At 72.1% G+C, this 55,365-nt stretch carries 63 protein-coding genes (2 of these 63 cut by a window edge); 14 read left to right on the top strand and 49 right to left on the bottom strand.

What is annotated here, in order from left to right:
* The 3 genes from J5Y04_RS31485 to J5Y04_RS31475 all read right to left on the bottom strand — a co-directional run.
* Positions 1-440 carry the 5' portion of an error-prone DNA polymerase gene (locus J5Y04_RS31485; RefSeq protein WP_209415803.1) on the bottom strand. It extends 2,851 nt beyond the left edge of the window, so the window shows 440 of its 3,291 coding nt (coding positions 1-440); it begins with the start codon at positions 438-440; its stop codon lies off the left edge, out of view.
* 130 nt (positions 441-570) lie between these two features.
* Positions 571-2,109, bottom strand: coding sequence for a DNA polymerase Y family protein (locus J5Y04_RS31480; protein WP_209415802.1), 1,539 nt, complete (start codon positions 2,107-2,109; stop codon positions 571-573).
* A gap of 1 nt (position 2,110) precedes the next feature.
* Positions 2,111-2,824: a hypothetical protein gene (locus J5Y04_RS31475; protein WP_209415801.1), complete on the bottom strand. Its 714-nt coding sequence runs from the start codon at positions 2,822-2,824 to the stop codon at positions 2,111-2,113.
* A gap of 175 nt (positions 2,825-2,999) precedes the next feature.
* Between J5Y04_RS31475 and J5Y04_RS31470 the strand changes: the two genes are divergently transcribed.
* Positions 3,000-3,911, top strand: a complete 912-nt coding sequence (locus J5Y04_RS31470) for a DNA-3-methyladenine glycosylase (RefSeq protein WP_209415800.1) — start codon at positions 3,000-3,002, stop codon at positions 3,909-3,911.
* 116 nt (positions 3,912-4,027) lie between these two features.
* Here the strand turns inward: J5Y04_RS31470 and J5Y04_RS31465 are convergent, their stop codons facing one another.
* Together J5Y04_RS31465 and J5Y04_RS31460 are read right to left on the bottom strand one after the other, a co-directional pair.
* Complete coding sequence (locus J5Y04_RS31465) at positions 4,028-4,513, bottom strand: hypothetical protein (RefSeq protein WP_209415799.1); 486 nt, start codon at positions 4,511-4,513, stop codon at positions 4,028-4,030.
* Positions 4,514-4,716: 203 nt separating this feature from the next.
* Positions 4,717-4,989 carry a hypothetical protein gene (locus J5Y04_RS31460; RefSeq protein WP_209415798.1) on the bottom strand — a complete coding sequence of 91 codons (273 nt, stop codon included), beginning with the start codon at positions 4,987-4,989 and terminating at the stop codon, positions 4,717-4,719.
* A 233-nt stretch (positions 4,990-5,222) separates the two neighbouring features.
* Here J5Y04_RS31460 and J5Y04_RS31455 point away from each other — a divergent pair, with 233 nt between their 5' ends.
* The 4 genes from J5Y04_RS31455 (at position 5,223) to J5Y04_RS31440 (ending at position 9,954) form a co-directional block, all read left to right on the top strand.
* Positions 5,223-5,702: a hypothetical protein gene (locus J5Y04_RS31455; RefSeq protein ID WP_245205802.1), complete on the top strand. Its 480-nt coding sequence runs from the start codon at positions 5,223-5,225 to the stop codon at positions 5,700-5,702.
* 281 nt (positions 5,703-5,983) lie between these two features.
* The gene (locus J5Y04_RS31450) at positions 5,984-6,997 is read left to right on the top strand and encodes a hypothetical protein (protein WP_209415797.1); all 1,014 of its coding nucleotides are present in this window, start codon (positions 5,984-5,986) and stop codon (positions 6,995-6,997) included.
* 221 nt (positions 6,998-7,218) lie between these two features.
* A complete protein-coding gene (locus tag J5Y04_RS31445; RefSeq protein WP_209415796.1) occupies positions 7,219-8,295 on the top strand; it encodes a Ku protein in 1,077 nt (358 codons plus the stop codon).
* 423 nt (positions 8,296-8,718) lie between these two features.
* A complete protein-coding gene (locus J5Y04_RS31440; protein WP_307853390.1) occupies positions 8,719-9,954 on the top strand; it encodes an MFS transporter in 1,236 nt (411 codons plus the stop codon).
* A 60-nt stretch (positions 9,955-10,014) separates the two neighbouring features.
* Here J5Y04_RS31440 and J5Y04_RS31435 read toward each other — a convergent pair whose 3' ends face one another.
* The 7 genes from J5Y04_RS31435 to J5Y04_RS31405 all read right to left on the bottom strand — a co-directional run bounded on the left by J5Y04_RS31435 (position 10,015) and on the right by J5Y04_RS31405 (position 14,729).
* Positions 10,015-10,440, bottom strand: coding sequence for a hypothetical protein (locus J5Y04_RS31435; RefSeq protein WP_307853388.1), 426 nt, complete (start codon positions 10,438-10,440; stop codon positions 10,015-10,017).
* A 32-nt stretch (positions 10,441-10,472) separates the two neighbouring features.
* Positions 10,473-11,159: a phytanoyl-CoA dioxygenase family protein gene (locus J5Y04_RS31430; RefSeq protein ID WP_209415794.1), complete on the bottom strand. Its 687-nt coding sequence runs from the start codon at positions 11,157-11,159 to the stop codon at positions 10,473-10,475.
* Between the two features lie 152 nt (positions 11,160-11,311).
* Entirely contained in the window at positions 11,312-12,163 is an 852-nt protein-coding gene (locus J5Y04_RS31425) for a helix-turn-helix transcriptional regulator (RefSeq protein WP_209415793.1), read from the bottom strand.
* Positions 12,164-12,193: 30 nt separating this feature from the next.
* The gene (locus tag J5Y04_RS31420; RefSeq protein ID WP_209415792.1) at positions 12,194-12,709 is read right to left on the bottom strand and encodes a DUF6879 family protein; all 516 of its coding nucleotides are present in this window, start codon (positions 12,707-12,709) and stop codon (positions 12,194-12,196) included.
* Positions 12,690-12,956 carry a hypothetical protein gene (locus tag J5Y04_RS31415; protein ID WP_209415791.1) on the bottom strand — a complete coding sequence of 89 codons (267 nt, stop codon included), beginning with the start codon at positions 12,954-12,956 and terminating at the stop codon, positions 12,690-12,692. The genes J5Y04_RS31420 and J5Y04_RS31415 overlap by 20 nt, the downstream gene beginning before the upstream one ends.
* 189 nt (positions 12,957-13,145) lie before the next feature.
* The gene (locus tag J5Y04_RS31410; RefSeq protein ID WP_209415790.1) at positions 13,146-13,346 is read right to left on the bottom strand and encodes a hypothetical protein; all 201 of its coding nucleotides are present in this window, start codon (positions 13,344-13,346) and stop codon (positions 13,146-13,148) included.
* 193 nt (positions 13,347-13,539) lie between these two features.
* Positions 13,540-14,729 (bottom strand): IS3 family transposase gene (locus tag J5Y04_RS31405; protein WP_209415789.1). Its coding sequence is split into 2 segments (ribosomal slippage): positions 13,540-14,465 and positions 14,465-14,729, totalling 1,191 coding nucleotides; the frame shifts between segments, so codons are not numbered across the junction.
* A 413-nt stretch (positions 14,730-15,142) separates the two neighbouring features.
* Here J5Y04_RS31405 and J5Y04_RS31400 point away from each other — a divergent pair.
* Complete coding sequence (locus tag J5Y04_RS31400; protein WP_245205800.1) at positions 15,143-17,488, top strand: hypothetical protein; 2,346 nt, start codon at positions 15,143-15,145, stop codon at positions 17,486-17,488.
* Between the two features lie 65 nt (positions 17,489-17,553).
* Here the strand turns inward: J5Y04_RS31400 and J5Y04_RS31395 are convergent, their stop codons facing one another.
* Together J5Y04_RS31395 and J5Y04_RS31390 are read right to left on the bottom strand one after the other, a co-directional pair.
* A complete protein-coding gene (locus J5Y04_RS31395; RefSeq protein WP_209415788.1) occupies positions 17,554-18,006 on the bottom strand; it encodes a hypothetical protein in 453 nt (150 codons plus the stop codon).
* 4 nt (positions 18,007-18,010) lie between these two features.
* A complete protein-coding gene (locus J5Y04_RS31390) occupies positions 18,011-18,286 on the bottom strand; it encodes a hypothetical protein (RefSeq protein WP_209415787.1) in 276 nt (91 codons plus the stop codon).
* 35 nt (positions 18,287-18,321) lie between these two features.
* Between J5Y04_RS31390 and J5Y04_RS31385 the strand changes: the two genes are divergently transcribed.
* From J5Y04_RS31385 to J5Y04_RS31375, 3 genes are all read left to right on the top strand, one after another.
* Positions 18,322-18,573, top strand: coding sequence for a hypothetical protein (locus J5Y04_RS31385; RefSeq protein ID WP_209415786.1), 252 nt, complete (start codon positions 18,322-18,324; stop codon positions 18,571-18,573).
* 32 nt (positions 18,574-18,605) lie between these two features.
* On the top strand, positions 18,606-19,157 hold the full coding sequence (locus J5Y04_RS31380; protein WP_209415785.1) for a hypothetical protein: 552 nt from the start codon (positions 18,606-18,608) through the stop codon (positions 19,155-19,157).
* Positions 19,158-19,462: 305 nt separating this feature from the next.
* Positions 19,463-20,134 carry a hypothetical protein gene (locus J5Y04_RS31375; RefSeq protein ID WP_209415784.1) on the top strand — a complete coding sequence of 224 codons (672 nt, stop codon included), beginning with the start codon at positions 19,463-19,465 and terminating at the stop codon, positions 20,132-20,134.
* A 371-nt stretch (positions 20,135-20,505) separates the two neighbouring features.
* Here the strand turns inward: J5Y04_RS31375 and J5Y04_RS31370 are convergent, their stop codons facing one another.
* The 3 genes from J5Y04_RS31370 to J5Y04_RS31360 form a co-directional block, all read right to left on the bottom strand.
* Complete coding sequence (locus J5Y04_RS31370) at positions 20,506-20,877, bottom strand: hypothetical protein (RefSeq protein ID WP_209415783.1); 372 nt, start codon at positions 20,875-20,877, stop codon at positions 20,506-20,508.
* Positions 20,878-22,394: 1,517 nt separating this feature from the next.
* Positions 22,395-22,640, bottom strand: coding sequence for an XF1762 family protein (locus tag J5Y04_RS42320; protein WP_245205799.1), 246 nt, complete (start codon positions 22,638-22,640; stop codon positions 22,395-22,397).
* Positions 22,641-22,716: 76 nt separating this feature from the next.
* A complete protein-coding gene (locus tag J5Y04_RS31360; protein WP_209415782.1) occupies positions 22,717-23,175 on the bottom strand; it encodes a hypothetical protein in 459 nt (152 codons plus the stop codon).
* A 297-nt stretch (positions 23,176-23,472) separates the two neighbouring features.
* On the opposite strand from J5Y04_RS31360, the gene J5Y04_RS43715 reads away from it, so the two are divergent.
* The gene (locus J5Y04_RS43715) at positions 23,473-24,870 is read left to right on the top strand and encodes a tyrosine-type recombinase/integrase (RefSeq protein ID WP_209415781.1); all 1,398 of its coding nucleotides are present in this window, start codon (positions 23,473-23,475) and stop codon (positions 24,868-24,870) included.
* A gap of 584 nt (positions 24,871-25,454) precedes the next feature.
* Here the strand turns inward: J5Y04_RS43715 and J5Y04_RS31350 are convergent.
* The 32 genes from J5Y04_RS31350 to J5Y04_RS31200 form a co-directional block, all read right to left on the bottom strand.
* Positions 25,455-26,858 carry a hypothetical protein gene (locus J5Y04_RS31350; protein ID WP_245205798.1) on the bottom strand — a complete coding sequence of 468 codons (1,404 nt, stop codon included), beginning with the start codon at positions 26,856-26,858 and terminating at the stop codon, positions 25,455-25,457.
* 282 nt (positions 26,859-27,140) lie between these two features.
* A complete protein-coding gene (locus J5Y04_RS31345; protein ID WP_209415779.1) occupies positions 27,141-28,283 on the bottom strand; it encodes a ParB/RepB/Spo0J family partition protein in 1,143 nt (380 codons plus the stop codon).
* Positions 28,280-29,479: a ParA family protein gene (locus J5Y04_RS31340; RefSeq protein WP_209415778.1), complete on the bottom strand. Its 1,200-nt coding sequence runs from the start codon at positions 29,477-29,479 to the stop codon at positions 28,280-28,282. The genes J5Y04_RS31345 and J5Y04_RS31340 overlap by 4 nt, the downstream gene beginning before the upstream one ends.
* 432 nt (positions 29,480-29,911) lie before the next feature.
* Positions 29,912-30,355, bottom strand: a complete 444-nt coding sequence (locus tag J5Y04_RS31335) for a hypothetical protein (protein WP_209415777.1) — start codon at positions 30,353-30,355, stop codon at positions 29,912-29,914.
* A gap of 27 nt (positions 30,356-30,382) precedes the next feature.
* Positions 30,383-30,931, bottom strand: coding sequence for a hypothetical protein (locus J5Y04_RS31330; RefSeq protein ID WP_209415776.1), 549 nt, complete (start codon positions 30,929-30,931; stop codon positions 30,383-30,385).
* Positions 30,932-31,034: 103 nt separating this feature from the next.
* A complete protein-coding gene (locus tag J5Y04_RS31325) occupies positions 31,035-31,772 on the bottom strand; it encodes a hypothetical protein (RefSeq protein ID WP_209415775.1) in 738 nt (245 codons plus the stop codon).
* Positions 31,773-31,816: 44 nt separating this feature from the next.
* Entirely contained in the window at positions 31,817-32,155 is a 339-nt protein-coding gene (locus J5Y04_RS31320) for a hypothetical protein (RefSeq protein WP_209415774.1), read from the bottom strand.
* A gap of 116 nt (positions 32,156-32,271) precedes the next feature.
* Positions 32,272-33,099, bottom strand: a complete 828-nt coding sequence (locus J5Y04_RS31315; RefSeq protein WP_209415773.1) for an AAA family ATPase — start codon at positions 33,097-33,099, stop codon at positions 32,272-32,274.
* A gap of 36 nt (positions 33,100-33,135) precedes the next feature.
* Complete coding sequence (locus J5Y04_RS31310; protein WP_209415772.1) at positions 33,136-33,639, bottom strand: hypothetical protein; 504 nt, start codon at positions 33,637-33,639, stop codon at positions 33,136-33,138.
* A gap of 125 nt (positions 33,640-33,764) precedes the next feature.
* A complete protein-coding gene (locus J5Y04_RS31305) occupies positions 33,765-34,184 on the bottom strand; it encodes a hypothetical protein (RefSeq protein WP_209415771.1) in 420 nt (139 codons plus the stop codon).
* A gap of 121 nt (positions 34,185-34,305) precedes the next feature.
* Positions 34,306-34,926, bottom strand: a complete 621-nt coding sequence (locus J5Y04_RS31300; RefSeq protein WP_209415770.1) for a hypothetical protein — start codon at positions 34,924-34,926, stop codon at positions 34,306-34,308.
* 69 nt (positions 34,927-34,995) lie between these two features.
* Positions 34,996-35,241: a hypothetical protein gene (locus J5Y04_RS31295; protein ID WP_209415769.1), complete on the bottom strand. Its 246-nt coding sequence runs from the start codon at positions 35,239-35,241 to the stop codon at positions 34,996-34,998.
* A 38-nt stretch (positions 35,242-35,279) separates the two neighbouring features.
* Positions 35,280-36,008, bottom strand: a complete 729-nt coding sequence (locus J5Y04_RS31290) for a hypothetical protein (RefSeq protein WP_209415768.1) — start codon at positions 36,006-36,008, stop codon at positions 35,280-35,282.
* Positions 36,009-36,093: 85 nt separating this feature from the next.
* Entirely contained in the window at positions 36,094-37,284 is a 1,191-nt protein-coding gene (gene dnaN, locus J5Y04_RS31285; protein ID WP_209415767.1) for a DNA polymerase III subunit beta, read from the bottom strand.
* Positions 37,285-37,346: 62 nt separating this feature from the next.
* The gene (locus J5Y04_RS31280; protein WP_209415766.1) at positions 37,347-37,862 is read right to left on the bottom strand and encodes a hypothetical protein; all 516 of its coding nucleotides are present in this window, start codon (positions 37,860-37,862) and stop codon (positions 37,347-37,349) included.
* 227 nt (positions 37,863-38,089) lie between these two features.
* On the bottom strand, positions 38,090-38,719 hold the full coding sequence (locus J5Y04_RS31275; RefSeq protein WP_209415765.1) for a hypothetical protein: 630 nt from the start codon (positions 38,717-38,719) through the stop codon (positions 38,090-38,092).
* A gap of 225 nt (positions 38,720-38,944) precedes the next feature.
* Entirely contained in the window at positions 38,945-39,301 is a 357-nt protein-coding gene (locus tag J5Y04_RS31270; RefSeq protein ID WP_209415764.1) for a hypothetical protein, read from the bottom strand.
* Between the two features lie 49 nt (positions 39,302-39,350).
* Positions 39,351-39,545 (bottom strand): hypothetical protein, encoded by a 195-nt coding sequence (locus tag J5Y04_RS31265; protein ID WP_209415763.1) that lies wholly within the window; start codon positions 39,543-39,545, stop codon positions 39,351-39,353.
* A gap of 123 nt (positions 39,546-39,668) precedes the next feature.
* Positions 39,669-41,723, bottom strand: coding sequence for a chromosome segregation protein ParM (locus J5Y04_RS31260; protein ID WP_209415762.1), 2,055 nt, complete (start codon positions 41,721-41,723; stop codon positions 39,669-39,671).
* A gap of 146 nt (positions 41,724-41,869) precedes the next feature.
* A complete protein-coding gene (locus J5Y04_RS31255) occupies positions 41,870-42,283 on the bottom strand; it encodes a conjugal transfer protein TraB (protein ID WP_209415761.1) in 414 nt (137 codons plus the stop codon).
* Positions 42,284-42,301: 18 nt separating this feature from the next.
* Entirely contained in the window at positions 42,302-44,683 is a 2,382-nt protein-coding gene (locus tag J5Y04_RS31250) for an ATP/GTP-binding protein (RefSeq protein ID WP_209415760.1), read from the bottom strand.
* 135 nt (positions 44,684-44,818) lie between these two features.
* The gene (locus tag J5Y04_RS31245; RefSeq protein WP_245205797.1) at positions 44,819-45,019 is read right to left on the bottom strand and encodes a hypothetical protein; all 201 of its coding nucleotides are present in this window, start codon (positions 45,017-45,019) and stop codon (positions 44,819-44,821) included.
* Between the two features lie 101 nt (positions 45,020-45,120).
* Entirely contained in the window at positions 45,121-45,606 is a 486-nt protein-coding gene (locus J5Y04_RS31240) for a hypothetical protein (RefSeq protein ID WP_209415758.1), read from the bottom strand.
* Between the two features lie 206 nt (positions 45,607-45,812).
* Complete coding sequence (locus J5Y04_RS43315; RefSeq protein WP_209415757.1) at positions 45,813-47,618, bottom strand: DUF2637 domain-containing protein; 1,806 nt, start codon at positions 47,616-47,618, stop codon at positions 45,813-45,815.
* 32 nt (positions 47,619-47,650) lie between these two features.
* Positions 47,651-48,169: a hypothetical protein gene (locus J5Y04_RS31230; RefSeq protein WP_209415756.1), complete on the bottom strand. Its 519-nt coding sequence runs from the start codon at positions 48,167-48,169 to the stop codon at positions 47,651-47,653.
* Between the two features lie 112 nt (positions 48,170-48,281).
* Entirely contained in the window at positions 48,282-48,539 is a 258-nt protein-coding gene (locus J5Y04_RS31225) for a hypothetical protein (RefSeq protein WP_209415755.1), read from the bottom strand.
* A 109-nt stretch (positions 48,540-48,648) separates the two neighbouring features.
* Positions 48,649-48,777 (bottom strand): hypothetical protein, encoded by a 129-nt coding sequence (locus tag J5Y04_RS43015; RefSeq protein WP_256463586.1) that lies wholly within the window; start codon positions 48,775-48,777, stop codon positions 48,649-48,651.
* A 112-nt stretch (positions 48,778-48,889) separates the two neighbouring features.
* Positions 48,890-49,144: a hypothetical protein gene (locus tag J5Y04_RS31220; RefSeq protein ID WP_209415754.1), complete on the bottom strand. Its 255-nt coding sequence runs from the start codon at positions 49,142-49,144 to the stop codon at positions 48,890-48,892.
* A gap of 241 nt (positions 49,145-49,385) precedes the next feature.
* Complete coding sequence (locus tag J5Y04_RS31215) at positions 49,386-49,541, bottom strand: hypothetical protein (protein ID WP_209415753.1); 156 nt, start codon at positions 49,539-49,541, stop codon at positions 49,386-49,388.
* Positions 49,542-49,545: 4 nt separating this feature from the next.
* Positions 49,546-49,989, bottom strand: coding sequence for a hypothetical protein (locus tag J5Y04_RS31210; RefSeq protein WP_209415752.1), 444 nt, complete (start codon positions 49,987-49,989; stop codon positions 49,546-49,548).
* Between the two features lie 163 nt (positions 49,990-50,152).
* Positions 50,153-50,578: a hypothetical protein gene (locus J5Y04_RS31205; protein ID WP_209415751.1), complete on the bottom strand. Its 426-nt coding sequence runs from the start codon at positions 50,576-50,578 to the stop codon at positions 50,153-50,155.
* 120 nt (positions 50,579-50,698) lie between these two features.
* Entirely contained in the window at positions 50,699-51,340 is a 642-nt protein-coding gene (locus tag J5Y04_RS31200) for a hypothetical protein (RefSeq protein WP_209415750.1), read from the bottom strand.
* Positions 51,341-51,759: 419 nt separating this feature from the next.
* Between J5Y04_RS31200 and J5Y04_RS31195 the strand changes: the two genes are divergently transcribed.
* From J5Y04_RS31195 to J5Y04_RS31180, 4 genes are all read left to right on the top strand, one after another.
* Positions 51,760-52,551: a GntR family transcriptional regulator gene (locus J5Y04_RS31195; protein ID WP_209415749.1), complete on the top strand. Its 792-nt coding sequence runs from the start codon at positions 51,760-51,762 to the stop codon at positions 52,549-52,551.
* A 195-nt stretch (positions 52,552-52,746) separates the two neighbouring features.
* The gene (locus tag J5Y04_RS31190; RefSeq protein ID WP_209415838.1) at positions 52,747-53,760 is read left to right on the top strand and encodes an AAA family ATPase; all 1,014 of its coding nucleotides are present in this window, start codon (positions 52,747-52,749) and stop codon (positions 53,758-53,760) included.
* A complete protein-coding gene (locus J5Y04_RS31185) occupies positions 53,757-54,953 on the top strand; it encodes an HAD family hydrolase (protein WP_209415748.1) in 1,197 nt (398 codons plus the stop codon). Before J5Y04_RS31190 ends, J5Y04_RS31185 begins: the two co-directional genes overlap by 4 nt.
* Positions 54,950-55,365, top strand: the 5' end (the start) of a protein-coding gene (locus tag J5Y04_RS31180; RefSeq protein WP_209415747.1) for an NAD(P)-dependent oxidoreductase. The gene runs 436 nt beyond the window's last position; only the first 416 of its 852 coding nucleotides appear in the window; it begins with the start codon at positions 54,950-54,952; its stop codon lies beyond the right edge, outside the window. Before J5Y04_RS31185 ends, J5Y04_RS31180 begins: the two co-directional genes overlap by 4 nt.

The raw sequence follows: 55,365 nt of genomic DNA, 5'->3' as shown, positions 1-55,365 counted from the left end.
CCCTGCGGGCCGCGGGCCAGGACGAGCAGGTGTTCGCCGTCCTGGTCCGGTGTGCCGGTCGGCGCGAGGTCTGCGTCCAGGGTCAGCTCGGCCCCGAACACCGTGCCGATGCCGGCGCGGCGGGCTTCGGCGGCGAGCACGGCGGCCGCGTACAGGCCGTCGTGGTCGGTGATGGCGAGGGTCTCGATGCCGAGGCGGGCGGCTTCGGCGACCAGTTGTGCGGGGTCGCTGGCGCCGTCGAGGAAGCTGTAGGTGGTGTGGACGTGCAGCTCCGCCCAGCCCGCACCAGCCGGGACCTGCCGGGGCGGTGGGGTGGGTTCCTGGCGCTGCGCCGGGCCGGGGAAGGGAACCACTGTGCTGTCCGCGGCCGGGGGCCGGGCGCCGGTCATCCGCCGGTGCAGCTCGCTCCAGGGGAGCGTGTGGTGGCTGTTGAACTTCATCGTGCGTGTCCTGAAACGTGGTGGTGCTCGGTGGTCCGGGTGCGGGGGCGGGGGCGGGGCGGCCGGGGTGGCAGCCGGAGCGTCCGTCCGGTGGAGGGGCAGCTCCCCCAAGCGGTGCCGTCCGTCGCCGTCAGGTGTCGTAGTCGCCTTCGAGGTGCCAGCGCCCGCCCATGACGGCGAGCAGGAAGGCGCGGCCGTCGTCGGCGGTGACCTGCATCCGTGCGGTGCGCCGGGCTTCTGCGGGGTCCCACCAGCGTTCCTGCTCCGGCCACGGCCCGGCCCAGCCGGCCACCCGCGCCGTGTCCCCCGGGCCCAGCACCAGGCGGTCGGGGGTTCCGGCGACTTCGGCCCGCGCGGTGACCTGCACGTCCCGGCCGTCGGCGTCCAGCAGCCGGACCGGCCGCGGCATGGCCGGAACGTATGTAGGGGACGGCGCGGGCAGCCGGCCCGGCCAGGGCCCGTCCGCCCGGCGCTCCTGGTGCGCGTCGCCCCACGGGGTGCGCACCACCCGGTCGCCCGGGGCACGGCCGCCGGCCAGTTCCACGGTGACCGGCGCCGTGTGGCCGAGGATGGCCTGCACCCGGGCCACCGCACGCTCCGCCCGCGCAGTGGCCTCCTGGTCGCCGTCGGCCAGGGAGAGCTGCCGGCCCGGATCGCGGACCAGGCCGTCCGGTACCAGCCTCAGCGCGACCACCCCACCCGCCGCCTCCTCGAACAGCCGGTGGTGCTGCCAGGCTTGCAGCTGCCAGCGCACCCGCTCGGCCACCGCCCCCACCGACAGCACGCCCTCGTGACGCCAGGCCCGGGCAGCGGTACTGCCGTCCGCGCACTCGACCTCCACCTCGACCCGCTCGCACGCCAGCCCCGCCCCGGCGAGGCCGGCGTGCAGGCGCTCGGCGAGACCGCGCGCGGCGAACACCAGCGGCTCGGCGAGCGTGTACGGCTGCTCGAACCGCTCCTCGACCGACAGGTCCACGCCCGGCGGCCGGGGCACGACCGGCCGCGCCTCCAGTCCGCGGGCCAGGCGGTGCGCAGCCGTCCCGGCGGCGCCGAACCGGTCGGCGACGCCGGCGGCCGGCAGCGCGGCGAACTGCCCCAGCGTCAGCAGACCGAGCCGGCTCAGCAGGTCGGCCAGCTTCGCGTCCGCCAGCTCGGCGACCGGGAACGGCGCCAGGAACCGGGAGCTGTCCCCTGCCGCGACGATGCGCATGACCCGGGCGGCGAGCTGCGCGGCGAACAAGCCGTCAGCGATGCCGACCCGGCACGGATGTCCTGTCGCCTCGACCGCGTCGACCACCCGCTCGGCCAGGGGCTCCTCGCCGCCGTGAAAGCGTGCGGCCGAGGCGGCCGGGACCGCGAGCAGGCCGGGGCGCAGCACCTCCAGGTGTGCGGCCAGCGCGCCGACCGCGTCCGCGACCGGCTCGAACGCCTTCGCCTCGTCGTCGACGCTGCGTTCGTAGACCTCCAGCCCCGCGAGCAGGGCCTGGGCCGAGCGCAGCTTCTGCCCGCGCCGTACCCCGGCCGCCCGCGCCCCGCTGGTCGCGGCGAGGATCCGGGCGCGCTCCACCACCGCGGCCAGTCGCTGCGATTCCGGCTCTGCCCCCAGCACGGCGACCACCGGCCAGTCCGGGACCCAGCCGACCAGCACCCGCGGCGAGTTCTCGGTCATCTCAGACCACCACCAGCGAACCGCGCCCCGAAGGCACCGGCGCGGCCGTGGACGTCTGCCGGCCCTCGGCAGCGACCGGCGCCAGCGGGCCCGCCGCGCTGTCCAGGCGGACCGCGCCGTGCGCGTCCGGAAGCCACAGGCCCACCCGGCGCTCGCGCGCCGCCGCACCCCGGCCTCCGGCCACCACTGTCACCCGCCGCGCCCTCAGCCGCCCACGGCCCGATCCCAGCCCCTCCCAGGACTGCGACGCCACCCGAAGCCGCACTCGCGCACCCGGCCATCCGCCGGACACCACCACCGCGCACCCGCTGCGCCGCGCCACCGTTGCCAGGCGCTCGGCCAGCGGTCCTGGCGGCGGACCGCCGCGCAGCAGCAGGAGCCCGAAGCCGTCGGCCAGGGCGAGTGCGACTTCCGGCCACCGCTCGTGCGGCGCCTCGACCACGACCAGCCGGCTCAGGTCGACGCCGAGCTCCGCCGCGGCGAGCAGCCCGAGTCCTTCGAAGCCGAGCGCGGCGCACCAGGTGCCGGCCGAGGTGGCGGCGGCCGCCAGGGCGAGCAGCAGCGCCGTTCCTCCTCCGGTCACCGACACGACTGCGCCCGGGCGCAGTCCTCGTTCCGGGAGGAGGTCTTGCAGGGCGGGCAGGACCGGCACCAGCGGTCCGGTGGGCCGGGACAGCTGGAGCTGGGGTGCCAGCGCCGCGAGTGTTGCCTCCATACCCCCAGAATCGAACATGTGAGCGAAAAAGGGAAGCCGGATTCCGCTTTGCTGTTAATCGCTCACTCGTTCGAGTTGATTGCATTACTGCAGGTCACGGCGGTAGAGATGTTGTAGCGTTCAGCGCGCCGCACCCGCGGCGGTACCGCCGCGCCGGAGAGGAGCCGAACTAGCCGTGGAACCGCTCCGACGTACCTGGCACCCCGGCTACCCGCTCGACCTGGGCCACGTCCTCGGCCCGCTGCACCGCGGCGCCGGCGACCCGGTCTCGGCCTGGTCACCCGGCGACCTGTGGCGCGCCTTCCGCACCCCGTGCGGCACCGGCACCATGCGCATCACCGCCCGTCCCGCCGACGGGGAGATCACCGCAGCCGCATGGGGCGCGGCGGCCCCATGGCTCCTGGACCGCCTGCCGGCCATGCTCGGCGCCCACGACACCCCCAACCAGCTCATCCTGCCGCCCGGGCCACTGCGGGAGGTCCAGCGCCGCAACCCGGGCCTGCGCCTCGGGGCCTCCGGCCTGGTCATGGACTCCCTGGTGCCTGCGGTGCTGGAGCAGAAGGTCACGGTCACCGAGGCCAGGAGGGCGTGGAGGTACCTGGTGCGGCGTCATGGTGACCCAGCCCCGGGGCCCCGCACGGACCTGTATGTCGCGCCCGCCGCCCGTCAGTGGGCCCTGATCCCGTCCTGGGAGTGGCACCGCGCCGGTGTGGATCCGAAGCGCTCGGCGACGATCATGCGGGCCGTCCGGCTCGCACCACGGCTCGAAGAAGCGTCCTCCATGAACAGCGCGGACGCCCACGCCCGCCTGGCGAGCGTGCCCGGCATCGGTATCTGGACCGCCGCCGAAACGCTGCAGCGCAGCAACGGCGACGCGGACGCCGTCTCCGTTGGGGACTTCCACCTCGCCAACCACATCGGCCACTTCTTCACCGGGCGGGCGCGCAGCACCGACGACGAGATGCTGGAACTCCTCGCCCCCTACGCCGGCCAGCGCCACCGGGTCTGCAAACTCGCCTTCCTCGCCGGTGCCCGCGCACCGCGTTTCGGCCCACGCCTCGCACCCAACGATCACCGCCGACGGTAGTCGGCCACGCAGCTCCGCTGCCTGTCCGGGAGACCGCCGCGGCGATCTGCCGCTGCGGAGATGCTGGCCGTGGTGCATGTCCCGCGGGCGCGACAGCAGCACGCCGGCGAGTTCGATCAGCGGTCGGCCGGGCCGGTGTCGAGCGTGGCGATGCCGTGCAGCACCAGGCCGACTTCCCGGGCTTCCTCCAGGCGCCGGGTGAAGACGTCGATCCGTTCCTGCGGTGCCAGGTTCATCAGCCCGGGCGGCCACGTGCCCGGCGGCACCACCATCACCACCGCCCCGCCCCGGGCCCCGGCCGCCGACAGCCATCCGGACGAGGCGACGACCGGCGAGGCCGGCTCCCAGACCTGCCGGCCGCCCACCAGCACCAGGCGCGCCAGCAGATCGCCCCGCATCTCCACGACCGCGGTGGTGTCCGGCGGGTCTCCCGCCGCGAGGACGAACCCGCTGTCCACCACGTTCTCGATCAGGTCGCCGTGCAGTCGGGGGCCGACCTCCACGATCACCTCCGCGAACGGCGCCCCGGCCGCCGACTCCCGCACCGCCAGCGCCCACACCATCGGCGCCCGCTCCGGCCCGGCACCCACCTCATCCGCCATGCCCTACCAACGAGCCACCCCAGCGGCCGCACCGGGCTGGGGCTTTGACGGCCCAGCAGGGCATCTGTCAGTGGCAGAGCCACGACCACCGAAGACCCGGTCAACGCTGTCAGTGTCAGTGGCAGTCGCTACCGTGAGACCGCTCCGAGAAAGCCGACGAAGGCCGCCACCCACAGGTGGCGGCCTTCTGGCCGATCAGACGTTCAGGCACTGTCGCCCTCCCAGTCCCAGTACCGGCCGTTGCCCGGCCGCGGCCCGTAGTGAGCGCGCCCGCCCGCGCCATAGGCGCCGATCTCGGTGAGCAGCGCCGCGCCGTCGTCAAGCTCTTCCCGGCTCCAGCCGGTCACGTCCAGCAGCAGCCCGTCAAGCGGGCCGGCCACCAGCTCCCGGTAGGCGCGGCCCGGCCGCGGCCCTGGATCGGGATCGTCGTGGTCCGCCCCGTACACCCGGCCCCTCATCAGCGCATCGTCGTCCATGCCGCCCAGCATCCCGGCCACCACCGACACCCAGCCGTCCGAACTGTCGGCCGCGCGCAGCCGGCCCGGTGGCTGCGTAGCCGAGAACGAGAGCGCTTGTAGGTCAGTTTGGAGAGCGGTCGCCTGGTGGTGATGCCGGAAATGTTGGCAAGTTCTGAGAGCGCCCCTCGGCGATGTGTCGCCTGGGATCGCCTCATGGCGGTCTGTGCGGTGGAATTGGTTCGCTTGTAACCATGGACGGGCTGCAGGAGTGGAGTGCGCGGGTGGGGACGATCCTGAAGGGCGTGAGCCGCTTTCGGTGGCACGAGTTGCAGCATGCATATGGACCTGCGACTGCTGTTCCCGGCACGCTGTCGCGGGTCGCCTGGGGCGATGCGAGGACCAGCGAGGAAGCCCTTAGTGATCTCGGCCTGTGGCTTGCCGAGCTGGCTGTCTTCGACGCGACGGTCGCCGCGGTTCCCTTTCTGTGGGAGCTCGCAGTGTCCGAGGCCGTGACCTGCCGACCCGGGGTCATCGAGGTTCTGCAGGCAGTCCTCGAACACGGCAACCCTCCCAGGACCGAAGTGCAGCGGGACGCTCACCAAGCCGTGCTGAGCGGCAGGACGGCAGCGGACCGGCTGACCCGGGACAGCGATCCTCCTGTGCGGGCGGCGGCTCGCGATCTGGTGACGGCGATCGACAACCACCGCTGCGAGACCTGCCGTCCGGCCTGACAGCGGCGTGCGGCTCAGGGTCCGGGGCGCCGAGGGTCCAGCCACAGATCGTGGCCAACCCGTCGTGCCAAGCCGCCAAGGTGTAGGCGGTGCGGCCGGCGCGGCAGGTGCCGTCCCGAAGGTGCAGAAACCAGCGCTCTGGCGCAGGTCGCCCGAGCTGGCCCGACGATCGCGCCGTCCATCATCGGGGTGACGGGGATGCCCTCCGGGCAGCGGCCGTCCGCGCTCTCCAGCCCCGCAATGGCCTCGCGGCCGGCCCGGCGCCCGTACAGTCCGAATCGATGACCACCAGCGAGCCCACCTTCGACCAGGTCGCCGACGAGCTCTACCGCCTCGCCCCGCAGGACTTCACCGCCGCCCGCAACCAGCGCGCCGACGAACTCAAGAAGACCGACCCGCAGCTCGCCAGACGGATCCGCGCGCTGCACCGGCCCACCCAGGCCGCCTGGGCCGCCAACCTCCTCGCCCACCAGCACGGCGACCTGATCGAGCAGCTCCTGGAGCTCGGCCGGGCTCTGCGGGATGCCCAGGAGCACCTCGCCGGGGAGCAGCTTCGCGAGCTCGTCGAGCAGCGCCGGGCTCTGGTGCGGGCGTTGACCGGGCAGGCGGAACAGGATGCGGCGGCGGCCGGGCATCCGCTCGGCGTGGATGCCGTCGCCGACGTGGACCGGACGCTGGGTGCCGCGCTCGCCGATCCGGACGCCGGGCGGGCCCTCGCCGCAGGCCGGCTGACCGCGCCGCTGGAACCGGTGTGGTGGCCTGGGGCTGCGGCCGGCGGGCCGGCCGGGGAGCCGGGCCGTCCCGCCGGACCGCAGGGGGGTACGGGGCGAACTTCCGCGTCGGGTCGTGGGTCGCGGCCAGCGAACCCCCCGGCGGCGTCCTCATCGAAGGCCTCCACCAAGGCGAAGGGACGGTCCGCGTCCCAGGCTGCGGCCGAACGCAAGCGGCTGCGCGAACAGGAACAGGCCCGCGATGCGGTGGCGGCAGCGGAGCGGGCCGCAAGCCAGGCCGCAGGCCACCTGAAAGACGCTGAGCGTGCGGTCGCCGACGCCGAGGCGGCCCGCCGACAGGCAGCAGGTGAAGCCGAGCAGGCCCACGCCGCACTGGCCGAGGCCGAAGCGCGCGACGCCCGCGCCCAGGAGAACCTTGCGCGGGCCGGGGAGCAGGTGCAGGCGGCCCAGGCCGAGGCGCGCGCGGCCGGCGACAAGGCCGGCCGGGCACGGGAAGCGGCCCGGCAGGCGGCCGAGCAGCTGCGCGGGCTGGAGACCGGCGGCCACAGCGCAGGTAGCGGCTGACCGCAGCGCGTCACCCTCGCGCGGTCGGGGTTTAGGCAGATGGTGGTTGCCCAGGTACCAGGTAGGGCGCCGCCGTGCCTCCGAGCGGGGCCCAGCAGGCGGCGGCGCCCGTCGGCCCAGTACCGCGTGCGAAGCGGCGGTCCGGCGGCGACGCTGGCCGTGGACCCGTCCCGCACGACCGCGCGGCGGACACCGGCGTGGTGCGAGGAAGGGAGGCCGTCGTGGCCAGACCCGTGTGGACCGGAGTGCTCACCTTCGGCCTGGTGACCGTACCCGTCGCCCTGTACACCGCGACCCAGTCCCACGACGTCCGCTTCCACCAGCTCGAACGCGGCACCTCCGACCGCGTCCGCAACAAGCGCGTCAACGAGCGCACCGGCAAGGAGGTCGAGTTCGGCGAGATCGTGAAGGGCTACCCCGTCGCCGAGGGCGAGTACGTCGTCGTCGAGCCGGACGAGCTGGAGCAGATCTCGCCCGGCCGCTCCCGCACCATCGACATCGCCGGCTTCGTCGACCTCGCCGAGGTGGACCCGATCTTCTTCGACAAGACCTACTACCTCGGCCCGAAGGGCAAGGAGTACGCCAAGGTCTACGCCCTCCTCGTCGAGGCCCTCGAACACGCGAACAAGGCGGGCCTGGCGATGTTCGCCATGCGCGGCAAGGAGTACCTCACCGCGGTCCGGTCCGAGAACGGCCTGCTCGAACTGCACACCATGCACTTCGCCGACGAGGTCCGAGACCCCCGCCACGAGATCGACGACCTCCCGGAAGGCATGAAGCTGTCCGCGCAGGAGGTCAAGACCGCCGAACAGCTCATCGGCATGCTCGCCGTCGACTGGAACCCCGGGGAGTGGCACGACACCTACGAGGACCAGGTCAAGAAGCTCATCGAGGACAAACTCGCCGGGCGCGAGATCGCCGTCTCCGCCGGACCCGCGCCCGAGGCCACCAACGTCGTCGACCTGATGGACGCCCTGCGCCGCAGTCTCGACAGCGCCCGCAAGGACGAGCCCACCGACAAGACGCAGAAGCCCGCGGGCCGGAAGGCTGCCGCGCCCGTGTCCCGTGCCCCGAAAGCCGCCGGCGGCAAGAAGAGCACCTCCGCCAAGGCCACGGCCGCCAGAGGGACGGCGCGCAGGAAGAGCGCGACCGGCAAGCAGCAGCTCTCCCAGCTCACCAAGGCAGACCTCTACAAACGCGCCACCGACCTCGACATCCCCCACCGCTCCACCATGACCCGCAACCAACTCCAGCACGCCCTCGAACACGCCGGACGCCCACGGCGCGCAGCATCCTGACCGGCCGGCAGCCCCTGGCCGGGCCGGGACCCACGCCGACGCCCTCGCCGGACGGCTCGAGACCGCCCGCCGGACAGCGCTCCGTGTGGACCGTCAGCGGGGATCCGTCGAGGTCGCCGTCGACAGCGGCCTGCACGGCACCGTCCGCTACGTCCGCCTGCGCCCGCAGGAGTAGAAACACGGGCGGCGGCGCCGCTCGATCTGCCTGTCGATGGCGCTCTCACCCGGCCGATCGACCGGCTGCCGGCCGACGCGGGTCCTGATCGCTCAAGGGCGGTACTCGGCGGTCGGGCCGGGTACGTGGGTCAACCGGGGAGTCTGCGACAGGTGATCTTCAACTTGCCCTAGGGTTACGGGAGTTCCCGGTGGCGAGCGTGCTGCCGGGACTTCGTGCTTTCCGGAGGGCGAAAGATCTTGCGATACGTGCGGCTGCTGCGGCGGGGGCCGGTTCTTCTCCTGTGGGGTGCGCAGACGGCGTCGGTGTTCGGTGACCGGCTGTACGCCCTGGCGGTGATGTGGCTCGCCTGGCAGAGATCCGGGGGCGCGGCGATGGGTCTGGTGGCCGTCGCGGAGTCGGCGCCGTACATCGTGCTCGGCACCATCGGCCAGCGGGTGATGGAGCGATTCACGACACTGCGCTCGCTCGCGGTGGTGGACGTGGTCCGCATGGTGCTGGTCGCCGCGCTGCCGTGGACCTGGGAGGCGTTCGGAACGCCTGGGCTGCTGGTGTCGGCCGGCCTGCTCGGGGTCGGCGGGGCACTGTTCGATCCGAACCTCGGCGCCCTGGTCCCGGACCTGGTGCAGCCTGGGGAGGTGCAGGCCGTGAACGGGCTGATGGACCTGACCGCCCGGATCGCGCGGGTCGCCGGCCCCGCCTCGGCCGGGATCCTGCTCGCGGTGATGCCGATGGATGGGCTGTTCTGGCTGGACGCGGGCACGTTCGCGGTGTCCGCCGTCGCACTAGCTGGCTTGGGAGCCGGGACTGCGCGCCGCCGGGAGACCACCCCGGCCGGTGCCACGGCCGCTCCGAGTCTGGTGCCGCGGGCCCGGGCCCTGATGCGCACCCATCCGGAGACCGGGGTGGCGCTGGTGGTCCACGGGATCGCGATCTTCGCAGGTGCGGTGTCGATCGTGATGCCGGCGCTGGTGGCGGTGCGGCTCGGCGGCGGGGTCGGCACCTACGGCGTGATGCTGGCCGCTACCGGGGCCGGGTCGATCGTCGGGAACGCGGTGGCCGGGAACATCCGGCTGCCGCAGTCCCTGCCGGCGTTCTACTGCGCCGCGTGGGCCGTCTCCGGGGCGCTGATGGCGGTGACCGGGTCGGTGAGTACGGTGGCCGAGCTGGTGGCGGTGTCGGCCGCGTACGGGGCCGTGTCGCCGTTCCTGGCGGTGGCGCTGTCCACGCACCTGGCGCAGTTCCCTCCGGCCGCGCGGCGCCGGTTGCTGACGGTCGACCAGACGGTCATCCGGACGATGGGCACGCTCGCCATGGTGGGGATTCCGGCCCTGGCTGCGGCCCACCCGAGGGCGGGGTTCACCGCGGGGGGCGTGGCCACTGCCGTGGTGGGCGTCGTCGGGTGCGCGGTCGTGGTGTGGTGGGCGAGGACCCGCACACCGCTGCCGGGGGCCGGACCGGCGCTGGAGCGCGTGGCTGGCTGAGGGCACACATAGGGCCGGACTCCTGCTGGAGTCCGGCCCCTTCGTGCTCCTGGTCTCAGATCACGCGATCAGGGACCAGTGGGTGACGGTGATGTCCTCCAGCGGGATGCCCAGCCTCTTGTAGATGTTCTGGTGCATCGCGCCGAACCAGGCGTCGCGTCGGTCGGCGAAGAACTCCGGGTCGTACCAGGCCACGCCCAGCAGGACGGTGCCGCCGCCGTTCGGGTTGCCCGGCTCGGGTTCCCAGTAGGTGCACTGCCAGTCCCAGAGCATCAGCTCCTCCGGGCGGCCTCGCAGGCGCTCGTCGGACTCGCGCAGGGCCTCGATGCACCGCTGGGCGGTCGCCGCGTCGGGGCAGTAGTAGGTGCAGTCGGACTTGCCGATCGGGGTCTTGTCGGCGCGGCGGGCCGCGTCGGCGTCCTCCCCGGTCAGGACGCGCACGCGGGTCACCGCGGTCGCCTGGTCGAGCGTGTCGAGGATGGTCACAGTGGTGCTCTCCTCTCCCTTGTCCTGGCGGACTACCAGCCCGTGCCGCTGATCGGCACGATGCTGGGACTTGTGGCATCGCGCCGCAGGATGCCGTCCGGCGCGGTGTAGCGGACGTTCAGCCCGATGCGGGCGCCGTCGCTGGTGTTGGTGCCGGATCGGTGCACCAGGCGGCTGTCCATCAGGACGGCGCAGCCGGCGCGCAGCGGCACGGGGATCGTGGTCTCCGGGGTGAAGCCGTGGGCCTGGTCGGCCCGGCCGCGCTCGGCGCAGTTCGTCGGCTCCTTCTCGACCGGCAGGTAGCCGAGGCGCTGGGAGCCCGGGGCTACTTCGAGGCATCCGTTGGCCACGGTGGTGTCGGTGACGGCCAGCCATGCGGACACCGACCGTTCGGGGTGCAGTTCCAGGTGGGCGTCGATGCCGTCCTGGTGCCAGGGGATGTCGAACGCCTTCCCGGGCCACTTCACGACGAGGAAGGTGTTCTCCACCGCGACGTCCGGCCCGAGGACGGCCTGGACCGCGGCGAGCAGGTTCGGGGAGCGGACCGCGTACTCGGCCCAGTCCTCGGTGAGGTGCGGGTTGCGGACGATCTCGCGGTCGCGGTGGGCGGCGGTCAGGAGGGGGGCACGGCCTCGGGCGACTCCCGGCGTGGACCACTGGATCGAAGAGCTGACCGCGCGCGGGCCGAGGATGCCGTCGACCTGGGTGAGTGCGGGCATGGCGGTACTCCAGCGCGTCGGAGGGCTTGGTCGCCGCCCGGGGCGTCCACGGTGCCGAGGGGGATCGGCCCCGTCCTCGCACCGGGCGGCATCAACGACGCTAGGGAGTAACGGAAGGCTCACTCAACGAAGTTGCACGGGATTACACGGCTTCATCCGAGTACGTCGATCGCCGCCGTGATCAGAGCCCGCGCCGCTGCGCCACGCACCGCCAGGTCGGACAGCTCGGCGAACACCTTCTCGTACATGGCGATCTCGCTGGGCTGGGTGATCGTCAGGTATCCGGACACCAGCTCTACGTTGACCTGGGCCTGGTCGTAAACCCAGAACCCCTCGACCGGCCAGCCGTTGTCCCGGTCGGGCCGCATGGGCACCACACCCAGGCTGACGCTGGGCAGCCGGCCGACGGTGAGCAGGTGGCGCAGCTGCTCCAGCATCACCGGGCGGCCGCCGAGGCCGTTGCGCAGCACGCTCTCCTCGATGAGCAGGGCGAAGCGGTGCCGGCCTTCGTGGAGGATGTGCTGGCGCTCCATCCGTTCGTCGACGGCGGCTTCGACGTCGTCGACCAGGCCGCGGCGGTCGCGGATCGCGGTGAGGATCGCAGTGGTGTAGTCGCGGGTCTGTAGAATGCCGGGCAGCACCCACGGAGCGTATGCGCGGAAGGAGCGGGTGCGCTCGTACAGGGGCCGCACGGACTGCTGGGCCTGGCGCAGACCGGAGCGTTCCATCCGGCGCCACTCCAGGAACATTTCGTCGGCCTGGCGGCTGCGGGCGATGAGGTCCGCGGCCTGGTCGTCGGCGCCGCACGCCTCACACCAGGCCCGGATGTCCGCGTCGGAAGGCGGCGTCCTGGCGTTGATGATGCGAGAGGTCTTGGCGGGGGTCCACCCGCACCGGGCGGCCAGCTGCTTGCCGTTCAGGCCAGCGTCCAGCATCAGCTCGCGCAGGCGCTCCGCCACGGCCTTGCGGGCGGCCTGGGCGCTGGACGACGGAGAAGCTGGCATGGTGTCCGGCTGCCGGTGCGGGTGACCGTGTCAGACCGAGTACCGGTCGTGCGGGACGGCGCGCTCCCACACCGCCTCGAACGCCGCGGCGCAGTGCTTCGCCAGGGCGGGATCCTGGAGGATCTCCTCGCCTATCTCGGCGAGCTGCCCGTCCCCAGTGAAGTGGTGGTAGTGCACCACCTGGTCGTCGAACACCCAGAAGTCCAGCCCCGGCAGGCACAGGTCCTTGGTGTTGCGCCTCGGCAGCCACCGGACCTGTTCGCCGGCGGCAAGGTTGCCGAAGGTCAGGTCGTGCTCGTAGCGGATGTAGTCGTGCACCGGCTCCGAGACGATCCGCGCCCGCCGCACCACCACCCCGCGGCCCACCGCCTCGGCCACCGCCTCGTGCCACCCGTGCCACCACGAGCCGCGATCGGCCGGGTCCAGCCGCTTGCCCTGCTGGAAGGCCAGGAACTCCGGATCGTCCAGCATGTAGGAGTCGCGCATCTCCAGATGCACCGCCGAGCGCTGCGCCCGGGCGAGCGCCTCACGAACCGGTGTTGCCACGCTTCGCCTCTCCGTCGGGCCGCGGGATGAACTGCAGCATGTTGGCGGGCAGCCGGATCACCGTCTCGTGTTCCGGGACGTCCGTCGTGTGACCGGGTACCGAGCCGACCTCCTGCGCCTGCCGGACCGTCTCCTCGTCCGCTTTCCAGGACTGGATGATCAGGTCCCCGGTTTCCTCCTCCAGCCAGATCGTCGGGGACTGGTCGGATGGGGTGTTCGGCCAGATCCCCAGAAAACGTAGCGTCACGACGGCCTCCCGTACCAGGTCGGTTACACGGACTTGCACGACGCTCCCCCACGGGTGGCGGGCCGTCAAGAGCGTGCGGGCGCAGCCAGGAGGCAGGCGCCCTACGACTGGGCCCCGGGGTAAGAATCTCTTGCCTGCGGGGCCCACGGGTCGGCTTGGCGTTTACCTGGCGGGAAGCATCGCGGACGGTCAGGGCAGGAACTGGGCGAGTGCGCCGGTGACGGCGGCAGCCAGGGTGAGTACGGCAGCGAAGGCGGTGGCCGCCCGCATGAGGGCAGTGGGGTAGGTGGCGCCGTCGAGGCGGGCGAGTGTGCCGGCGGCTGCGGCCGCCAGAAGAGCGAACACGACGACCAAGGCGGTCGTAAGCAGAACGACGCTGAGGTGGGTCACGGTGGTCTCCCGATACACGGTGGGGTGCTGGCGTGACCCAAGGTGGCGGGAACGGTGTTCACCGGGGTTCGGCCGGACGATGATGAACACAGGCGAACACCCGGGGCTGGGGGACATGTGGGCGAGCGTGAGGTGGCTCTTGCGAGGTTGCGCGTGAGCTGCCCCGACTTTCATGGAGTCCGCGATCGTGTGATCAAGCGACTTGCGGGTGTTGCTCCAGTCGCGTCCAGTACGCCTGCTCGTACTCGTCGGGCGGCATGTAGCCGAGGGCGGAGTGGAGGCGCTCGCTGTTGTACCACGCGACCCACTGGAAGACGGCCCGCTCGACCTCGTCGAAGTCCCGCCACGGCCCCTGATGTTCGATCAGTTCGGCCTTGAACGTGCCGTTCAGGGCCTCGGCCATCGCATTGTCGTACGAGTCCGCGACGGACCCGACGGATGCCGAGGCGCCGACCTCGACCAATCGCTCTGTGTAGCGAATGGATACGTATTGCGACCCGCGGTCGCTGTGATGAATGAGGTCGGCGTCCTTCTTGATCTTCTGCCGCCACAGCGCCATCTCCAGCGCGTCCAGCGGCAGGTCGGTCCGCATGTGGGTGGCGGCCTGCCAGCCCACGATCCGGCGGGAGTACGCGTCCAGGACGAACGCCACGTAGACCCAGCCCGACCAGGTCCGGACGTAGGTCAGGTCGGCCAGCCACAGCTGGTTCGGGCGCTGGGCGGTGAACCGGCGGTTGACCAGGTCCGGCGGACGCGGCGCCATCGGCCCCGGGACGGTGGTGCGGCGGCGCTGTCCGCGGATCACGCCCTCGATGCCAAGCTCGCGCATCAGCCGCTCGACGGTGCACCGCGCGACCTGGTGGCCGGCGCGGACCAGGGCGCGGGTGATCCGGCGGGCCCCGTAGGTGCGGCCGGATTCCTCCCACACCGCTGTGACCAGTGGAATCAGTTCTTCGTCGCGGAGCCGGCGGGCAGACTTCGGTCGCTGCTTGCGCGCGAAGTACGTCGACGGCGACAGCTCCAGCACCCGGCAGACGGGATCGACCCCGAAGCCGTCGCGCAGGTGGTCGATCACCTGCTCGGCCTCGTCCGGGGACGGTCGATCTCCTGGGCAAAAAACACGCTGGCGGCCTTGAGGATCTCGTTGGCCCGCCTCAACTCGGCGACTTCCTTGCGGAGTTCCTTCAGCTCGTCGCGCTCGACGGTGGTGAGGCGGTCGTCGCGCTCGCCGGCGTCGGCCTCGGCCTGACGGACCCAGGACCTGAGGGCTTCCTTGTGGATGCCGAGGTCGCGGGCCACATGGGCGACGGGGCGGCCGGTCGAGCGGACCTCGCGTACGGCGCGCTCGCGGAGTTCATCGGGGTACTTGCGTGGTGCTGGCACTGCTCGTGGTTCTCCTTACGCCTGGATCGTAACAAACCCAGACATCAGGGACTCCAAGAAGGCCAGAGCAGCTCACGCGAGACGCTGGCCGACGGGTTGGCCCGTACCCGGATGACCAAGACCCAGCTCGCCGGCAGAGCGGGGCTGGGCCGTACCACCGTTCAGGAGGCCTTTCGGACCGACGCTCCCGCCCCGTCGGCTGAGACGGTCACGGCCATCGCCCGCGAACTGGGCCTGTGGACGAAGCTGCAGGACCTGCTGGCCCTGCGGCGGACCGCAGCCGAAGAGGCTGGCCCTGCGGCCATGCAGGCAGCGGGTCCGGGCGCGCCGATCGGGGAGTGGGACCCCCACGATCTGGAGGTTCATCCCGCCGGAGCCGAAGCCGCCGCGGCTGGCTCCGGCGGCCGGTGGGTGTGGCGCTGTCCGGCTATGTCACGCGCGACCACGACCATGTCCTGGCCGGGACAGTGCGGCAGGCCGCGCAGGGCGCCAGCGGGATGCTGGTTCTGGTCGGGTCGTCCTCGACCGGCAAGACACGGGCGTGCTGGGAGGCCGTCCAGCCCCTTGCCGCCCGTGGGTGGGCGTTGTGGCACCCCTTCGATCCGTCGCGGGCCGAGGCTGCGCTCGCCGATCTCGAACGCGTCACGCCGCGCACGGTGGTGTGGCTCAACGAGGCTCAGCATTACCTCGGCCATCCCGAGGCCGGCGAGCGCATCGCGGCCGCCCTCCACACCCTCCTCACCCACTCCGCCCGCCGGCCGGTCCTCATCCTGGGCACCCTGTGGCCCGAGTACGCCAGCCGCTACACGGCTCTGCCCAACCCGGGGGCACCGGACCCACACACCCGGGTCCGCGAACTCCTCGCCGCACGCACCGTCTCTGTTCCCGAGTCCTTCGACCGGAACGCACTCCACGCCGCCACCGCTCTCGCGCGAGGCGGCGACCACCTACTGGCCGACGCCCTCACCCGTGCTCGCGCGCACGGACGCATCACGCAGGACCTCGCCGGAGCGCCCGAACTCCTGCGCCGCTACGACCACGGCACTCCAGCCGTTCGGGCGTTGCTGGAGGCAGCGATGGACGCCCGCCGTCTCGGGGTGGGCCTCCAACTCCCGCAGGCCTTCCTCACCGATGCCGCAGCCGACTACATCACCGACCACGCCTGGGATCAGCTCACAGAGGACTGGGCCGAGGCAGCCTTCGCCGATCTCGCCCGCCCCGTCCACGGTAAGCAGGCCCCTTTACGCCGCACCGCCGACCGTCCCCCGCTCCGTCCTCCGGGCGGGCCGGTGACTGTCGCGGCGTTCGGCTCAGCGGCGGGACCGATGTTCCGCCTCGCGGACTACCTCGAGCAGCACGGCCGCTCCACCCGCACGTGGCGCTGCCCGCCCGCCTCCTTCTGGAACGCCGCCCACACCCACCTCACTCGGCCCGACGACCTCAACCGCCTCGCCGAATCCGCCGAGATCAGGCACCGCCTGCAATGGGCGCACTACCTCCGCCGCCGGGCCGCCGACGCCGGCCACTTCGGTGCCCTGACGAAGCTGGTCTGGATGCGGGAGAACACCGGGGACTGGGCGGGTGCGGAAACCCTGTACCAGCAGGCCGCCGAGGCCGGACACACCGACGCCCTGATGGACCTGGCACAGAGGCGGGAGAACAGCGGGGACCGCGAGGGCGCCGAGGCCCTCTATCGGCAGGCCCGCGACGCTGGCAGCACCAACGCTCTGACGGGCCTGGCGCGCATGCGGGAACGGGCTGGCGACCGCGACGGCGCCGAAGCCTTCGCCCGGCAGGCTGCCGACGCCGGCAACACGGACGCCCTGACCAGCCTGGCGCAGAGGAGGGAAAGCACCGGTGACCGAGAAGGCGCCGAGTCTCTCTACCGGCAGGCCGCCCAGGCAGGCGACACCAACGCCCTGGCGGACCTGGCGCGGATGCGGGAACGGGCTGGCGACCGCGACGGCGCCGAAGCCTTCATGCGGCAGGCTGCGGCAACCGGAGACACCTACGCCCTGATCGTCCTGACGCGGATGCGGGAACGGGCCGGGGACCTCGAGGGCGCCGAAGACCTGTACCGGCAGGCTGCCGACGTCGGCTATATCGACGCCCTGGTGGATCTGGCGCAGAGGAGGGAACGGGCCGGGAACGTCGAGGGCGCCGAAGACCTGTACCGGCAGGCCGCCGACGCCGGCAGCACCAACGCTCTGACGGGCCTGGCCTGGATGCGGGAGCGGGACGGCGACCGCAAGGGCGCGGAAGCCTTGGCTCTGCAGGCCGCCGGCGCCGGCAACACGGACACCCTGACCAGCCTGGCGCAGAGGAGGGAGAACACCGGTGACCGAGAAGGCGCGGAAGGCCTCTACCGGCAGGCCGCCGGCGCCGGCAGCGCCGACGCCCTGGCGTACCTGACGCGGATGCGGGAGCAGACCGGGGACCACGAGGGCGCCGAGGCCTTCGCCCGGCAGGCCGCTGAAGCCGGCAGCACCATCGCCCTGAGCAGTCTGGCGCGGATGCGGGAGGAGACCGGGGACCGGGAGGGTGCGGAAGCTCTCGCGTGGGAGGCCGCCGAGGCGGGCCACACGGACGCGCTGGTCGACCTGGCGCGGATGCGGGACCGGGCCGGCGACCGGGAGAGCGCCGAGATCCTCTACCGCCAGGTCGCCGACGCCGGCCGGCTTTACCTCTACCTGGTCAACAGGGAGAGGTGGCCGTATGGGCTGGATCCGGATGGTTCACCCACTCCGCCTTGGCCCTGAATCGAGGGGGCGCGGGCCGCCGCCCACGTCATTCGTGAAGCGGCCGCCCCGGGCCCGATGCTCGGTCAGGCGGCGCGGATCTTCTCATCGGCGATCAGGCCCCAGTTGTGGCCGGGCCAGTCACGTTTCAGGGCCGCCCGGACTGGCCGCCGTAGCGAGAACACCACCGAACGTATCCGTAAACGAACAACGCGCCCAGCGCCGGCCAGGCCCGGACCTATGCCTGACGGATCGCCCTGGAGGCGAAGTATTGGACCAGCACCGCGGCGAGGTGAACGGCGGCCACGGCCTCGGCCTGGATCTCCCTGCGGGTGGGACGCTGCTTGCCGTGTCGGCTGGGTTTGGCCGTCCCACAGCTGCAGCATCATCCGTCGCACCATCTCGACGCCGTCCTGCGGATCGCTGCCCTCAATGTCGAAGACCAGCTTGTGGGCGATCTTGGGCAGTTCACCGAGCATCGTGCCTAGCGTCGCGCGGGCGTGGTTGGGCTGCACGGTGGCGTGGGCGGCGGACTCCACCGCCTTAATCCGTGGTGCGGGCGTACGCCTTGGTGATCGCCTCGCGCAGGTGTTCCGAGGCCGCCCCCCGCTCCGGACGGTCATGGTCGACGCCGCCGAATCCGTCCTGGGCACCGATCCGGACCACTGCGGGTTCACCGTCGCCCTCCAGGCCGCCCGTGACCAGGTCGTCCAGGCCGGCGACGTCGTCACCGCCACCGTCAAGCCGGTCGGTCTCATCGGACGCAGGGTTCTCACCGCCCTGCTCCGATCCCGGCGGCAGCGGGTGCGGCCCCGGCATCTACACAACCGTCACCCAGGAGCCAACCAACTCCCTTGCGTGACCTGCAAAATCCGTTAACTACCCGGCCTTGGGGTAAAGCCCACCCGCAGGCGTACACCGAGGTAGCCGACCACCTCTCCGTCCTGTTCGGCCGGCACTCCGACCGGGCGGGCGGCTGGAGGGCGGTGGCGGACCAGCCGTTCCAGCCCGGTGCCAGCGCCGGGCACCACTCGGACACCGTCTTCGCCGTCGCCACCTGGCTAATGAAGAACAGCACCAGCTTCGACCCCGACCAGTACCGCTGAGCGCGCAGACGATGACCAAGGAGCACGAGAGCATGAGGACCGCCCTTTCGCCGCAGTCCACGGCCGTCGTCACGCGCGCCTACGAGCGACTCGCCGGCCTGTGCGGGCCGACCGTCCAACTCGAGGCCGCCCTCCTCCTGGACGACCTGTACGCGGCCACCGCCAAGCACGGCCACGAGCGCACCAGCACGGACCTGGGCTGGCTGGTCACAGCCGCCACGGAGGCCACCAGCAGCAAGCACCGCCACCGTGGGCCCAACCGATCGGTGGCCGAGCTCCAACAGCTCACGAAGGCACTCACCACCGGGCTCACCGAAGCCGGTCTGGTCCTGACACTGTCGGCCGGCCGGACCGGTGCAGCGGTGGAGCCGCTGTCGGGCGGGCCGGTCTGGGGCGGGAACGGCCGCACCGGCCTGGCGGTGGGCATCTACCTCAACGGGGGGTGGGACGTGATGGTCAACCAACCACAGAGCCGGGTCTTCTCCCTCTACGCACCGGCCACCGAGGCCGGCGCGCGGGAAGTCGCGGAGATCGTCCACGGCAACCTCAGCGGGGACCGCCCGGATCCGTTCCGCGGCCGCTGACCAAGGCGGAGGCGGAGACAGCTTCACGCCGAATTCCCTCCGCCCCTGCCAGTAGGCGGCCCCACGGCACGCTGCGTGGCCCTGTCACTGCGCCGTGCCCGTGGCTGCTGGCCAGCAGCCACGGGCGGCACCTCTCCGAGACGGGCGGTGGCCGGCGGCGCGGCTCGTACGCCCGCAAGGGGACGGTCGCGGCTACCGGGCGACCGGGGCCACAACGATGAGAGGCATGTCCTTGAGCAACGATCACGTCCCGAGCCCATCATCCCACCCCTGCGTTGCCGCCACCGCTGCTACGGTCCCCCGCCATGAACACTGACGACTGGACGGCGCTCGGCGCCATCGCGGCCGCAGCCGGGGTGGTGGTCACCGCGGTCATGGCCTACTGGACGACCCGCAAGGCGGCGGCCGCCGCCGCGGACTCGGCAGAAACCGCCCGGGAGGTGGCGCAGATCGAACGCGACCGATGGCACCGCGAGCTGACCCCCGAACTGACCTTCAGCCTGACCCGCCTGGGCTCCCACCAGCTGCGGCTCACCACCACACTCGACGGGCCGGTCGGCTTGGACCACCTCGACACGATCACCCTCACGGTGCGCGACGAGGCCGGGTGGGATCACTCAGCCAGACCGCACTACAACGACGAACAACGCGCGGAGCTGCAGTCGGTGATCTGGGGGCCGGCCCGATTCACCCCCGGGGTCGACGGAGTCGCCGCGCCCGGCCGCCAGAGCGTCATCCGGGATCTGGAACGTGGCAACGTCACGTTCCGGCAGATGGAAAACTCATCGGCGCCGAGCTGGTTCGAGAACGTGGCGGACTGGGTGGACGGGTACTGGGATGCGAACCTGCGCCTGCAGGCGGTCTGCAAGCGGGACGGGGACCGGCCTTGGATCGTCGTCGCCGAGGTCGCGAACCCCGGGGCGGAATACGTTCCTGACGGCTCGGATGAGGTGGAGACCCCGGAGCAGTACCGCTGAACCGGTGGGGCTGAGGTCGAACTCCTGCTCGCCGACGCATCAGCGGCCGACTCCCGGGGCGTCGGATCAGTGAAGCCTCGCGGGTCCACATCGTGGCTCCAGTCCCGCAACTGCGCCGTTGCCCACCCCAAGCACCTCTCCGGCCGCCCCGCTGGCGGTGACGGTCAGTGTCCGCAGGCGCTGACCGTTCCTGCGGAGCGTACGGGCAAGATGAGGTGCCGGGGCAGGGCCAAGGGGAGACGTTCACCTGATCGTGTGGTTCCCGGGGCGCAGCGCTCTCGCTGCGCCCCGGGTGGGCGGACGGAAGCCCTCCAGGGGCAGCTTCTCCAGCTACACCGCACTGGCCACTCGCATCCGCGCTGAGGGTCTTCCTACCGCCTGGCGGGTCGTTGCGTCGTCTTCTCCATGTCCGCCAGTTCAGGTGACGAGGTGTTCGCCGGACGCGGCGTAGAGGTTGACGTGGAGTAGAAGCCGACGTCGACGTAGTCCTGCATGAGGGTGTCGTCGCCGCGCCACTTGTAGGCCCCGCTGATCGCAGCCACGGCGTCAGCCAGGGCCGCGCAGGGTTCGGAGAGCCGTCGCCAGGTTCGGCCCGGCCCGACCTGCTTGACGCCGTCAATGGCCCAGTCCAGCGGGACGCCGTGGATGGCGATGTCGATTGCCGAGTTCCCGGTGAACTGCCGGTGCCGCACGGTGATGCGGGTGCCCTTGGGGGCGTCGCGGATCGGGCTGCGGGCGACCACGGTCCCGTCCTGCGTGCCGGTGCGGGGCAGCGGTGCGCGGGCGGCCTTGATCTCGTCCTTGATGAGGGCGGCGATCTCGTGGCTGGACAGGTCCAGGGTGGCCAGCGTGCGGGAGCCGTAGGTACGGCGGTCGTGGGCGCCAGCCGGCCGGCGGCCGGATCTCCGAGCGTCCCTACCGGGCCTGCATGCGGTTCAACTGTTCCCGAGCGGACGCGCGTTCACCGTCGCTGGCGGCCGGGTCGTCGCGTAGGCGACGGACGGCGACGGCGTGGGCGGCAGCGGAGGGCGGGGAGGCATCGGCGACCTCGGGCGGGGGATGGGTCGGGCAACGGTGTACCGCCTCCATGATGGCGACCGTCTACGACAGGCCGGGTGCCTACGCGTATTGGCCAGCGTGCTACGCGATAGAAATGCGTCATCGCAGGTCAGCGGATGGCACCTCAGGGAATACATATCGAAACGATATGCGCATTCGGACTGAATTTGTTATCGGCCGGATGGTGGCCCTAGGATCAGCATCGGCACTGCATTCAGGAGTTCCTGCCCCTCCCCCGTGTACGCGTGAAGTTGCGCGCCTCGGGCCGCCCGGCCTGAGTGTTCGAAAACTCGGAGGGGAGCAGCGTTCCATGACGGTTCGAACGAGGCCAGGAGATGACGACGAGTCGGACCCTGGCCCGGATGACCAGGGACGCCGCTGGCAGTGGCGCATGATCGCCATTGAGGCCTTGAGGGTGCTGGTGGAGCTGCTCCGCCTGCTTTGAGGCTGTGTGTGGCCAGGGGATACCAGCCCCTGGCCACACCCTAGGTGATGTCGCCGCGTAGCGGTTGCCGGCCGTCCGGTGTGCACTCTGAGGGGTGAGACCGGACGGCATCACCATGCTTCCCGACAGGTAGATGTCGGAAATCTTTGATCCAAGAAGAAAACAATCCGATCAAAGCTAGTTAGACTTCGACTCAGATTACTTGCGATCTGGGCAATAATCACAAGCGGAGCAAACAGATAAGTTCTTTCTTTGCTGGTGGCGACAGCAATAAAGCCCTTTCGATGACGTAAGTCTATACCGGGGACTTCGCGAGAGACAAACCGGAGTAGAACAACCTGAAGACTCGGAAGTTCTGGACTCCGCTCCTGGGGCGAAGCAGTGAATCATGTGGTTCACTGCCTCAGGCCAACCGCCGGCCGACCAGGGGTGCTCACACGAGTAGGCGGCAGACCGACGTCCAGGCGACCTCCGTCACATATGTCACGGGTACCCCTACCCCTGTCCCCTCAATCCCCACCACCGTTAGTCTCCGGCTGATGCTTCCCAGAGCGTGCGGGCGACGTAGTCGGTGCCGAGTTGTCGGCGGGGCCGGCTGGTGCAGTGGCAGCCTCGGCGGGGCGGGCAGTAGGCGAGGACGGTCTAGCCTTGCCGCGCGCAGGCTGGCGCCGGTCTCGCCGGCCTGCGTGTAGGTGATCAGCCTGCTGCACCCGAGGACCTTCGCTACTCGGCCAACTCGCTTCATAGAGAAGGCTGTTAGCGTTGCATTGTGTCGTCGGTGGCGGTACGGGTGACCTCGAGGGTCTGGCCGTTGTCGAGGTGCCGGGCGACGGGCCTGCCAACGACGGCGACGGCGCGCAGCACGCCGTGCTGGTCGGCGGCGCCGACGGCGAAGACCATGCCGGGCGGCGGCCGGTGGTGACGGTGCCAGGTCGCGACGAACTCACGGGCGTCCTTCAAGCGGAGCGGCGCGAGGTGCAGGCGCAGGTCGGGGTCGGTCACGGCGGCACGATGACCGGCGGCCGCGGCTTGCGTCGCGTCCGTCAGCGTGCCGACGGCCGCGGCGTTGGGCGCGCGGTCAGGGACGGGGGTGGGCCTGAAGGTACTGCTGGACGGAGAGGGAGGTGACGCCGCCGTCCGGGTGCCCGTCAAGTTGGCAGGTTCGGGCAAGCAGTTCAACGGCTTCGGCGTCGATGCCGAGCATGGCGCCGGCCACGCTGTAGGTGACGGACTCCGCGGTGGGTTGCCCCGTGCTTGCCGCGGTCGCCCGGCCGAGCGGCGTGTCCCACCAGTCGTCGGGGATGGGGGCGTCATCAGGGTAGAGGTTGGTCACCAGGTCGAGCACGGCGCCGCCCATCGTCGCGTCGTCGTCCGAACGCAGTTGCACGGCGTAGCGCACCGAGGCCTGGCTCAGGCTGAAGCGGACAGCATCCGCGAACCCCTGGTCGCCGGTCAGCAACTCCAGTCGCCAGGCGACGAGTTCGAACTCTTGGTTGATCTGATGGTCCAGCGAATCGATCCCGGTGGCGTCGCTCATCGGGCTCTCCCGCAGCAGGGGCTTCGGTGCCGGCCAGCCTAGCGACGCGCCCGGCCCGCCGAGAATGTTTCGCGCACTGCCGGCCGGGTGCACCTACTCACGTGAGCAGGTGATCCCCGGCCGCGGACCCGGAGCAGCGCATCACGTGACACGCTGCTCTGCCGAACCCGCCCCTACACCTGTCCGGGCGCTTGCGTCCCGGCCAACGTAGTTAGCCTCGTATAAGGTCCGATATACGAGGTAACTGCTGTGGGAGGCTTTCCCCCGTCGGCACCCATCGCGCGCAGGAGAGTCACCGTGAACACCACGCCCGCCCCAAAGCGGCCCGCCGCGGTTCTGCACACCTACGAGCACGGCATCACCGCCGACCTCCAGGCCACGGTCGGGGAACCCGGCGCCGTCCTCCCCGCCATCCCGTCCCCACCCGCGGCAACCGGACTGGATGTGGCCGGCTTCCACCACGACACCATGCTGGTCGCCGGCCGGGCGCTGCTGCCCGCCGCCCTCACCCCGCAGCAGTACACCGCGGCCGACTACGCGATCTCCGAGAAGACCGCCCGTCTCATCGAGGAGTCCCGGCCCCAGAACACCGACCGCAACCGGCGCAACCAGATCCGCCTGTTCGAGACCTGGTGCGCCGATCAGGGCCGGGTCGCGTTGCCGTGCACCACCTCCACGCTGGTCGAGTACGTGGGCGACCTGATCGACCGCCAACTCGACCCGGACACCATCGCGGTCTACAAGAGCGCGGTGATCACCTGGCAGGAGGAGAACACCCCAGGCAACACCCGGCCCGGCACCCGGCAGGTCACCGCAATGATCGCGGCCTACCGGACAAAGTGGAACCGCACCTGTAGCGACAAGCAGAGCCCGGCGATTCGCGAGGTCGACTTGGAGCTGATGGTCGCCGTCTGCGACGAGGGCGGCCGGCCCGCCGACCTGCGTGACGCCGCCATCGCCTGTTTGGGCTTCCACCTGCTCAGCCGCCGGATCGAGCTCGCCCAGCTGATCGTCAGCCACGTCACCCTGTGCCGGGACGGCATCGACGTGCGCCTGGTCGACCGCAAGAGCCGCAAGGACGGCTCGGTTTTCGAGGCGTGGATCCCGGCCAGGGACGATGCCCCGCACATCTGCCCGGTCCGCCGGGTCCGAGCATGGCTGGAGTACGGTCGGCTGATCCGCCAACCCGACGACCAGGCACTGTTCCGTGCGCTCGACAAGGCCGGCCGCCTGGCCGTCCGCCTCACCCCTCAGACCCGGCCGACGCACCCGGATGGCACCCCGAAAGCCGACCAGGAGCTCACCGCCGCGGACTGGGTGGCGCTGTCCATGCTCTCCGGCGAGGCGCTCAACAAGTTCATCAAGGCACTGGCCAAGCAGGCGTTCGCACGGATCGCGCACCTCACCCTGGAGGCCCGCGTGGAGCTCGGCCACAATGCGCTGATCGACGCCAGCACCGCCGGTAAGGTCACCGCCCACGGCCTGCGCGCTGGCGGCGCCACCGAGCTGTACGAGAGCGGCGTGCCCGAGGACCAGATCGCCGAGATGGGCGACTGGGCGAAGGGCTCCAGCGCGATGAAGCGCTACGTCCGCAAGATCGAAGCCGCCGAGGAGAACCCCTGGGCTGCCGCCCGGAAGGCCCGATGGGGTACTCGGCCGCAGCCGGCTGATCTCCGCACGCACGGAGAGCACTGAACCGAGACGTCCAAACTCGGCCTCATCGACGGCTGATCTCCGCACGCACGGAGAGCACCTTGATGACCTGCAGGGTCTCAGCGGCTTTGCTATTTCTTTGTGCACTCTGACTCGGCCATGCTGGCGTTCGCTCGACCGATGCCTACGTCCACGCCACCGGTCTGCGCGAACGAACCGATGTGCTCGACATCCTCGCGGCCTCCGCGCCCGGACCGTCAGCCAGCGCCTGCCCCTCAACGCGGAGCGGCCGCGGGAGATCATCGCCACCCAGACCAGGGTCGGTCGAGAGCCGCTTCTGGCGGACAGGCAAAGCGCACATGTTCCGGCGAACCCGTGCGAGGCGCCGCCGAAACCTCACGGGTTCGACCTGCGCACGGTTCGGAAGTCTTGGTACTCGTCGCAGACGATGCCCTGGTTGACCCAGCGCTCGGGGTCAGCGGCGAGTTCGCGCTCTGCCAGTTGGAGTGCGTCCTCAGGGGTGGGCAGGACGCCGATCTCCCGGCCCCACCTCTCGTCCTCGGGATCCAGGGGTGGGAACTCGGTGATGTCGAGAAAGGTGTCGGTGCCGACGTCCTCGACTTCGCTCAGGTAGACGGTGACGCCCGTTGAGCCGGGGCTGAGGGCGATCCAGCGAAGCCCGGGGCCGAAGTCGCTTTCGATGGCCCCCAGGAACTGCTCGATCTGCTTCCCGCGTCGGAGGGCGCCGATGGCCAAGGCGGGGGCAAGGTGCCGCATGTCAGTTCCTCTGCTGGTGCTGGTCGGGCAAAACGAGTTGGATCGATGTGATCAGCAAGGTAGATGAGGGTGGCCTGCGGGTCCATGCCGAAGGCGGCGGCGACCAGCTTGGGGTCCATGGTGTTGACGAGGTCGACCAGGCGGGTGCCGCGGACCATGCGTGGTGGGTAGCCGCAGTCGTCAAGAACGTGGGACAGGTGGGCAGTTGATGCCGGTCTTCGGCCGCCCTTCGTTCCCTTGGTGACCATGACGTGGGGGTTCTGCGTCGGCCAGGCCGCCCGGTGGGCGAGGCATCGTTGCAGCACGGCCCAGGAAGCGGGGTCGAGTGGGACCGGGTGCGGTCGTTTGCCGAGCCGGACTGTTTGCGTGGCTGGGTCGATGTCGGTGACCTGCAGCATGCGGACCTCGGAACCGGAGGCGCCGTGCAGCAGGGCGAGCATGCCGAGCAGGGCTTCGTGAGGGTGGGCCCCGTCATTGCAGGTCCACCGGCGGAACAGGTGACGCTGCTGGTCGAGCGTGAGGGTCCGGCCTCGGTATCCGTTTCCTTCCTTCGCGGTCAGTCCGCGGGTCGGATCGACGAGGATCACGCGTTGGGAGCGGGCGAAGCCGAAGAACTGCCGCAGCACGGTGAGGCGGCGCTTGCGGGCCCTGGGCAGCGTGGCTAGGAAGGCTTCGATGTCGTGGACGTCGACCAGAGCCCAGTCGCCTTTGCCGCGCTGATCCGTGAGGAACACCGCCAGATCGCGCATGGTGGCGAGGGCGGCCTCCAGGGTGAGATTGCTGCGTGGGCGGGTGCTGGCCCGGCGGGCCCGGTCCCGGGCCCGCATGCGCGAGGCGTCGAAGGCAGCGACCGCCGGTCGGAAGGATTCGGGGACGGCGTCTACGCGGCACTTGCGGCGTCCCACCGCGAGCCGCTCGGCCTGGTCGGTGGGCAGCGCCAGGCCGCGGTGGGTGGAGAAGGTTTCCGGGGTGCGGGCGAAGGTGCATGTACTGGTGCGGCACGCTTGCACGCGCTCCTCGGGAGCGTCCTGCTGGTCTGGCAGGGCCGCGGTGTAAACGTCGTTTACGTCGGAGGGCGGGTTCGGCGAGCCGACCTCCGGCGTCGCCGCCGAGGGCTGCGTGTAAACGGCGTTTACCTCCGGCAGGTTCTCGCCTCGGGCAACGCCACCACCAGCCCCTCCCCCGGACCTCTCCACCGGCTCGGGCTCCGAGCCGCGGGCCGCACGTGCAGCCTTGGCCGCCGCCTTCGCCACCTGCTTGTCAGCTGCAGCCTGTCGGGGTCGGCACAGCAGCGTGCCCTGGTCTGGGTGCTTGGCGCGCGCGGGCCGGCCGGGGATGCTTCTTCGTCTGCTCGCTGGTCGGCATGGTGGTGGCGAACTCGCTGGGTCGGCGGTCGTGTTCCACAGCAACATCGCTGTCCGCCGCCGTCTGCCGCGCGTTCACGCAGCATGTGCCCAACCGGGACAGGCCTTGCGGGAAAGCAAAACGGCGCCTGGTCGGAAGACCGGGCGCCGTCTGCAGCAGCCAGCAACGGCTCAGCTTGGCTGATGGCCAGCTTCTCGCTTGAGGAGTTCAAGCAGCTCGGAAGCCACCTGGACCGCCTGGCGGCGATCCAGCGCGCTGAGAATCGCCAGCGCGCTGGCCCGAGGATCTGATGGGTTCAGCTGGACCGCAACCTCTCGCAGGTGCTCCTCGGGAGCGTCCCGCTGGTCTGGCAGGGCCGCGGTGTAAACGTCGTTTACGTCGGAGAGCGGGTTCGGCGAGTCAACCTCCAACGTTGTCGCCGAGGGCGGCGTGTAAACGGCGTTTACCTCCGGCAGGTTCTCCTCTCCTCGAGCAACGCCACCACCAGACCCTCCCCCGGACCTCTCCACCGGCTCGGGCTCCGGGCCGCGGGCCGCACGTGCAGCCTTGGCCGCCGCCTTCGCCACCTGCTTGTCAGCTGCGGCCTTCTTCGCCGCCTCCGCCCGCTCGAGCTGCTCGGCAGCCGACAGCCTCCCGGCCCGTGCCTCGGCACCGATCTTGCGGGCGTCCTCGATGGCCAGGTCTCCGGCCTCTGCCTTCTCCTGCAGCTCCGGGGACAGGTGAAGAAGCGCCAGGCGCTGGCCCACCCACACGCGGGACTTGCCGAGCTTGCGTGCCACCGCCGCCTGGTTACCGTCGTACGCCGTGTCGAGGAGCTGCTGGATTGCCTGGGCCTCCTCAAGAGGAGACACGTCCTCGCGGTGGGCGTTGGCGACCAGAGCGGCCTCGACCATGTCCGCAGCGCTCGAGACAAGGTCGTCGTTCAGGTCCACTCGGAGCGTCGTGAGCCCGGCCCGCTGCGCGGCCAGCAGGCGACGGTTCCCATCGAGCGCAACGAAGTCCGCGGCGCCGATCGCCTCGGCCTGGCCGGGGTGCGCATCTAGGAATGCCGCCCGGCTGACGACGGTGATCGGGACGATCTGCTGCCGCGACAGGCTCTCGGCGAGCTCGTCGATCGTCTCGGACTCGATGCTCTTACGGGGGTTAAGCGGGTTGAAGACGATCGACGGCACCGGAGCGGACGACGCTCGCCGCACCCGCCCTGTCGCGTCCAGGGCCTCACTGCGCGCCAGCACCTCACTGCCGCGAGCGCCGCCCTGGGCCAGCGCCCCGAACGAGCCGCCGCCGCCCTGCAGCTTCTTGGCGATACTCATGCGATCCCCCGCCGGATCTCGCGCATGCGCTGCGCCTGGATGGATGTGGGTGCGTACACGAGAAGCGGCTGCTTGACGTGGACGGCCTCGCGCTGCTCCTTGAGGTCGGGGACGACGGAGACGACCGGGGGTGTCCCGAGGGATTGCCAGTTCTCGAGGGAGTGGGTGGCGACGTAGCCCTTGCGCTTGTCGAACTTGTTGACGACGAGACCGAGGCGGTCGATGTCGACCTCGTAGTCGAGGCTGACGGTGCGGATCTGGCTGTCGAGCATGGCGTAGGCGTCGGCGGAGGAGTCTTCGGCCTCCACGGGGATGAGAACGCCCGAGGCGTCGGCGGGCTCGTTGTTGCGACGGTGGCCGTAGTAGAGGCCGGCGTCCATCGCTAGTCCGAGGTTCGGGGGAGCGTCGATGACGATCACGTCGAAGTGCTCCTCGAGCGGGGCGAGGGCGCGCTGGAGGCTCGCCTCGCGGGGCCCGCGGATGGATCCGAGCCGGGAGTCGAGCAGGAAGGCGTCGAAGCTGGAGGGCAGCAGGGACAGGCGGCCCTCGAAGTGGTCCGGCTCGATCGGCACGACCTGGTCGAGCAGGGCGCCGGCGACGCGGTCGCGGTCGACCATGTGTGTCACCAGGCTCTCCTCGCCCGGCGGGATCTGCTTGACGCCGAGCTGGGAGGTGAGGTGCCCTTGGGGGTCGTAGTCGACGAGCAGCGTCCGAAGGCCCGGTAGCGCGGGCAGCTTCGACGCACCGGTACTGGCGGGCAGGCCGAGCGCTATGGCCTGGCCGACGCCCGCTGCGATGGTGGTCTTGCCGACGCCCCCCTTCTGGTTGCAGACGATGATCCGCCGCGTGTAGCGGGGGATCGTCAGCTCGGAGAGGGAGACGGTGTGCGAGTCGATCCACACGCGGACCGCCTGGGCGAGGCCTTGGACGAAGGAGATGTCCCGGTCGAGGCAGTCGTCCTTGAAGGCGTTGTACAGGCCGACGGGGAGCCAGGTGTTCCAGCTCTCGGCCCCGGCGGTGTCGATGGTGGGGTTGTTGTCAGCAGGACGGGCGCGCCACTGCTCGACGGCCTGGGTGACGGCGTCCTGCATGTCGATGCCGAGCTGGGCCGCTCGGGTCTTGAGTTCCTGGCGGAGGGACGCAGGAAGCTTCGACGCCACCTTTTCCTTCTCGCCACCGGAGTTCTGAGATGCCATGGCGTCACCATAGTGGCGCGAAGGGGTTTTAAGCACGTTTCAGGGGCCGCGTGTCCCTCATCACCTCCCCTTCGACGTAAACGGCGTTTACAACAGCGCCCGAGCCGGAGCACGGGCAGACCCTGCCCCGCTCGCGTCAGCTCGGTTCCCAACCGGCCGGGGAAGCACGTGGTCCACAAGACCGTCTACCAGGCGCTCGTTCTGAGCCCCTCGGTCCGGCGCAGCACGAAGGTCGCCGAGGCCATACTCCGCGCAGACCACCCTCCCGTTGTACGCGCCTGCCAGTGCGCCGGCCATCGAGTACCAGGGCATCGCCGCGGGCATGGGCCTCACCTAGGAGACCTTTACGGCGTAAAGACCGTGAAACGGCAAAAGGGCCCGCTTCCCCCGGCGTTGCTGCCGGGGGAAGCGGGCCCTTCACTGTGCTGGCCATCAGGCCGGGACGAGAACGCCCGCGTGGTCGAGGCCGATCGCGTGGCTGACGGTCGCGAAGGTGGCGTTCCAGTCGCCGGCGTGGTGGATGGCGCGGTCGTCCACGTACGCGGCCGCGCCGAGCTTGGTGTTGGTGACCAGGATCGGACCGCCAACCGCGGTCCAGTAGGCCCGCTCGGGGTCGGGGTCGACAAAGGCCTCCAGCCCTGAGTACCAGGTGACCCAGTCCGCGATCTCTGGGAGCCAGCGCTCGGGCCGGGCGGTGAACACGAAGACGGCGCGCTGCTGGGCGATGGTGCGCAGCGCCTCGATGGCGCCGGGCTGGGGTAGCCCGATGCGGCCGCCCTGCCATCCCTGGTCGATCGCGAGGGTGCCGTCCAGGTCGAAGCCGACGGCCTGGCTGGCGGGGCTGTCGGGGGTGGGCACGATGACGGGTCGATGCATTCCGGTCCTCCGCTGGGTGGATGAGGTCTACAGGAAGGTGAGCTGGTTCTCGTCCGGCTGCTCGGGGGTCTTCTCGGTACGGGCCTGGGCGCGGGCGGCGTCGTGGGCGTCGTCGGTGCGGTCGCAGAGCAGCCGGCCGTCGGGGCGCTCGTCCCATTCGCGACTGCCGATGGCGTCGTTGGCGGCGGCTTCGGGGGTGTCGTGGTGGGGGATGAACTCGTCCTCGACGACGTCGCCGCAGATGCTGCACTTGGCGGTCCAGCACAGCGACGGGGCGGCGATGCCGGCGCCCGAGCGGGCCGCGCCCTCTCGGCGCCAGGCGTAGCCGTGGTGGAGGACCAGGGCGTGGGTGACGGGTTCGAGCGGGGAGCCGTCGTTCAGGTCGGCGGCCAGGGCGTTGTGCTCGGCTGTGGCCATGAGCGCGGTGGCGAGGTCGGGCATCTCCAGCAGGGTGTTCGGGCCGGTGAGCCACAGCTCCCAGGCCTTGTCCGGGTTGCCGGGGCGCAGCCGGTCGGTGGGGTCGGTGGTGAAGAGGCCGCGGCGGCCGGCCTGGGTCAGGGCGGGGCTGGTCGTCATGTCTGGGTGTCTCCTTCGACGGGTCGGCTCCGGCCCGCTGGGGTGCGGGCCGGAGCCGGGGTGGTGGCGGGTGGTCAGGTGGGTGGCGGCCGGGAGTGGTCGGCTACAGCAGGTCGGCGGCGTGGGCCTGCGCCTCCTGGTCGATGTCGTCCTCGTCGGCCTGGTCGTCGCCGTCGGCGGCCGGGTTGCAGAGTTCGGCGATGGCGTGGGTCTGGCCGAGGGCGGCCCACGGGTCGCCGTCCCCGGCCTCGCTGTCGGCGGGCTGCGCCGTGTCGGCGGCGGGGCTGTCCAGGAGCGCGGCCAGCTCGGTGATGCTGCGGACCTCGAGCGGCTGCTCGTCGCCCCGCACGAGGAGGTAGGTGCGGCTGCTGTACCCGTGGTCGGTGGGGGAGGGGACGCACAGCAGGTGCGCGCCGCCGGGCAGCTCGCACGTCGCGGTTCCGTCCGCGGCGCCGACCCAGTTGGTGGCCTGGGTGAGGCTGCCGGAGCTGCGGTCGAGGGCGTGGGCGCCGGTGGCGGCGCGGTGTGCGGCGTCGGCGGCGACCTCGATGGTGAGCTGCTCCAGTGTCGGGGCCGGGCCGGCCTCGGCGGCGGGACCGTAGGCGGGCTGGATGCCGAGGCGGCAACGCAGCGGGGTGCGCAGGTGGAGGGTGGCCTGGTCGGTGAGGCAGGCGGCGAGGCCGGCGGCGGCCGCGGCGAGGGTGAGTCGGGTTTCGGTGGGGCGGCCGGTGAGGGCGCGGTAGGTGGTGAGGCCGGCGGTGGTCGCGGCGGTGATGGTGGCGATGTTGTCGGCGGCGTCGAGGGCGGCGCGCAGGGTGCGGGTGCGGGCGGTCTCGGTCATGGGGTGCGTTCCCTTCGGTCGGGGCGGTGCGGGGTGTGGGGTGGTCAGTTCCAGGCGCCGGTGGGGTCGTCGCTGAACGCCTCGGGGGCGGTCGGTGCCGGGGCCGGGGTGGTGGGCTGGTGGTCGAGGAGGGCCAGGAGCAGGTCGGCGACCGCGGGGACTCCGACGCGGATCCACGGCTGGGGGCAGCAGTCGTGGAGGCCGTCGGTGCCGGGGTGGATCGGGGTGCGGCCGTGGTGGTCCTGGTCGCAGGCGGGGGCGATGGCGGGCAGGTTGTCGAGCCGGGCCAGGCGCCAGGTGCCGGGCAGCGGGCGGTCGGCGTAGCGCTCGATCTCGCGCTGGGCCGCGGCGCGCAGGGTGGGCAGGTCGGGGTGGGAGGTCATCGCGGGTGGCTCCGTGCTCTCGGTGGGCGGTGCCGGCCGGGTGGCCGCGCCGCGCACCGGAGCGCCCCGGCCGCCGGCTGGGTGCCGGGGGCGGGGCGCGGGGCCGGTGCGCAGCGTCAGCGCCCGGAGCGGCTGACCGCCGGGTGGAGACGCACTTCGTCGAAGCCTTCGTCGGCCAGGCCGGGGAGGGCTTCGGTTGCGAGCTGGTGCTGCCAGCGCAGCACGTCGTCCGGCACGCGCCGGGTGGGCGGCCTTTCCGAGTTCCGGCGCAGACAGGTATCGAGTGGGGTCGTCATCACGATCGCCAGGAGCGGCCGGCCGTGGCGGCGGGCCCGCTCGACCAGCCGCGCCCTGACCGCGGCCTCCACGTTCGTCGAGTCGCAGACGACCGTGCGCCCCCGGAGCAGCCGGCCTTCGAGGACCAGGTCGTGGATCTGGGCCGCCGCGGCCGTGGCGCTCTGGTCTCCCGGGTCGCCTCCGGTCACCAGGGCCCGCAGGTCGTCGAGTGAGACGACCTGGCTGGAGGGGACGGCGCGGGTGTAGGTGGTCTTGCCGGAACCGGCCGGGCCGATCAGCACCACCAAGGTCCCCCGGGCGATCGGGGCGTGAGCGGCGACCATCGCGTGGTCGTCGGGGGTCATGCGGTCTCGCCAGTCGGCCATGCCGGGCTTTCTTTCCGATGCAAGGTGGTGGTTAGTCAGGCCGCGGCGGAGAGGACCGCTGCGGCGGAGATGGTGAGGACGGGCCACACTGAGGCGAGCGGCCCAGATCGGCAGGCGCATCTTGTGCTCGCACAGCACGGACAGCTCGTGCAGGCGGCGGGGGCGGACGTCCTCGGCGAGGGCCTGGAGCAGTTTGTCTGTGCCGACCGTGCCCTGGGGGATCGGCACGCGGAACTCGACGGCGAGCGCCGGCTTCTGCTCCGTGGACAGGGTGCTGCTCATCCTTCTCCTCTCCTTGCGTGGGGGTCGCGTCTCTGGTCAGCCGGCGGTGGTCGGGCGGCCGGGCCGACCGTTCAGGGGCGAGAGGGCCTGCGGTTTCCGGGACCAGCGGACGTAGTCGACGGAGCTCGCGGCGTAGGTGGTGGTCATGAGGCTGCCGGAGTCGTCGATGGCGTCCCGGAGGCAGTCCAGGCGCCGCCAGGCGAGCCGCAGCTGTTCGAGCAGCCAGCTCCGGTCGTCGTCGGTGAGGTCTGTGGCGGCGGCGACGGCGTCCATGCGGTCGGTGTCCTGGAGGCCCGCCGCCAGGAAGCGGTCGACCCGCCGGGCTTCCTCGGCGGTGAGCAGGTCGGCGATGCGCTGGGCCTCGTCGGCCTGGGGGTCGTCGCTGTAGACGGCGAAGCTGCGCTCGTTGAGCGCGACGCGGGCCAGGTCCCAGTCGGTGGCGTCGGCCAGGACGCTGTCCTGGCGGTAGGGGCGGTCGGGTCGGGCGAACGGCTCGTAGGCGGTGGCAGCCGGGGCGTGCGGGGTGGCGTCGGCGATCACTGGTGCCCTCCTGTCGAAGTGCCGGCCGGGCGGCCGCGCCGCGCACCACCGTGCCCGCCGTCCCGGCCTGGCTGGCTCGGGGGCGGCGGGCGCCGTGGTGGGCAGCGTCGCTGTCCGGACGAGGGTCAGCTGTGCTGGAGCTCGGCGGCGCTCTCGGCGGAGGCGGGCAGCGCGCGGGAGGCTGCGGCGGCCACGCGCAGCCGGAGTTCCACGGCGGCCCCGACGGCGGCCAGCAGGTCCTGGTAGAGCTGCCGCTGGTCGGGGTCGCGGAGGTCGAGGTTGGTCTCGGAGGCGGCCGCGGCGTTGCAGAGGTAGACGACGATGTCGGCCGTCTCGCGGTGCAGGCCGACCAGGCCGGGCTGGAACTCCAGCGGCGAGGTCGACCTCGCCAGGGCCCTGCGGAGGTCTGCGGGCCGGGCCGCCCTGGCGGCGTCGAGGTTGGTCTCCAGCACGGCCGCCAGGGCGGCCGGGTCGTGGAGCGCGAGGTGGTAGCCGAGGCGACGGAGCAGGCGGGCGGGCAGGAAGCGAAGCAGACGGCCGTTCACGTGTTCTCCAAGGGCAGGTGCTGGACGGTTCGGTGCCGGCCGGACGGCCGCGCCGCGCACCACCGCGCCCGCCGTCCCGGCCTGGCTGGCTCGGAGGGGGCGGGCGCGGTGGTGGGCAGCGTCAGTGCCCGGTCTTCCCGGGTCGGGCCGGGTTGGCGAAGGCGGTGCGAAGGAGTGCGAACAGGCTCGTGTCGGTGGGGCTGTGGGTGGCGAGGGTGATCTGCCGGGCCGCCTGGACCTGCGCGATGGCGCGGGCGCCGGAGGGGGTCCAGATGAAGTCGACGTCGGCCGGCGCGAGTGGCCTGCCGAAAATGGTGGCGGGCCGTCCGTTGCGGGTGGTGACGATGACGCCCTGTCCGCTCTCTCCGGGCAAGGCCGGGGCGTGTTCGACCAGGGTGAGGCTGTAGCGGTGGGCGAGGGCGCGCAGGGTGGCGAGGATGCGCGGGTCGAGGGCCCAGCCGGTGACGGCGGCGATCTGGGTCCAGTGGGCGCCGTCCGCGCCGGGTCCGTTGTGGCCGGGCTGGCTCGCCCTGGTGAGGTAGCCGGCACGGTTGCACACGGCCAGGGCCTGGACGAGGCCGGGGGTGGCGGTCGTTTCCTGCGCGGGGCCCCAGCCGGGCTGGTAGCCGGGGTGGGAGGCGATCTCGCCCTCCAGCCAGCGGGCGGTCAGCTCTCCCAGGTCGGTGAGGCTGGCCGCTGCCTGCCAGGCCCGCTCGTCGCTGTGGGACATCGTCGGTGTCATCGTGCCCTCCGGATCGGGTGTGGTGGGTGATGCCGGGGCTGCCCGTTCGGGCGGCCCCGGTCGGGTTGGTCAGGTCAGGCTGCGGGCGTCGTGCAGGCCTTCGATCCGGCAGGCCTGGCCGTGGATGCGCTGGGCGAGGACGGTCAGCCGGGCGGTGTCCTCGGTACTGATCCCGCGGGCGAGGACGGCGGCGAGGCGGTCGGCGTCGGCGCGCAGCTGGAGGACGTCGGCGGCCAGGGCCTGGGTGCGCTGGGTGATGACGGCGGCGAGGCGCTCGCCGGCGACGGCCGGGTGGGGGAATGCGGGTTCGGGCACGGGTGTGGCTACTCCTGGTCGTCGTGGGTTGGGCGGGGTCAGCGCTGGTCGAAGGGACCGCCCGGGGTGGGGACGGCCGGCCGGGGGCGGGCCGGCTTGGGCTCGGGGGTCTGGATGGTGATCTGCGGCTGCACGTCGGTGCGGTTGATCACCATCGGGCGCAGCGAGAAGGAGAGGCCGCGCAGGGCGAACAGCGAGATGGCCGCGATGGCCGTGGCGGTCAGGCCGACGGCGACCGGGCGGCCGGCCTCGGGGGCGGCGTTCCAGACCATGGCGAGGGTGGCGCAGGACCAGGCCGTCCAGCCGAGACGTGCGACGGCGCCCTGGGTGATGAACGAGAGCAGCGCGGCGATCAGGCCAGCCGTCTTCCACACGCCGTACGCGGTGGCCGGGGTGAGCGGGTAGGCCTGGTGGGCGATGAGGTAGGCGTGGATGGGGCCGGTGATGGCGGCGCGCAGGCCGTCGCCGTCGGCGGGCAGGTCCTGCGGCAGGTGCACGGCGCCGATCACGGCGCCGGCCGCGTTGATCAGGATGCCGCCGACGGTGCCGAGCACCAGGACGGCGAGGGCGGTCGCGGCCAGGTAGGCGAGGGCGCGCACCCACGGCTCGGCGTCGGCGAAGTCGTCCAGGCCGGCGGCCAGCTCGCGGCGGCGCCGGTCGAGCCAGCCGCCGGGGGCGGTCAGGGCGCGGGCCCGGCGCCGGGCCGACTCGCGGACGCTGACGCTCGGCTGCTCCTGGGGGGCGGTGGGCTCGGTGTGCTGGTTCACGGGGTGCTGCTCCTGTTCGGGTCGGTGTGCTGGAGGTGGTGGCGGGGCCCGCCCCGGCGGTCGGGGCGGGCCGGGTGATGCGGGGTCAGCCGGACAGGCGCACGGGCATGACCAGGTGCTGGTAGGTGGCGTCGATGCCGTCGCCGAGGCGGCCGGCCAGGTACGAGGGCTTGTGCGGGTGGCGCACGCGCAGCTCGGCCTCGCTCGTGCCGAGCGCCTTCAGCGCGTCGGTGAGGAAGGTCGGGTTGAAGGCGAGGACCAGGCCGTCGGCGGCGCCGTCGGTGTCGGTGCCGGTGGTGTGGGCGGGGATGCGGTCGCTGGCCTGCGCGTCGTCGCCGGAGCCGGCCTCGATGCGCAGCTGCTCGCCGCCGGGCTCGACGACCAGGCGCACGGGGGTGTTGCGGGTGGCGACCAGGGCGACGCGCTGGATGGCGGCGACGGCCTCGGCGACCGGCAGGCTCAGCGTGAGCGGCCACTCGCCTTCGAAGAAGCCGCCCATCTTCGGGAACTCGTAGCCGTCCAGCAGGCGGGTCATGTAGGTGCGCCCGCCCGGGATGGACAGGCCCAGCAGGCCCTCGGACCAGTGGAGGGTGAGGGTGTGCTCGCCCTCCAGGGCCTTCGCGGCCTCGGCGAGGCTCTTGGCGGGCACCAGCGCTGCGGCCTGGTCGTCGCCGTCCTTCTTCCCGCGGCGCTTCGCGGGCGCCGGGAGGGTGCCGGTCGGGCGGACGGTCAGTTCCTTGTGGGCCATGCGGAAGCGGTCGGTGGCGTCGAGGTGGAGCAGCTCGCCTTCCAGGCGCAGCTTGATGCCGGTCAGCGCGGGCAGGGCGGTGTCGGTGGAGGCGGCGATGGCGACCTGGGCGACGGCCTCGGCGAGGACGTCGGCCTGCACGGTGGCGACCGCGTCCGGCAGGGCGAGCACCGCGGGGTACTCCTCGACGGGCAGCACCGGCAGGGTGAAGCGGGCCGCGCCGCAGCCGACGACCAGGCGGGCGCCCTGGTCGATGAGCTCCAGGTCCACGTCGGCGGCCTTGGGCAGGCGGGAGCAGATGTCGTTCAGCAGCCGGCCGGGGACCAGCGCGGTGCCGTCGTCGGCGATCTCGGCGGAGACGGTGGCGGACGCGTGGACCTCGCCGTCGGCGGCCGACAGGCTAAGGCCGCCGTCGCAGGTGGCCAGGAGCATGCCGAGCATGACCGGGACCGGTGCGCGGCCCGGGAGGGCCTTGGCGGTGTAGGAGACGGCCTCGGCGAGGGCGGAGACGGGCAGGCGCAGCTTCACGGTTCGGGTGCCTTTCGGGGCGGGGTGGTGTGAGGTCGGATCGGGCCGTGGAGGCGGGCCGGTCAGGCGTCGGCGTCCTCGAGGTCGTCGGGGCCGCAGGGGTCGCAGGAGGGGAAGCCGGTGTCCAGCACCAGGCAGGTGCCGTAGTCGTCGGCGCGGTCCACGACGAGCTCGTCGGTGCCGTTCCAGCCGGGCACCAGGGCCGTCACCGGGGCGTGGTCGGGCAGGCCGACCAGCACCTGGGCGAGGTCGCCGACGGTGAGCACCCCCGGCTGCGCCCGGTGGCCGGCGGGGGCCGGGGCGCCCGGCTCGGCGGTGTCGGCGGGGGCGGGCAGGTCGAGGTCGAACAGCAGGGCGGCGGGGTCGGGCTCGGCCGGGGTGCTCTTCAGGACGAGGGCACCGTCCCAGGTGGTGGAGCGCAGCGGTGCGATGTCGCGGCAGTCGAAGTCCGGGACGTAGAACAGGACGGGCAGCTGCTCGGGCACGTCGGCGATGCGGGCGGCGAGGTCGCCGACGGTGAGGCGGGCGGCGCTGTAGGGGGTGCCGGTGATCCGCCAGGGCGCGTAGCGGTCGACCATCGGCCGGCGGCGCGGATGGTCTCGGTGATGGCGGTGACCGCGGCGGCGGCCACGTCGGCGGGCTGGGTGGGGTCGGCGGTGGCGGTGACGGTGATGGTCACGACGTCCTCCAGGCGCGTCTGGTGTCGGCCGGTCGGCCGGCCCCGTCCCCGGAAGGCGGCCCGCCCGCCCGGCCGGTGTTCGGCGGGGCGGGCGGGAGCGGGCCGGGGGCGAGACCGGGCGGCCGGTCAGCGGACGTTGTTGTTGACCGTGCCCTTCCACCCGGCGGACTGCCTGCCGACGGTGACCGCGGTGTGCCGGTGGAACATCGCGAGGACGGTGCCCGTCGCGGTGGAGCCGTCGCCGCCGGCGGTCGCAGACGCCCCGGCGGAGCTGGAGGTGACGGAGCGGAGCTTGCCGAGCAGCGCGGCGACGCCGATCACCACGGCGGCCACCGTGGCGGCCGCCCACATCAGCACCTTGCCGATCTGGTCCGCGTATGGCGCGACTTCGCCGACCCCGGCGCCGACCATCCAGGTCAGGCCACCGACGGCGAGCGCGCCGACGCAGCCGTAGAGGATGCCCTGACGCAGGGCCAGCGGCAGGCCCTGCTCGGCGGCGGGCTGCGCCTGGGCGGCCGGGGCAGGGGCGGGCTGCGGCTGCGCGGCGGCGGTAAGCGGGTTGTGCACGGGGACGGCGATCACCTTGCCGTCGACCAGGGCGGGGATCAGGGCCGGGGTGGTGGGGGAAGGCTGGAGCGGGACGGCGACGACCTGGCCGTCGAGCGAGGCCGGGACGAAGCCGTCCTGGAGGAGGTAGGCGTTGAGGTCGACCGCCGTGTCGGCGGCAAAGGCGGGGCGGGTGTAGATGCTGTCCACGGGGTCCTCCAAGAGGGCTGCGGGGAAGGGCTTGCTGGGGCCTGGGGGCGCCGGGCGCCTTCTGGGGCCTCCGGGCCCGGCCGGTGGCGGGCAGGCCCGGAGGCCCCCGAAGAGGCCGGGAGCGGGCGGGCTACTGCTCGGTGGGGGCCCAGACGCGGAAGGTCGTGCCCGCCGCTCCGGGGCGGGGCGGCGGGCACGGTCGGGGTGGCGGTGGCGGAGTGGTGGTCAGTCGTTGATGCGGGTGGAGCGGCCGACGGCGAGGATCTGGTCGATCAGGCGGGCCGTCTCCGGGGAATGCTTGCCGGTGCGCGACTGCCCGGCCAGGTACGCGGCCTCGTCCAGGACGAAGACGACCTGGCGGGGCTGGCCGGGCGGCAGCTCGGGGCACCGGGGCGCGGCGGGCAGCGCCCTGCGGCGGTGCAGCTCCATCGCCGCCCGCAGGGCGGCGAGCGCGGTGACGGCGTCCTCGACGGGCCGGGGCTGTACGCGCGGGTCGAGGCAGGCCTCGGCGACGAGCAGGTCGACCGGGCTGACCTGGCGGGCGCCGGGCGGGGTGGAAGCGGGGGCGCGGTGGGCGTTCACGGGGCGGGTCCTTCCGGGGCGTAGTGAGGCCGGGCAGCATGGCGGTGGGTCAGGAGGCGGCGCTGCTGAGCGCGGTGACCAGGTTGGTGAGCAGTTGATTGATGGCGGGGCCGGCGCCGGTGGAGGCGAGGGTGAAGCCGAACAGCACGAGGGCCAGGCCGGGCCAGAAACCGACGGCGCGGCTCCGGTAAAGGACGACGGTGATGACGCCGAAGAGGACGGCGAGGGAGACGGTAACGGCCACGGTTGCTCCTGGCGGGTCGTTGGCGGGTGGGTTGGGGCGGATGCGGGCAGGGCGCGGTGGTGGCCCGGACGGGTCCGGGCCACCACCGCGGTTGTTCAGGTGTCGGGTGTCGGGTGTCGGGTGTCAGGCGCCGGTGAGGTTCTTGATGGCGTCCAGGGCCTGGCGGGGGGAGGTGATGGCGTCGTGGCGGCCGCCGGACTTGCCGGCCCCGCGGGGCTTGCGGGGCTCGTCGCTGTCGGGGCCGAACTCCCCGGGGCGCGGCGGCTCGTTCTGCCAGTCGAACCACAGTCCACGCTTGGTCAGTTCGGTGATCTCGTGGTCGGTGAGCCGGGTGATCGTCTCGGGGAAGAGGTGGTCGATGGGCTTGGAGAAGTCCATGTAGAGGGACCGCATGACCTCGGGCTTGCTGCCGTCGACGATCCAGCCGACGCCGCCGGTGTTGCTGTTGTTGGGGGGCTCCGGCTCGCCCCGCATGATCCGGTCGATACGCCCGTCCTCGGCCTTGGAGAAGGAGCGGGGCAGCGGCGCGGGGACGTTCTCGGGGGCGACACCGAGCGCCTTGAACATGTCGGCGACCTTCTTCGGGGCGACCTTGAGGACGATCGGGATGCACAGCTCGCGCAGGTTCTCGTTGAGCAGCTGCGTGAAGCCGTCCTGGACGTAGACGGACTGGCCGGCGACCTTCTCGCCGATGGCGTACTTGCGGCCCTTGACCGACAGTTCCTCGGCGTTGTCCATGATCTCGGGGCCGTAGGTGCCCTCGCGGGCGGCGGTCAGGAACTCGTCCCAGTACACGCTCAAGGGGCTGTAGGGGCAGCCGGGGAGCTTGGGGTCCCAGTCGTGCAGCCGGCCGTCGGCCCACGGCATCTTGGCGCGGATCTCCATCAGGGCGAGGGCCGCCCGCATGGCCCGGACCATGTACAGCTCACCCGAGCCCTGGCGGTCGACGAACTCGCCGAGCGCGGTGGTCTTCTCGTCGGCGGCCTGGCTGGCCAGCCAGACCACGGCACCGAAGTTGGCGTCGGCGCAGACGAACAGCGCCATCAGCTGGGTCTTGCCGCCGCCGGTGGGGGCGACCAGCAGGCCGTGGGCGGCCCCCCGATCGGTGTAGACGCGGTTGCGGGCCGGCTGGCCGGTGGTCAGGTAGCCCGCGACCCAGCGCCCTTCCGCGTCGGGGGTGAGAAGTTCCCGGGTGGCCGGGTAGACGCGGACGAGCGGGGAGGAGTCCCAGACCGACACGAGGATGTCCGAGCCGGCCGTGGTGACGAACGCCCGGCCGTCCTCGGAGGAAACCTTCAGAGCCTGGCACAGCGCGACCTGGTCGATCCGCGGCTCGGGCACCCCGTCGGGCAGGTGCGCGGTCCAGTAGGTGACACCCCGTGCTTCGTTACGGACCTTGCGGACGAACACCGACCCGGGGATGCCCTTGGTGCCGATCGTGTCGGCCCACCACTCGTGGTCGGTCGGCCTCGTGCGCCGGCGCAGGGCCTCGTCGGGGGTGATGCTGACCTCCAGCCAGCCCGGCCCGCCCTGGCGGCCGGGCTGCTGGGTGACGCGGGCCAGCGTGATGTCGCCCTCGGCGATGCCGAACGCGGCGGCGACGTCCGCTTCGCGCAGGTTGGTGATCGCCCGGCCGGGCTCGCAGGCGCGCAGCAGCATCGTCAGGTCGTGCGGCATGCCGGCGTGGCGGTGGGCGCTGACGACGAGGGTGCGGCCGGGGCTGCCGGCCCGCTCCCATAGCTGGCGCACGCCGCGGGTGAGGGCGTCCGCGCCGTCGGCGGCCACGGGCTGCGGGGTGGGGGTGAGCTGGGGGACGGGGGCGGGGGCGGTGATGGCGCGGCGTACCTTGCGCCGGGCGCCGCGCGACAGCGGCAGCACCAGGCAGCCGGCCGCCGCCCATCCGGCGGCCAGCAGTGCGTCCCAGCCCCAGCCCGGGGTGGAACGGGCGGTGATGTCGACGGCGGCAGCCAGGGTGAGCGGGGCCAGGCGCACCAGCCGGCGGCCGGCACCGTTGTCGCCGCGGATCGCGTACAGCGAGCCGACGACGCCCGCGCCGCCGGCGAGCAGGATGACGGTGTCGACGGACCCGGCGGGGGCGATGTTGGGGGCCGCGGCGAGGACCGGCGCGGCCAGCGTGTACGCGATGCGCTCCAGGGCGACGCTGCGGGGCAGGGACACGAATCTCCGTTCGGGTTCGGGAAAGCGGCGGGCGGCCCCGCCGGATCGGCGGGACCGCCCGTCGTGGGGGTCTGGTCGGGGATGTTCGGGCCGAGCCGGCCCGGTGGGCCCGGGAGGTGGGGTCGGGCCGGGCCTGCGGGAGCCGGTCAGCGGTTGAAGAAGCCGGGCTTGGGGGTGCGCTCGGAGCGGGAGGCGCGTACCTCGTCCAGCGCGCCGTACAGCTTCGCGTGCGTGACCTGCGTGTCGTGGGCCTGCGCCGCGACCTCCTGCGCGGTGTCGTGCAGCGTGCGGATGTCCACCGCCGCGCCGCCCAGTGCGAGGGAGACGATGTTGGTCATCTCCACGAACTTCGCGTCGAGGTCGGCGGCGGCGATCCGCTCGGCCAGCTCACCCGCCCGCTCGCCGTTGGCGTGGATGCGCATGCGCAGCGTCTCCAGCTCGACCGTGGCGCCGTCCATCGCCGTGGCCAGGGTCTTGAGCTTGTGCTGGACGGACTTGAACCGGTTGTCGCCGTCGGTCGGCACCGGAACACCGCCCGCCCGTACGTCGAGTCCACTCATCGGATCCTCCCGTTTCTGCTAGTCGTGGTGGGCGGCGGCGGAGGCCTCGGTCAGGCCCCCCGCGTCCATGGCGTCCAGGTCCGCGCCGTAGACGCGGGCGACGGCGGCGGCCACCTCGAAGGCGCCCTCGGACGCCAGAGCGCACGACTCCGCGCACCGCCGCGCCTGCACCTTCATCTCGTCCGCGGCGTCAGCGAGACCCACGACCTGGTCGATGACCTGCGTGGTGATGTTGTGGTCACCGACCAGGTCCGCGGCCATGTCCCGCAGCGCGTCCGCCACCAGCGCCAACGCCTCCGCCAACTCCTCGGCCCGCTCCTTGTCCAAGCTGGCGGCGACCGCGATGTTCGCGACCTCCACCAGGTACTCGTCGAACGTCACGTCTGTGCGGTGCTGAGCGGGCGTACCGCGCTGCGCCGGCATCGACACGGGCTGAGCCGTGCTCACGCTGTCCTCCTGCGGGTCGGGCCCGGAGTCGGGCTCGGGGTCGGGTCTTGTCGTGCCGGGACGCTGGGTGTGGGGCTCGGGGGAGCGGGGCAGGGCCTGCGGCTCGACGATCACCGCGTCCTGGACGTCCTCGACACCGTCGCCCCGCCCGGCCCGCGGCGGTGCTCCGGGCCCGGGACGGTCGGTGCGGTAGGAGGGAATGAACACCGGCCCGGCCGGCTCCTCCCGCGACGCGGCCGCCTCCTCGGCCTTCCTCCTCGCTTCCTCTTTCCGCGTCGCCCACTTGGCGTCCTTCGCCTCCTGGGCGGCCCTGGCCTTCGCCGCCTTCTCCGCGTCCCGCGCGGCCTTCTCGGCGTCCTTGGCCTCCTGAGCCGCCTTCGCCTCAGCCTCTCTGGCCGCCTTCGCCTCCTGGGCAGCCTTGGCCTTCGCCGCCTTCCCGGCATCCTTCGCGGCCTTCTCGGCGTCCTTGGCCTCTTGGGCCGCCTTCGCCTCAGCCTCCCTGGCCGCCTTCGCCTTGCGGGCCTCCTCCTCCCGCACGGCCTTCTCCGCGTCCTTCGCCTCCTGAGCCGCCTTCGCCTCAGCCTCCTTTTCGGCGGCCTTGGCGTCCTTCTCCTCCTGGGCGGCCCGGGCGTCCTCGGCCTTGGCCGCCTTGGCCTGCTTCGCCTCCCTGTCCGCGCTCTTGCGGCGCTTGTCCCAGCGGTGCTGTGCCTGCTGCGCCACGGCCGCCCCGAGGGTGGTGCGGTCCGGGTCGGCGGCGGCTGCCTTCTTCGCCTTGCGCTCGGCGGCGCGTTCGGCCTTCTTGGCGCGCCGTTCCTGCCACCGGGCCTGCCGGCGCTCGCGGGCCTGGTCGCGGTCTTTGGTGCGGTCGGCGAGGCCGGCGGTCTGGCCGGTGGCGCGCCGCTGCTGCTGGGCGGCCTGGCGGGCGGCGGCCCGCTCACCGCGCCCCCGGGACCGTTCGGCAGCCGGACTGGAGGCGGGGCTGGAGGCGCGGCTAGAGGCAGGGCTGGAGGCGGGGCTGGAGGCAGACTGCTTCGCCCCACCCGGGCCACCGGCCTTCGGCTTCCCGCCACCGGGGGAGTCGGGTCCGCCAGCGCCGTTCTGACGGCCCTTCGGACCGCCGCCGGTCTCCTTGCCCGCCGCACCCCGGTCCCGCCCGCCCGCAGGGCCCCCAGGGCCCTTCCCGGCACCCTTGGGGGAGTTGCCGGCCCCGGAGTCGGCGTTCTTGCCCTTCGGGCCGGGGCCGCCGCCGGTGTCCTTGCCCTTCGGACCGCCCGTGGGGGAGCCGCCTCCTGCGCCGGTCCGGCCGGAGCCGCCCGACCCGGCCGAGGAGGACCGGCCGCGGCCACCGTCGGCCCCCAGACCCGATGTCGTCTTCCCGCCGGCCTTCGCGGCGGCGGCGTCCGACTTGCCCTGGGCCGCCGCGAGGTCGGCCTGCGCCTTCACCTGGGCCTCACGCAGCTTGCCCTGCTGCCCGAGCAGGCCCACCTCGCGATCCGTCGTCGCCTGCAGTCTGGCGACCTTCTGCGCGATCTCGGCCTCACGCAGCGGGGATTCCGTGTCCATTCGCCGCTGCCCCACCGCAATTCGGTGGTCCAGCCAGTCACCGAGACGATCGGCGAGAGAACGTTGGACGACGAATTCGTCGTCCGCGTATTCGCCCTCCCCGTATTCACTGTCGATTTCCCCGGAATCCGAATGAACGGCGGCGGCATTCCGGTGGGCGGCCAGCACCGCAGCCGGGTCCGGCACTCCCGCAATTACGGGGACGGCCGGGATTTCCAGCGTCATTTCCTCCGGGATTTCCGGAGGGACCCGCGAATGCGCCGCCTCCTCGGCGACGGTGTCGCGGTAGGAGGCGATCGGCGGCGGGACGTACGAGGGGTCGCCGCCTCCGGGGAACGTCAGCACGGTCCCGCCGGCTCCGGCACCGGCGTCGTCATCGTCGTCGGACACGGGTCAGCTCCTTCCTTGCAGGGGGTTGACAGACAGTGGGCTCTCGTGTGCACGCGTGTGCACGGGCACGTGTGCACGCGATACGCGCGCGAGGCCCCGCCGGAGCCCGGCGGGGCCTTCATCGGTCACGGATCGTCACGCGCCCGGGGTGCGGTCCACGACGTCCTGCGCGTACCGCAGGAGGTCGCCCCACAGCCGCTCGTCGCCCGCCGCCCGCTTGCGCATCGCCTCCCGGAACAGGCGGACCACCAGCGCGAAAGCGGCCCACGTGTCGGTGCGGCCGGCCCGGATCTCCTTCGTGATCTGGGAGCGGGTGACGCGGAGCCAGAATTCCATCGCGCCCTGCTCGCCCCGGGATTCTCGGGCCTTGCGCTCCTCGTCGATATACCAGTCGCGCCGGGATTCCGTTCGGCGTTCGACACTGGTGAGGGGCCGCATCACGCCGACCGCCGGTCACCCAGGTCGTAAATCGACGCAGGAGCAGCGTATACCGAATCCGGGGCGGCGGGAACACCTCCGCCGATTTCCGGCGTACCGGAAATCGCGGGGCGGTTCTTCTTCTGCGCCTTGGCGTGGGCCTTTTCCTTCCGCTTTCCGGGGAGGGAATTCACCTCGTCGGCGTGGGCGCGGCGCTTGAACGTGGTCTTCTCCAGGCCCTCGGTGAGGGCGTGGACGTGGCTGAGGACGTCCTTCAGGGCCCGCTCCACCGGCATCGCGCGCAGCCGGGCGTGGAAGAACTTGTCGCCCTCGACGTGGGTGGCGCGCAGGTGCACGCGGGTCTCGTCCCGCAGGGTCTCCAGGTTGGTGGTGATGCCGAGCAGGACCAGCTGGATGCTGGCGAGGTAGGCGGCGAACGCGTCCGGGCTCTGCGCGATGCCGCGCAGCGGCGCGTTGATGTCCTCGGGCGTCGTTTCGTGGGTCATGCGGTCCTCCGTGGGGCGTCGGGTCGGCCGGACGGCCGTGGCCGGCCCCGCACCCACCCCGGTCGAGGTGGTCGGGGCCGACTACGAGCAGCCGGACATGGAATGTGCTCTGACGTGCTGTTATGGCCCGTGCGAGGCGCTGTGCGTGGTTGGATGGAGGCCCGGACGGGGGCGGTACGAACGCCCCCGTCCGGGCCTGTGTCCGCTCACGCCTGAGTGCCAGGAGCGCCGCGCCGCTCGGCGAGGATCTGCCGGGCGCGCTTGCGCCGCTCGCTCGCGGTTGTCTGCGAGACACCGAGCTCGCGCTCGATGTAGGAGAGGGTCACCACGCCCTCGCCCTCGGCCTCGATCCAGTCGGCGACCTTGCGCGCCTCGCGCTCCGCCGGGGTCAGCCGCGCCTTCGCCTCGGCTTCGGCAGCAGCCTCCCGGGCTTCGGCGGCCCGAAGCTCGGCGGCCGCGGCCTCCTCCGCCGCGCGGGCGGCGGCCAGGCGCTGCTCCTGCGCCAGGCGGTCGGCCTCGGCCTTCGCGGTGGTGCCGGCGGCCTGCGATTCGGCGGCCTTCCGGACCGCTTCAGCGGCGCGAAGTTCGGCTTCGCCAGCCCGGAGCTTGGCTTCGGCCTGCGCCCGCTCAGCCGCCGCAGCGCCGGCCTCGGCCTCCTGGCGGTCCTTCTCCGCCTGGGCCTTGTCGGCCTCAGCCCGGGCCGCAGCGGCAGCGGCCTTCGCCTGCGCTTCGGCGGCCCGGACCTGCTCCTGCTCCTGCTCGTCCCAGCGGGCGATGCGCTGCTCCCGGTCCCACGTGAGCTGGGCTTCTTCGGCCTCGCGGCGGGTGCGGGCGAGAGCGGCCTGCGCCTCGGCGGCCACCTTCAGCGCGTCCGCATCGGCCTGCGCGGCGAGCCGCTTGGCCTCCGCCTCGGCCTCCGCTTCGCGCAGCCGAAGCGTCGCTTCGGCCTTGCGAAGGACCTCCGAAGCCGCCGATTCGGCCTCCGCCCTGGCGATCTCCAGCGCCGCCTTCGCGGCCAGCTCATCCGCCTGGGCCTTGGCCTTCGCGGCGTTGATCTGGGCTTCGGCTTCGACCCGGCGAAGCTCGGCTTCGGCTCGGCGAAGCTCCTCCGCCGTGTCCGCTTCGGCCTTCCGAAGTTCGGCTTCGGCCTGGCGAAGGCGCTCGGCGGCCTCCTCGGCGGCTGGCTTCTCCAGCGCCTGCTCGACCGTGAGCCCGTACGGCGCCAGCGTCAGGGGCAGCAGCTCGTTCGCCCGGGCCTTCTTCTTCCAGCCGCGCTTGCCGTACTTCTGCTTCAGCCGCTCCCGATACACCTGGCGGGCCTGGAGCAGGTCCAGAGCCTCGGTGTAGGAGGTGATCTCCCACAGCTTCATCTGCCGGGAGATCGCCGCCGTCGCGAACGGGGCGAGGATCCAGCGGGAGAACCTGATCCCGTCCATCCGCTCACGCCCGTGCACCGCACCGATGTGCGCGGCGTAGATGTGCGCGGCGACCTCTGAGAACACGACCCAGAGGAAGACCAGCGCGGCGTGGCCGAGCTGGCTGGGCAGCGTCGCGGCGGCCTGCCAGTTCAGGTAGACGGTGGCGGCCGCGCCCAGGCGCGGCACCCACTTCACCCAGGCCAGCTCGCTGTCGGCCTTGATCAGCACCAGGTTGATGATCGAGAACGCCAGGATGCTCAGGTCGAGGCCGACCGGGAGCATCCACGGGTCCTCCCACGCCCACCCGCCCTTGGCCACCGGCAGGGCGGCTTTGCGTTCCAGTGCCTTGTAGGAGGCCATCAGGCCGATCGTGGACACCCCGGCGGCGAGCAGGCCGCCGATGCCGGCGAGCGTCCAGTCGCCCTTCCCGAAGTCCAGGCCCTTCTTCTTCTCGGCCTCCGGCGCTCCGGGCGCCGCCGGGGCGCCGGCGGTGCGGTCCTGGACCGGCAGGCCCAGCGTGTTCAGCGGCCGACTGCCGCCGTTCACCGCGACTGGCGGGGCCAGCGGCGGCGGGCTCTCGTACGTCGTGCTCATGCGGATCCGTCCTCTCGGGGAAGCGTCCGGCGTCAGGCCGGCTGGACCACGCCCGGGGCGCGGTAGTCGATGTAGTGGCCGCCGAGCAGCTCCAGCAGGACGGGCAGGCTCGCCACCGGGTCCAGGTCCCGGCTGCTGCTGTGGCTGTCGAGCAGGCCGATCCGCTCGGACTCGGCGAAGAAGTGGGCACGGCTGGTGCGGAGCTTGGTGCGGCCGGGGTGATAGTGCAGCCACCGACCAGCGCCGAGGTAGTGGACGGCGCTGCCGTCCGGGAAGCCGGTCCAGCGCTCGGCCAACGCCAGGCCCAGCGTGTTCTCGGAGTCGAGGTGCTTCTCGGCGTAGTCGGCCGCGTGCATCTCGGCCTCGTCGCGCACGCCGGCGTCGACGTGCCGCAGGACGGCGGTCAGGTCGCCGTCGACCGGCGGCTGCGGCGGCTCCCAGCCGGCGGCCTGGGCGGCGAGGATGGTGACGGCCTTCTCCAGCTCGCCCTCGGTGTCGAGCAGACGGCGCTGGGTCGCGGTCCAGGTGGTGGTGCGGATCAGACGGAACACTGTGGTCCTCCTCGTGATCGTGGGACGGGTGCGTCGGGCACCGTCGAACACCGCCGCCCCGCGCCCGGTGGAGCTGGGCGGGGGCGGCGGCGAACGACAGCAACCGGCGCGGTCAGATCCGGTTGGGCTGGACGTCGAAGAAGAGGGTCGAGGCGCTGGCGAGCTGCGGGGTCTGGCGGACCATCTCGCCGACCAGCCAGGTGTAGAGGTCGTGGCGGCTCATCCCGGTCGGCGAGCAGGTGCCGGAGGACGTGGAGACCATGTAACCGACGCCGTTCGGCATCGGCTTCTGGAGGGTGAGGACGTACTGGTGCGTACCCTGCTGCGGCACGCCAGCGGCGGGGGACTGGGCGGTGGCGGTCTCGGACATCTGATCTCCTGTGGTTGGAGGGACGGTGCGTCGGGCACCTTCGAACACCGCCGCGCCCCGGCCCCGAGGTACAGGGCAGGCACGGCGACGAACGACAGCAACCGAGGTGCTACTTCTTGCCGGCCTTGCCGGTCAGGTTGATCCGGACGCGGGAGGCGGGCTTGGTGTCCTTGCCGGCCTTGCCGGTGAGGTTGATCCGGACGCGGGACTGCTGCTTCGGGTCCTTCTCCTTGGCCATCACGGCCCCCTTTCTGTGAGCACGGTGCGTCGGGCACCGTCGAACACCGCCGCGCCCCGCGCCCGGTGGTCCGGGTCGGGGCGCGGCGGCGAACGACAACCGACCGATGCGGTCAGGCCAGGGCGGCCAAGCGCCGCAGCGCCTCGACCTGGTCCGGGTGCGCGGCCTCGTGCAGGACGTGCCGCTGCTCCAGGAGCGCGCCACCGGTGGCCGCCTGCTCCAGGACCGGGTCGGCCCAGCGCGCGACGTCGCGGGCGTCGAGCTCGTCCATGTAGGCGACGTACTCGGCCTGGTCGGCCACCTCGTAGTCGCAGTTCATCTGCTCCAGCCCGGCCTGCCAGGCGTCGTACTCCTCGGTCGTCCTCACGGGCGGTCCCCTCTCGTGTCGTGGCTACTGCTGCTGTCCGCCGGCCTTCTCGGCCTGCGCCTTCGCGTGCATCTCGCGGGCCCGGCGCAGCAGCTCGTCCATCTGCTGGCCGGTCCAGGCCTGGTCCTCGGGGCTGCTCACCGGCCACCGCCGGGGGTGGGGGAGGGCGGGGCCGGGGGCGTGGGCGGGACGGGGGTGCCGCCGCCGATGTAGGAGCGGCAGACGACCTGGTGAGTGAGGGTCACTTGCTGCCTCCCTGGCCGGCGGCCTGTTGCTGGCGGAGCTGTTCGGCTTGCTGGCGGGCGGCCTCGGCGGCGGCGGCCGCCGCGCGGGCGGCGGCCATGTTGGCCTCGGTCTGGGCCTGGAGGGCGGCGATTCCGGGGTCGAGGTGGGACATCGCGTCACCCGGCCAGGGGGAGCGTGCGGAGGGGGCCGTCGAAGACGAGGCTCGTGGTGGCCGGGCGGAGCGGGCGGGCCGGGGCCGGGGTGACGCGGATGGTGTCGGCGAGCGCGTCCAGGTCGACGGGGTCGGTGGTGCGACGGGCGGGGTGGGCGATGCCGGCGGGGTACTCGGTGCGCTGGGGGCGGACCCGGGCGACCATGCGGTCGAGGACGGCGAGCAGGGCGTCGAGGCCGCGCAGGCCGTCGGGCAGGCCGTGCTCGGCGACGTGCGTCCACACGTCCTGGGTGGCGTCCTCGTCGAGGTCGGCGGCCTGGGGGCTGATGGCGGCAAGGCGCTCGGTCGCGGCCGCCAGGAGCCGGCACGAGTAGCGGGCGTACAGATCGTCGATGGTGCCGCTGCTGGCCTTCGTGGTGTCGCCGGAGAGTGCCATGATGGTGTGCACGGTCGGGTCCTCTCATCGCTTGGGTGGTGCGACCGGCGACGGCCCCGGGGCGCAATCCCGGGGCCGTCATCTGCGTTCTGGCTGCTGTACGAGCAGCCACGGCCGCCGCCCACCCCGCAGGTCGGGGTCGGCGACGGCCGTGGCGGTTCGTCCTGGTGGTGGCTCAGGCGGCAGAGCTGAGCGGGCGAGGATGCTCGAATGCGACGCTGGCGGTGACGGGGCGCCGCGGGCGGGGAACCGGCCTATGGCCGAAGCCGTCCACCGAGTCGGTGGCGAGTTCGGCGACGTCGGCCGGGTCGGGGGCGGTGTCGAGCCGGCCCGCGGCGGTCACCCGCGGCCGGTCGTGAAGGCGGCCCACGAAGATCTCGGCGTTGATGTCCAGCGTGTCCAGGAGCTCGCCGAAGGAGCGGCCGGTGCAGGCAAGCTCCGCCGCGTGCAGCCACAGGTCGCCGCACAGGTCGTCGACGGTGTCGCTGGCGGTGTCCAGGCCGGTCTCGTCCAGCAGCTCCAGGACCAGGTCACGCAGGGCGGTCGAGTACCAGGTGTAGGTCTCGGCGAGCGGCGTGGCAGCGGCGGGGGTTTCGGGCATCGCGGTCTCCTCGGGGTGGTCTCGGTGCGTGGGCTGCTGTGCGGGTGCATGCGACGGCCGCCGCCCACCCCGTGGTGCTCGGGGTCGGCGGCGGCCGTGGTCGTCCGTGCTACTGGTGGATCAGGCGGAGAGCATCTCGGGCTCCGTGATCGGACCGCGCTCCTTCCGTAGCGGGCTCGCCGCGAGCACCTCGTCCGCGGTGGGCCTTTGAGCGATCGGCCGGGCCCCGGCCGGCAGGGTCAGCGGAATGATCGGGCCACGCGCGCCGTGCAGCGGGATGCGGCGCAGGGCGTCCGAGATGAACACCGGCAGCAGGACGTCGGCCCACTGGTCGGCACGCTCGGCGGCGGTCGGCGCCGGAACGGCCGGACGGGGCTGCGCGATGTGCAGGACGGCTGGAGGCTGCGGCGTCTTGACCTTCTTCAGCACCGTGGTCGGCCGACGGGCGGCGACCTGGGTGCTTCCCTCCTCAACCTGCTTCGCCCAGTGCGCAAGCGTGACGTCGACCTCGACGATCCGGCGGGCGGACGGGCAACGGGTGTCCCGCTGGCCGGCTTCCAGCTCGGCGCCGGACAGGTCGGTGGAGTAGTGGTCGCGGATGATGCGCGTCTTGTCGCCCATGATCCGCTGCCAGGTCTGGCAGTCGGGGCAGACCACGGTGTTCACCTCGTCGGGGCGCAGGTTGTAGAGGCTGGGGAGCAGGGTCGAAAGCTTGATCGAGGGGAGAGAGCTGCGGCGCTTGGTGCGGGTGCGAGCGGGCATGGGGGCCTCCTGGCAGGGAGAAGGGGAGTCCGGGGAGCGGAGGTGCTGCTCTCTCCGCCCGCCAGGACCGGCCCGTTGCCGGGGGTCCTGGCGGACAGGCAGCGCAGCACGCTGCTCAAGGTCGTTCGCTGTTGCTATGTAGGCGTCCGACGTGGGGGAGCTAGGGCTCAACCCCTTGTCACCGAAGTGACCGCCACCGCCCGAAGACGGGTAACACCGTTGTCTTGCAGGTTGACCGCAATAAGCTACGGCTCCCAAACGGAGCGTTATAGCTATCGCTATTGCCAAGTAGAGCGGACGGGCGGCATGATGTCAATACCGATAGCTATAACCAGCCGACGCCGTTGTGTCGGACCGTCAGTGCCTGATAGAGCTATCGCTAGACTTGTCCCCTCCAGTCTTAGAAAGGGGTGACCGCCGTGGCCGCCTCGTATCGCGAGATCGCCGCCGACCTGCGTCAAAAGATCGCCGAGGGCCAGTACCGGCCCGGTGACAAACTCCCGATGCTGACAGAGCTCCAGGAGCAGTACGGCGCGGGCTATCAGACAGTCCGCAGCGCCATCGCACTGCTGGAGCAGGAGGGGCTGGTCATCGCGGTTCGCCGACGCGGAACGATCGTCCGCGAGCGCCCCGAGAGGCTCCGCGTCACCCGCTCCCGCGAGGTCTTCCGCGACGAGCTCGGCTACTACTTTGATCCCACCGCCCAGCCTTGGAAGGCTCTGCAAACTCCCACAGTCCGCTGGGGTGTGGTTCCGATTGACCTGGCCGCGCCGATGGGCGTGGAGCCCGGATCCGAGGTTTTGGTACGCGACCGGGTGATGGGCGACCCGGAAACTGATGCGCCCAAGCAACTCGCGACCAGTTACCTGCCGGCGGACCTGGCACGCGGCACTCGACTCGCCGACTCCGACACCGGACCAGGTGGCATCTACGACAGGCTTGAGGAGATGGGCCACCAGCCTCTGGAGTGGAGCGAGAGCGTCTCCGCCCGCATGCCGTCGCCTGAGGAAGCTGAAGCACTGCGTCTGCCGACCGATGTTGGTGTCCCGCTCCTGCGTGTGCTGCGGATCACCACCGCGCCCAGCGGGCAGGTAGTCGAAGTCAACGACACGCGTATGAGCAGCGAACTCTTCGAGATCGGCTACACGATCAGCCGACACTCGAGTGCTCGCTTCCCGCATGAACTTGGCCCTGCCGAAGACGATCACTGATGCACACCTCCGATTCCTTCGGATCACCTAGCTGCTGCGAGGTCCATCACAGCGGCTGGCGGTCTGACGAAGAATCACAGAGGCGTCATCAGCTCCATCAACACGTTCATACACACGCATTCACATCTGCGTACACATGGGTTTCGGCTGGTCAGCCCTAGGCTGCCGGACATGGTGAGACTGGAGGGTGGGGACATGGCCAAGGGACGGGCAGGCTGGCGACCTGACCTGCTGCGCTCGCAGCGGGAAGCGCACGGACTGACGTTGGAGAGGGCGGGGGAGCGGCTGCGCCAGGTCGCCGAGGAGGCGAAGCTCCGGGGCATCCCGGCCGCCAACCCGCAGACCCTGTGGCAGCACGAGCAGGGTGAGGTCTACCCCGGTCCGCACTACCGGCGGGCCTACTGTCTTCTGTACCGGGCGACCGACCCCGAGCTCGGGTTCCGCGCCGCTCTGCCGGGCGAAGAGACCCAGTTCCGGCTTACGCCTGCAAGTGACGAGCACAACGGAACGCACGTGCTGGCTGTCGAACGGGCGATCCATCGGATCGCGCCGGGTGGAGGCGAGGCCGACCACATGGGTGTGCAGCAGCGAATCCTGGACGCCTGGAAGCGCCGACACACCGGTGGCGACCCGCACCGACCGGTCGTGGTTCTGGTCGGCGGCTACGCCGGGTCCGGTAAGACGGAGTTCGCCCGATTCCTCACCCAGCTGACCGGCTGGCCGCTGCTGGACAAGGACCCGCTGACCCGGCCGTTGGTCGAGCGGCTGCTGGTCTCGCTAGGTGGCGATCCGAACGACCGACACACCGATCTGTACCGCGAGCAGGTACGCAACCTCGAGTACGACTGCTTGATGCAGGCCGCCTGGGCCAACATCAACTGCCGAATCTCCACCGTGCTCACCGCCCCCTTCATCGCCGAGATGACCAACGCGGACTGGATGCAGCGGCTCACGAACAAGTGCGCTTCGCTCGGCGTCGACATCGCTCCCATCTGGGTCCAGTGCGACCCGGAGTCGATGCGCGAATATGTCGCCTTCCGCTCGGCCGCCCGCGACGCCTGGAAGTTGCAGCGCTGGGACGAGTACCTGCAGACGATCGATGTCGACCTGAGGCCGGCCGTGCCGCACCTGGTCGTCGACAACCGGCTCGGCGCCGCGATCAGCCTCGCCGACCAGGCCCGGCAGGCGATCCGGGAGGTCTACGCATGAGCCAGAAACCCGCCGTTCGTGGCGTGATCCTCTACGGGCCGCCGGCAGCCGGGAAGGACACCGTCACCAGTGCTCTGACCAGCCTCGACCCAACGTACTCACTGTTCTCGCGGGTGAAGGTGGGCCCCGGCCGGTCGGCCGGCTACCGGATGGGTACGCCAGAGCAGCTCCAGGAGCTGCGGGCGTCGGGCGCGGTCGTGTACGAGAACGCCCGTTACGACAGCACGTACGTGACGGACCGGCCCGGCCTTGACGCCGCAGCCGCCGCCGGGGTGCCGGTGATGCACCTGGGCCAGGTCGACGGGGTCCGGGTCGTGCTCGACAGCTACCCGGGACGCTGGCTGACCGTCCTGCTGTGGTGCCCGAGGGAGACGACCGCAGCCCGGTCGGCCCGCCGGGGCGACGTAGACACCCCGGCGCGGCTGGCCGCGTGGGACGCCACCCGGGCCGACCTCGCGGCCAACTCGGGCTTCGCGTTCGACCTGACCATCCGAACGGACGAGGTCGTGCCCGAGGCAGCGGCCGCGCAGATCCGCCGAGCGCTGTCCAGCGAGCTGGTGCTGGTGGACTTCGACGACACACTGATCGACCGGCTCGCCTCGGTGACGGCCTGGGTGGCCAGGTACTGCGCGGGGCACGGCCTGGGTCGGGAGGTCGAGCAGCGGATGCTCGAGGCCATGCGGATCCGGGCGGACCTGGACGTGATCGAGCGTCTGTGCGCCGAGCTCGGCCTCCCGGAGTCGGCCAGCGAACTCTGGTCGCGGTACGAGACGGAACTCGTCATGTCGGTGAAGCCGTTCCCCGGCGTGATCGAGGCCCTTGCCGCCGTCCGGGAGGCCGGCCACCAGGTCGTCGTCGTCACCAACGGCGGCGCCCAGATCCAGCGCGCCAAGTTGAAGGCCTCCGGCATCGCCGATGTGGTTGACGCTGTTTGCATCTCCGGAGCAATCGGCATCCGGAAACCGGAGCGCCAAATCTTCGAGGCCGCGGCCGCCAGCGTCGGCCGGGACCTCGCGCAGGGCGGGTGGATGATCGGCGACAACGCCGACCTCGACGTAGCTGGCGGCCGGGAGGCCGGGCTGCGCACCGTTTGGATCTCGCACGGCCAGAGCTGGTTGGGTGGCGCCGAGCCGGACATCGTCGCGCGGACCGCTGTTGAGGCCTTCGTCCACGTTGTGGAGGGTGCGCGATGACGGCGGCTCAGCCTGTGCTCGCGGTGCTGCATCCGGGCAGCATGGGCGCGGCCGTCGCTGCTTGCGCGGCGTCGACCGGAGTCCAGGTCTTGTGGTGTCCGGCCGGGCGCAGCGCCGCGACCGTACGGCGCGCCGAAGAAGCCGGGCTGGAGCCGGTGGTCGAGTTGCGGGAGCTACTCGAGCGGGCCGAGGTCGTACTAAGTCTGTGCCCGCCGGCCGTTGCTGAGGATATGGCCCGGGAAGTCGCCGGGCGCGGGTTCGCCGGGGTCTACGTTGAGGGCAACGCGATCAGTCCGGAGCGAGCGCGACGGATCTCCGACCTGGTGGGCCGTAGCGCCCTCTCCGTAGTCGACGGCTCAGTGATCGGCTCCCCACCGGTCGGTGGCAAAAGCACGCGGTTCTTCCTCTCCGG

The organism is Kitasatospora sp. RG8 (assembly GCF_017813315.1).
In the GTDB taxonomy this organism is placed as follows: domain Bacteria; phylum Actinomycetota; class Actinomycetes; order Streptomycetales; family Streptomycetaceae; genus Kitasatospora.
Note: the sequence above shows the minus strand (reverse complement) of the source record. Positions and strands in the feature narration are given on the sequence as shown.

Bases quoted from the DNA above. Each gene is read 5' to 3' on its own strand.
- J5Y04_RS31280 (WP_209415766.1), bottom strand. From the start codon at position 37,862: ATGGTCGACCGCTACGCGCCCTGGCGGATCACCGGCACCCCCTACAGC.
- J5Y04_RS31465 (WP_209415799.1), bottom strand. From the start codon at position 4,513: ATGGCGGATGAGGTGGGTGCCGGGCCGGAGCGGGCGCCGATGGTGTGG.
- J5Y04_RS31205 (WP_209415751.1), bottom strand. From the start codon at position 50,578: ATGCCCGAAACCCCCGCCGCTGCCACGCCGCTCGCCGAGACCTACACC.
- J5Y04_RS31255 (WP_209415761.1), bottom strand. From the start codon at position 42,283: ATGAGTGGACTCGACGTACGGGCGGGCGGTGTTCCGGTGCCGACCGAC.
- J5Y04_RS31455 (WP_245205802.1), top strand. From the start codon at position 5,223: ATGGACGGGCTGCAGGAGTGGAGTGCGCGGGTGGGGACGATCCTGAAG.
- J5Y04_RS31225 (WP_209415755.1), bottom strand. From the start codon at position 48,539: ATGTCCGAGACCGCCACCGCCCAGTCCCCCGCCGCTGGCGTGCCGCAG.
- J5Y04_RS31300 (WP_209415770.1), bottom strand. From the start codon at position 34,926: ATGACACCGACGATGTCCCACAGCGACGAGCGGGCCTGGCAGGCAGCG.
- J5Y04_RS31330 (WP_209415776.1), bottom strand. From the start codon at position 30,931: ATGACGACCAGCCCCGCCCTGACCCAGGCCGGCCGCCGCGGCCTCTTC.
- J5Y04_RS31475 (WP_209415801.1), bottom strand. From the start codon at position 2,824: ATGGAGGCAACACTCGCGGCGCTGGCACCCCAGCTCCAGCTGTCCCGG.
- J5Y04_RS31215 (WP_209415753.1), bottom strand. From the start codon at position 49,541: ATGTCCCACCTCGACCCCGGAATCGCCGCCCTCCAGGCCCAGACCGAG.
- J5Y04_RS43015 (WP_256463586.1), bottom strand. From the start codon at position 48,777: ATGGCCAAGGAGAAGGACCCGAAGCAGCAGTCCCGCGTCCGGATCAAC.
- J5Y04_RS43315 (WP_209415757.1), bottom strand. From the start codon at position 47,618: ATGAGCACGACGTACGAGAGCCCGCCGCCGCTGGCCCCGCCAGTCGCG.
- J5Y04_RS31185 (WP_209415748.1), top strand. From the start codon at position 53,757: ATGAGCCAGAAACCCGCCGTTCGTGGCGTGATCCTCTACGGGCCGCCG.
- J5Y04_RS31425 (WP_209415793.1), bottom strand. From the start codon at position 12,163: ATGCCAGCTTCTCCGTCGTCCAGCGCCCAGGCCGCCCGCAAGGCCGTG.
- J5Y04_RS31340 (WP_209415778.1), bottom strand. From the start codon at position 29,479: ATGGCATCTCAGAACTCCGGTGGCGAGAAGGAAAAGGTGGCGTCGAAG.
- J5Y04_RS31380 (WP_209415785.1), top strand. From the start codon at position 18,606: ATGAGGACCGCCCTTTCGCCGCAGTCCACGGCCGTCGTCACGCGCGCC.
- J5Y04_RS31460 (WP_209415798.1), bottom strand. From the start codon at position 4,989: ATGGACGACGATGCGCTGATGAGGGGCCGGGTGTACGGGGCGGACCAC.
- J5Y04_RS31480 (WP_209415802.1), bottom strand. From the start codon at position 2,109: ATGACCGAGAACTCGCCGCGGGTGCTGGTCGGCTGGGTCCCGGACTGG.
- J5Y04_RS31240 (WP_209415758.1), bottom strand. From the start codon at position 45,606: ATGACCCACGAAACGACGCCCGAGGACATCAACGCGCCGCTGCGCGGC.
- J5Y04_RS31320 (WP_209415774.1), bottom strand. From the start codon at position 32,155: ATGACCTCCCACCCCGACCTGCCCACCCTGCGCGCCGCGGCCCAGCGC.
- J5Y04_RS31450 (WP_209415797.1), top strand. From the start codon at position 5,984: ATGACCACCAGCGAGCCCACCTTCGACCAGGTCGCCGACGAGCTCTAC.
- J5Y04_RS31390 (WP_209415787.1), bottom strand. From the start codon at position 18,286: ATGCCGGGGCCGCACCCGCTGCCGCCGGGATCGGAGCAGGGCGGTGAG.
- J5Y04_RS31190 (WP_209415838.1), top strand. From the start codon at position 52,747: ATGGCCAAGGGACGGGCAGGCTGGCGACCTGACCTGCTGCGCTCGCAG.
- J5Y04_RS31335 (WP_209415777.1), bottom strand. From the start codon at position 30,355: ATGCATCGACCCGTCATCGTGCCCACCCCCGACAGCCCCGCCAGCCAG.
- J5Y04_RS31430 (WP_209415794.1), bottom strand. From the start codon at position 11,159: ATGCCCGCACTCACCCAGGTCGACGGCATCCTCGGCCCGCGCGCGGTC.
- J5Y04_RS31360 (WP_209415782.1), bottom strand. From the start codon at position 23,175: ATGAGCGACGCCACCGGGATCGATTCGCTGGACCATCAGATCAACCAA.
- J5Y04_RS31375 (WP_209415784.1), top strand. From the start codon at position 19,463: ATGAACACTGACGACTGGACGGCGCTCGGCGCCATCGCGGCCGCAGCC.
- J5Y04_RS31315 (WP_209415773.1), bottom strand. From the start codon at position 33,099: ATGAGCAGCACCCTGTCCACGGAGCAGAAGCCGGCGCTCGCCGTCGAG.
- J5Y04_RS31200 (WP_209415750.1), bottom strand. From the start codon at position 51,340: ATGCCCGCTCGCACCCGCACCAAGCGCCGCAGCTCTCTCCCCTCGATC.
- J5Y04_RS31345 (WP_209415779.1), bottom strand. From the start codon at position 28,283: ATGAGTATCGCCAAGAAGCTGCAGGGCGGCGGCGGCTCGTTCGGGGCG.
- J5Y04_RS31245 (WP_245205797.1), bottom strand. From the start codon at position 45,019: ATGGAATTCTGGCTCCGCGTCACCCGCTCCCAGATCACGAAGGAGATC.
- J5Y04_RS31325 (WP_209415775.1), bottom strand. From the start codon at position 31,772: ATGACCGAGACCGCCCGCACCCGCACCCTGCGCGCCGCCCTCGACGCC.